Source organism: Methanomassiliicoccales archaeon, assembly GCA_026394375.1.
GTDB lineage: Archaea > Thermoplasmatota > Thermoplasmata > Methanomassiliicoccales > UBA472 > JAJRAL01.
Genome location: JAPKYJ010000004.1, coordinates 1 through 56823, shown reverse-complemented (window position 1 = coordinate 56823; position 56823 = coordinate 1). Strand labels below are relative to the sequence as shown.

Genomic DNA, 56823 nt, shown 5'->3' with positions numbered 1-56823 from the left:
CCTTCTACACGACATCCTCAACTACATGACGCCGATACACTCTTATTTGGAGTGCCTTTCCCGCAAGAACCTGTCCATTGAGAAGCGGTCCGCCTATCTAATGAAGATGACCGGGGCCAATGCCCGGCTCGAGAATTTCATTCATGACGTCGGAGTACTAGCCAGAGCGGCAGAGGGAGCCGAGAGAGCCCTGATCGCCACATCCCTTTCGGTCTCCGTGCGGAGTGCGATCTCGACCGCTCAGGCCCGTTACAGCAACGCGAAAATCACGTTCCAAGAGAACGAGGTGGACGCCAAAGGACCACTCCACGTCCTAGCCGATGAGGCCTTGCCGGAGATATTCAGCAATCTCATCACCAACGCGGTGAAGTTCTCCTCCCCCAAGCCCGTGAGGGTGCGGGTCTCCATGGACCAGAAGCGTCACCTCGCCCGAGTGGAGGTGGAGGACGAGGGGCCTGGCATACCGGACGACAAGAAATGGAAAGTCTTCGAGCGCCACTTTTCCGAGAGCTCAGGCAAGGCAAGCAAATCCACCGGGCTCGGGCTTTCCATTGTGAGGGCCCTTGCAGAGCGCTATCATGGGAAGGTCTGGGCGGACGACCGCGTCAAGGGAGACCACAGCCAAGGAGCGAAGTTCGTGGTCGAGCTGCCCCTGGTATGACCGAACAGCCTCGGTGACGATCCTACCAGATCATCTCCCTATCTCGTTCAGGTAAGAGGGAGCCATCAAGCCGAAACGCCCATATACCGAGGGCTGCAATAGAACTAGAGTGTAACCGGGGGAATGACTGGTGGTCTTCGAGGTCGTCGGACTGGTGGGGCTGCTATTGGCCTTGTTCTTCATCGTCGTAGGCATCGTCCTGTTGGCTTTCATCGTTGGCGCCCTGATCTACTTCTTCCCCGCCGCCGTCGTAGCTATAGTGGTCTGGTTCTTGTCCGGGAGCATCTTCTGGGGAGGGGTGGCGTTCCTGGTCGTGGCCATGCTGTCAATCCTGCTGAAACGATAGATGCTAGCTGCTCGCCGAACGCCCTTTGGTATCGGACAGAGCGAGTGCGAATTATTGATAACCGACCAGCGACATGTCCTCGCAGGGATGCACATGAGCTTGGACTTCAACTGCAGCAACGGCAAGGCCATCATCACCAAGGACGGAAAGCGACTAGGCACCATCGTAGGAGTGAGCGTGGATACTGCTGGTTGGTCGGTCACCAAGATCAAGGTGTCGTTGGGCAAGGAGGTCGGGGTGACCCTCGGCATCAAGAAGCCGTTCATGAAGCCTCGGACGCTAGCTCTGAGAAAAGAGGCGGTGGCGGCCGTGGGGGACATGATCACCCTCTCGGTGGACCTCAAGTCCCTCAGGGACTACATGGCCTGAGAACGGGATCAACGCTTGCCGTACTGCTCCTCGTAGTACTTCCGGAACTCGCCGGATTTGATGGGCTTCCACCAGTCTGGGTGGTCGACGTACCAATCGATGGTGCGGGACATCGATGCAGCGAAGGAGTGCTTGGGCTTCCATCCAACCTTCCTTAGCTTGGTGGAGTCGACGGCATGGCGCAGCACATGCCCCGGCCGGTCGCTCACGAACTGCAGGGCGTCCTTGGACAACTTCATCTTGCTCAGGATGGTGTCGGCGATGTCCAGCACCGAGTGCTCCTCTCCCGCGGAGACGTTGAACACCTCACCGTCCATTCCTCGGGAGTCCAGCAGCGCTTCGATTGCAGAGCAATGATCATCGACGTAGATCCAGTCCCTGGTGTTCTTGCCAGTGCCGTAGACGGGGAGCGGCTTCCCCTCCATGGCGTTCGTCACGAAGAGAGGGATGAGCTTCTCCGGGTACTGGTACGGACCATAGTTGTTGGAGCAGCGAGTGATGATGACCGGCAGCCCGTAGGTAGCGAAGTACGAGAAGGCCAGGCGGTCCGCGCCGGCCTTGCTGGCGGCGTAGGGGCTCTTGGGCATGAGCGGGTCGTTCTCCAGGCAAGGACGTTCCACCGCCTCGCCGTACACCTCGTCGGTGGAGATGTGGATGAAGCGTTTGATTCCGTGCCTTCGGGCCGCCTCCAGCATGACGAACGTCCCTTGGACGTCCGTTCTGACGAATTCCCCGGCATAGGAAATGCTCCGGTCGACGTGGGTCTCAGCGGCGAAATGCACCACGGCATCGCAACCTTGCATGATGCTATCGACCAGAGAAGGATCGCACACATCCCCGTGCACGAACCGATGCCGCTCGCGCACGTCCTCCAGGTTCTTCTGGTTGCCGGCGTAGGTGAGCTTGTCCAGGTTGACGATCTCCAGGTCCTGGTGCTGGCGCAGCATGTGGCGCACGAAGTTGGACCCGATGAAGCCCATTCCTCCTGTGACCAGGAGCTTCATGCTCATCCCATCTTGGCGTCCCAGTCGTAGGGCACGTTCTTGGAATCAAAGGGCAGGCGGTATTCGTCCGGGTTCTCATGATTGTAGGTCTTGGTGGGCACGTTCAATATCCAGCATTCCTCGGTGCCCATGCCCTTGAAGCCGTGGTACACCAGGGCCGGGATCTTGAGCAGCATGCGGTTCTTCTCTCCCATGAAGAACTCGTTGACCACTCCTTTCGTGGAAGAGCCATCTCGCGAATCAAAGAGCACCACCTTGGCCATGCCCCTGATGCAGATGAAATGGTCCGTCTGCGACTTGTGATAGTGCCAGGCCTTGATCATGCCTGGATAGCAGGTGGTCATGTAGACCTGTCCGAACTTCTCGAACTCCTCCCAGTCGCTGCGTAAGATCTCCATCAGCCATCCTCGCTCGTCGGTGATCGGCTTCAGCTCCCTGGTCTTGACACCCTCGATCGTCTTCTTGGCCATGCTATCCCAAAGAGGATAACGAGGAGCGAATAAATAATGTTGACATTCGATCGACCCTTCGTCCCAGGCGAACCGAGGCTCACCATTTATTACCTGGAGGCGGGATTTCGTTCTGCATGACCCGTGCGCTGGTGATCGGAGGTGCCTCGCTCCTAGGCCATTATCTGGTCCTGGAGGCGGTTCGGTCCGGCCGGGAGGTCATTTCCACTTATCGCGAATCGATGCCGAAGGTCGAAGGACAGAGGGTGAAGCTGGATCTCACCGATGCCCGGGCCACTCTCGCCCTCTTGCGCTCCCTCCGGCCGGAAGAGGTCTACCTGCCTGCGGCCATGACCAACGTGGACCAATGCGAGCGAGAGCCATCCTTGGCCATGAGGATCAATGCCGAAGGAACGAGGAACGTCGCCCAGGCTTGTGCTGAAACTAAGGCAAAGCTCCTCTATGTCTCCACGGACTACATCTTCAACGGGCTGAGCCAGACGCCTTACAGAGAAACAGACAAACCGGAGCCGATCTCCGCCTACTCGCGCAGCAAGCTGGAGGGGGAGAGGGCGACGCTGGAAGCATCCTCGGACAATCTGGTCTGCCGGGTGTGCGTCCTCTACGGCTGGAACCGCGCGGCCAATAAGAGCAACTTCGTTACCTGGATCATCGATTCCCTGCGCTCGGGCAAGGAGATCAAGCTGCTCAAGGACCAGTGGGTCTCGCCCACCTACGCGCCTCATGCTGCCGGTGTCATGGTGGATCTCATGTCCCAGGGACGCGAGGGCGTCTACCACACCACCGGCCCGGAGTGCCTCTCGCGCTACGAGATAGGAATGCAGGTAGCCGAGGTCTTCGATCTGGACCGCTCCCTGATCAAGATAGGACGAAGGGAGGAGATGCGCTTCGACGCCAAGCGCCCGGACCGTTCCTGCTTGGACGTGGACAAGGTGCAGAAGGCCATCGGACGCAACATGCTTACTTTGAGAGAGGGTTTACTGGATATGAGGAGAACGGAGGGAACGACATGAAAGGTCTGATACTGGCCGGAGGGAGCGGCACCCGCCTGAGGCCGCTCACGCACACCGGGCCGAAACAGCTCATACCGATAGCGAACAAACCGAACATCCTCTACTGCCTGGAGGACCTGAGGGACGCTGGCGTGAAGGAGATCGGTGTGATACTGGGCAACAACATGCCTGAGAAGGTGAGAGAGCTTCTGGGCGATGGGAGCGCTTTCGGCGTCAAGATCACTTACATCGTACAGGGCGAGCCAAAAGGCATCGCGCACGCGGTGGGATGCGCCGAGGGCTTCATGGGCGATGAGCCGTTCGTTGTCTATCTTGGCGACAACATCCTCACTGGCGGCATAAAGTACATGGCGGAGGAGTTCGAGCGTTCCGACTGCGAGGGCATGGTGGCCTTGTGCCCCGTTCCCAACCCATCGGCCTTCGGCATCGCGGAGCTGGATGCGCAGGGCAACATCATTTCCTTGGTGGAGAAGCCCAAGCAACCGAAGAGCAACCTGGCCCTCATCGGCATCTACTTCCTGAGAAAGAGCGTCTTTCCCATCATCAAGCAGCTGAAGCCTTCCTGGCGGAACGAGCTGGAGATAACCGACGCCATCGACACGCTGCGCAAGAAGACCGGCAAGGTCAAGGCCAGACAAGTGCGAGGTTGGTGGAAGGACACCGGCAAGCCGGAGGACATTCTTTTGGCCAACCACCTGGTGCTGGGTGAACTGAAAGGTGGAAACGAAGGCCTGGTGGAGGAGGGAGCGGAGATCATCGGCAAAGTGAGGATAGGAAAAGGCACGGTGATCAAGAAGGGCTCGATGGTCAGAGGCCCGGCCATCATCGGAAAGGATTGCATCATCGGGCCCGGTACCTACGTGGGACCGTACTCCGCCATAGGCGACGGATGCACGATCATCGGGGGAGAGATCGAGGCCTCCATTCTGATCGGACAGACGTACGTCGAGTGCCACCGCAAGATCGTGGACTCGCTCATCGGGGCGGGATGTCGCATCGTTTCAGATGATGGAAAGCTGCCCAAAGGAAGCCGCCTCGTCCTAGGAGAGAACTCGCAGCTGTCGATCTAGGGCTTCCCTCTCAGACATTCCAGCCCCACGATCTGCGGCTCCGGACCGTAGGTGTGTCGTCCATAAGGTATCTTCTTAGGCTGACCTTTGCTTATTCCCAGGCGGGCAAGGGGCTTCAAGAGATCTCCTCCGGTTCGCCGACGTCATTCGCTTCCATCAACAAAAGCCCATCCCTACAAGGACCACGATCCTGAGCGGCCCTATCGCCAAGCATCCACCGTGAGAAAGACCGCCTTTCATCCTGGTCCTTCCCCGGGCGATTCTGGGGTGACGCTAGTGCCCAAATCCTCCAGGACGCGCGGCGATTCGCATTTCCAGCACTCTTTCCACTTGTTGATGTTCATCGCCCCGCAGTCCGCGCAGCGCCAGGTGCCAGTCTGTTCGAAAGGTGCGCATAGAGAGCACTCCACCGTCTTCTCGTCCTTCTTGCGCTCCACCATTCTCTCGTCCTCGCCTGATATTAGGCACGCACTGGTATTCCAATCTATTCCCAAATCAGATATTGGCAGCGGAATATCGTCGATAGGGCTGAGAACGAGCTCGGGATTTCGATTCTGGCAGACTACTTCTCTATCGATGGCTTCTCCGAGGGAAGCTCGAACGAACAGGTCCCTTCGGAATCGTTCAGCAACGGTGTCAAGAACTCTTTCAGCTGTTTTCCGTAGGCATCGCTCTTCAGCGTGAGCTCGAAGTTCGTCCTCATCCAGCCGAGCATGTCCCCAACGTCGTACCGCTTGCCGTGGAACTGCCAAGCATGGATGTCCTCCTTCTGCATCAGGAGGCGGAGAGCATCGGTCAACTGTATCTCGTTGTTGTACCCGGGCTTGGTGCGCTCGATGCACTCGAAGATTCCCGGTGATAGAACGTAGGTTCCAGCGATGGCGATGTTCGATGGTGCGGCGTCGGGCTGAGGCTTCTCCACTAGGTCCATGACCTTGTACAGGCGGTCCCGGACACGGTTGCCGGCGATGATGCCGTAGTCCTTGATCTTCTCCCTGAGCACCTGCTCTACGGCGATGACCGATCCGCCCACCTGGTGCTGCACGTTCATGAGTTGCTTGACCACTGGCACCTCGCTCACGTGGATGGTATCGCCCAGCATGACGGCGAAAGGCTCATCGCCCACGTGCTTTCGCGCGCAGTAGATGGCATCGCCCAGCCCTCGGGGCGTCTTCTGCCGGACGTAATGGATCTCTGCCAGGCTGGAGATCTCCTGCACCTGCTTCAGCTCTCTCTCCTTGCCATGTTCCTTGAGGAAATGCTCCAGCTCGGATGATCTGTCGAAATGGTCCTCTATCGCCCGCTTGTCTCGTCCGGTGATTATGATGATGTCGTCGACGCCAGCGGCGATGGCTTCCTCCACCACGTACTGGATGGTCGGTTTGTCGACCACCGGCAGCATCTCCTTCGGTTGTCCTTTGGTCAATGGCAGGAACCTGGTCCCATGGCCAGCAGCAGGAATGACCGCTTTCATGTCCTCACCAGCAGATGCCCTCGTAGTTCTTGGTCTTGACTACGCCCCTTCCATCGATGACCAGCTTGGCCCCGTAGAGCTTCTCCTCCGAGTACTCGGGCCAGGCGGTCATGATGAGCACCGCGTTCGCATTCTTCACGCACTCCTTGGCGCTCTTGGTGTATTCGATATTGGGGAAGAGCTTGGAGAAGTTCTCCATTCCCTGGGGGTCGTGCGCCCTCACCTTCGCCCCTTTATTTAGAAGGGACCGCACAACAGGAATGGAACGGGACTCCCGCACATCGTCCGTGTCCGGCTTAAATGTCAGACCGAGCACGGCGATGGTCTTTCCATCCAGGCCGAGGTGCTCCTCCAACAGGTCGATCATGCGCAGAGGCTGGATCTCGTTCACGTCCAGCACCGCTTTCATCAGGAGGGGTTTGATGCCCATTTGATCCGCCAGAGAGAGCAACCCCTTCACATCCTTGGGGAAGCACGACCCTCCGAATCCCGCTCCTGCGTTCAAGAAGGCCTTGCCGATGCGCTCGTCCAGGCCGATGCCTTCCGCCACCTGACGGACGTCGATGTCCAGCTCCTTGCACACGTTCCCGATCTCGTTGATCATTGATATCCGCGTCGCCAAGGCCACGTTGCTCGCCATCTTGATCATTTCCGCGGTGGTAGGAGAGACTTCCAGTATCGGGCATTTGAAGCTCTGATAGAGCATCTTGACCACGTTCCCCGCCCGGGCGTCCGAAGCACCGATGACTATGCGATCGGGGTGCATGAAATCGCTGACCGCCGAACCTTCTCTCAGGAACTCCGGGTTGGTGGCCACCCCGATCTCCTTCGGCAGCTTCTTGCCGGAGCAGCTGGCTAGCAGAGGTGCCACGAACTTATCGGTGATGGAGGGCATCACCGTGCTCTTGACCACGACCACATGGTATCCCTTCTTGCGCGCAAGGACCTCGGCCAAGGAACGGGTGGCGGTCTCCAGATAGCTCAGGTCCATGGAGCCGTCCGCTCTCGAAGGAGTGCCAACGCAGAGGAAGGTGATGTCGGTTCTCAGCACCTCATCGTAATCCAAGGAGGCATGGAATCTACCATTGGACAGATGCTTGTCCAGTAGCTCCTGGAGACCCTCTTCATAGAGAGGGGCACGACCCGCTTGGATGGCCTTGACCTTCTCTCCGACGACATCGATGCAGATGACCTCGTGTCCCAGCTCGCAGAAACAGAGACCTGTGACCAGGCCGACGTAACCAGCACCGATGATGGATATTCTCATTTTCCCCGTCACCGAACACTCCAGCATGACCTAGGCTCTTATATGAGATTTGTCTTTTCTTGAGACTGGAACATAACAGCCAGTTTTATCTCATTCGAGGTTGTTGCTGCTTGCCGGAGACAGTCCGAAGATGAGGAAGGCGTTGTACCCAGTGATTCCCCCCGTGCTGTTCAAGGCATGGGATAGAATGAGGCGCGAGGGACCCAACCTCTCCTGGCCCTTTTCCCGTACGGGCATCGATCGCAACATTGAAGTGATCTTCGATGTCGGAGCGAATATCGGGGATGTCACAAAGTCTGCATACGACAACTTTCCCCATGCCAAGATCTACGCCTTCGAGCCCGTCAAGTCCACATATGCTACTCTGTGCGAGAACCTTCAGGGGCGCATGGACAGAGTCCTTCCGTTCAACATCGGCTTCTTCAATGCTAACCAGAAGGTCGAGATCAACTTGAGTTCCTTTCATGGGACCAGCTCCATCATAGAACAGAGCAGGGATCACTTGGAGGAACACCGCGAACTTGACATCAAGGAGATTGGGAAAGAGGAGATTGAGGTCAGGACCATGGACTCCTTCGTGACCGAACACGCAATAGGGAAGATCGACGTGGTCAAGATCGACGTGGAAGGCGTGGAAAGAGAGGTCATTGAAGGGGGGCGGGAGACCCTGAAGAACCAGGTGGACAACGTCTTGGTTGAGCTCTCTCTGTTGCGGAGGAACCGGGAATCCGAATACTGGCTCGACATATGCTATGACCTCCATAAACTGGGGTTCATGCTCATCAATCTCTACGATGTGGCTCGCTACGAGAAGGAAGAGAGGACATACACGGCGCAAATGGATGCCTATTTTTCAAAGAAGAGGCGATAATATATGATTAAGGTCAAATTGTCATTGTCGGTTCCGGAATGGCCGTGGTCAAGACAGACGCCTGGCTCCAGGGGTGCATGGGGGCAATGCCAGTTCTTCGACGACCCGAATCGGAAAGAGTGCGATTACTGGGTGGTCTACGAGGGATTGCTGAAGGAGGAGACCGCCACCTGTCCCCAGAGTAACACAATTTTTATCACCGGTGAGCCGGAGACCTTCAAATCGTATGACCAGGATTTCGTCTCCCAGTTCGCCACTGTGGTGACGCCCCAGAGCGGGATGCGTCATGACAACGTCATCCACTCCCAGACCGGGCTGCCCTGGTGGGTGGGCATGAAGCTCATCAAAACACCAGACGGGCGGCATAAGTTCAAAGAAGGGTATACCTTGGACTATGACAAACTCAAGTCGATGGAACCGCCCCCCAAGCACAAACTGGTATCCATCCTCACTTCGGAGAAGGCCGTGATTCCAGGTCACGTCCGGAGACTGGAGTTCGTCCGATGGCTGGAGAAGGAGCTCGGCTCCGAGATCGATGTCTTCATCTACAGCATCAACGGGCCTGAGGACAAATGGGATGCTATCGCTCCTTACAAGTATCACATCGCCATCGAGAACACCTCCTGCCCGGACTATTTCACGGAGAAGCTCTCCGACACCTACCTGGCTTCGAGCTTCCCCATCTACTACGGCTGTACTAACCTGGCCAATTACTTCCCTGAGCGATCGTTCGCCAAGATAGACATCCGGGACAGGGAAGGCTCTGTCAAGCTCATCCGTCAGCTGATCGCGGAGGACCGGTACGACCAATCCCAAGAGGCATTGAGAACCGCCAAAGACCTAGTGCTGGACAAGCACAATCTCTTCCCCCTGATCGCTGACATCATCTCGAAGAGAGAGGTGACCGGGAATCCGACCACGATCACTTTGGCTCCAGAGAAGCCCAAGAAGAGACGACGCGGGTTGATGGGGCTGCTTGGCTCGAGATGAAAGCCCCAGAAACAGGCGGAGCTGACCCTGACAGAAAGGTTGATGGAACAGGAGTCCTCTTTTACGCTGATATATACAAGCGCCAGGGAAACGACCGTCAAGGGATGTTCGTGCGTTCGGGGCGCATCCAGAGGGGATCAATATGAAGACAGTCATTCTCGCCGGAGGATTCGGCACACGCATCAGCGAGGAGAGCGTCGCCAGGCCAAAACCGATGATCGAGATTGGGGGCATGCCACTCCTCTGGCACGTCATGAAGATCTATTCCCACTATGGACACAACGACTTCGTGGTGTGCCTGGGCTACAAAGGATACATGATCAAAGAGTTCTTTGCCAACTACCTTCTGCACATGTCCGACGTCACCATCGACATCAAGAACGATCGGATGGAGATACACAACAACTACTCCGAACCGTGGAAAGTGACCCTCATCGACACGGGCGAGAACACCATGACCGGAGGGCGGATCAAGAGGGTGCGACGTTTCGTGGAGGGTGAGAGGTTCATGCTCACCTACGGCGACGGGGTGGCGAACATCGACCTTAAGAAGCTGGTCAGGTTCCACAAGAATCATGGCAAGCTGGCAACCCTGACCGCCGTGAAGCCCCCTGGCAGGTTCGGTGCATTAGGGATCGAGAACGAGGTGGAGATCAAGACCTTCCTTGAGAAGCCAAGAGGAGAGGGAGGCTACGTCAACGGGGGTTTCTTCGTCCTGGAACCTCAGGTTCTCGACCTTATCCAAGGTGACGAAACGATCTGGGAACGCGAACCATTGGAGCACCTTGCTTCGAAAGACCAGCTCCGAGCCTATAAGCACGATGATTTCTGGTACGCCATGGACACCCTGAGGGACAAGAACCACTTGGAGAGCCTTTGGAGTGGCGGGAAAGCACCGTGGAGAGTTTGGAAATGAGCACTTCTCCGAAGATCGATCTGAAGAGCAAGTATCGGAACAAGAGAGTGCTAGTGACCGGACATACTGGTTTCAAGGGCGGTTGGCTATCGTTCTGGCTGGCGAAGCTGGGAAGTGAAGTGACCGGATTCTCCAACGAGATCCCTACGAAGCCTTCCTTCTATGAGGCGGTCGGGCTCAAAGAAAGAGTGGATAGCATCATGGGAGACGTGCGCGACCTCGATAAGGTCTCAGAGGTCGTTCGTGAATCCCGACCGGACTACATATTCCACCTGGCGGCGCAGCCATTGGTCAGGAGATCCTACGATAGACCGGTGGAGACGTTCGATGTGAACGTCATGGGAACAGTGAACGTGATGGAAGCGGCCCGGGAAAGCAGGTCACTCCAGGCCCTCGTATGCATCACCAGCGACAAATGCTATGAGAACGACGAACGGGCGGGCGCCTATCGCGAGACGGATAGGTTGGGAGGGAAGGACCCCTATAGCGCCAGCAAGGGAGCGGCGGAGATCGCCATCGCCTCATACCGACGATCGTTTTACGAACGGAGCAAGGAACGGAGGACGGCGCTGGTCTCCGCCCGGGCGGGGAACGTCATAGGCGGAGGGGATTGGGCGGCGGACCGCATCGTGCCCGATTGCATTCGCGCCCTTTCTCGGAAGAAGGCGGTGGTTCTCAGGGATCCAGGAGCGACAAGGCCATGGCAGCACGTTCTCGAACCTCTGTCCGGATACCTCATCCTCGCCCTCAAGGCGGGAAAGGATCCCGCTCGCTACAACGGAGCATGGAACTTCGGGCCCGCGAAGGGACAGAACCTCTCTGTTGAGGAGCTGGTGAAGATGATCATCGAGGAATGGGGGGAAGGGAGCTGGAGGGTGAGAAGGCCATCAGCCTCGCCTCCCGAGAGCCACGCGCTCAGATTGGACTGCACCAAGGCCCGCGATGAGCTTGATTGGAGACCGGTCTTGCCTATCGACCGAGCCATCAAGATGACGGTGTCCTGGTATAAGGAGCACTTGGAACAAGAAACGGACATGGCTAGGCTTTCGGGCGACCAGATCAAGGAGTATTCGAAGAGCAAGGGGTCGATCTTTCGCTAGAAATGGGTGGCTGAGATGACGACAAGGAAAAAGGACACGAACCTCGCCAATCCTGGGCTCGACCAGACCGATGAGGCGGTGGAGCTGAGAGGATCGATACTCGATTCCGTGGCAAGGTACTATCAGGCCGTCCATCAGAACAAGCCCTTCCGGCCCGGCGTCGACTATGTGCCCGTGGCGGGAAGGGTCTTCGACCAGAGCGATCTCCAAGCCTTGGTCGCTTCTTCCTTGGATTTCTGGCTGACGTCGGGGAGATTCAATGAATTATTCGAAGCGGAGTTCTCGAAATTCCTGGGCACCAGACATGTTGTTACGACCAATTCCGGGTCCTCAGCAAATTTACTCGCAATCTCCGCGCTGACCTCCCCGCAGCTGGATGAGAAGAGACTCAAGCCAGGCGATGAGATAATCACGGTGGCTGCGGGATTCCCCACCACGATAGCACCGATAATCCAGAACTCCCTGGTGCCGGTCTTCGTGGACGTCAGTCTTCCCACATACAATGCGAACGTTGAGGCTCTCGAAAAAGCCGTGACCAATCGGTCGAAAGCGATATTCCTTGCTCATACCTTAGGAAACCCTTTCGATGTTGACGAAGTGCGTAGGATCGCAAAGGAAAATGACCTGTGGCTAATCGAGGATTGTTGCGACGCGCTCGGCTCGGAGTATCGCGGTGTAAAAGCAGGGACCTTTGGTCAGATCGCCACCTTCAGCTTTTACCCTGCCCACCACATCACCATGGGGGAGGGGGGCGCCGTCGCTACGAACGACAAAGATCTCGCTCATATCGTACGTTCCTTCCGCGATTGGGGTCGGGACTGCTACTGCGATCCAGGGAAGGATGACACCTGCGGCAAGAGGTTCGCGATGCAGCATGGTGACCTGCCGTTCGGCTACGATCACAAATACGTATATTCCCACATCGGGTACAATCTGAAGATAACGGATATGCAGGCGGCGGTGGGATTGGCGCAGCTCCAACATCTTCCCTATTTCATAAAGGCTAGGAGGGAACGGTTCGAGACCATTAAGAAGAGAATCCAGCCACTTGAGGAATTCCTCATCCTACCAGAGGCGACTAAGGGCAGCAACCCATGTTGGTTTGGGTTCCCTATGACCATGAGGGACGGTCGCAAGCATGCTCGTCTAGATCTATTGAGGTATCTGGAACAACACAGAATCGGTGCTAGACTGCTCTTCGGTGGCAACCTCGTCTGCCAACCTTGTATGGCCGGACAGAAGTTCCGGGTGAGCGGATCTTCGGAAAATACAGACCGCATCATGAACGATACCTTTTGGACTGGCGTCTATCCTGGATTGAGTCCGGAAATGATAGATTACTTTATTGAGACTATGACGAGATTTTTTAGCGCTCCGCTGAGGTGAATAGATGTCTTCAACAGAAACCGATGGCAAATCCAAGAGTCAGACATCGAGAGGAAGATCACCAGCCACGCGAGATAGGATAGTGGACGAGGACATTCAATTCATCTGCAGCTCCTGCAGAAGCGAACTGAACCAACTGAAAGGTAAACGCCTTATGATCACCGGCGGCACTGGGTTCGTTGGCAGGTATCTTGTGGAATCGGTGCTGGAATTCAGTTCGAAGAGTCGGAATAGATGTCATATTCTTCTTCCAGTACGCGATCCAAGGAAAGCACGATGCATGTTCGGCGAGCGCCTTGAAGCTGGAGATATCGTCTTGGTCCAATGGCATGAAGTGGGGAGTAGCTTGGCTCAAGAGGAACGTTGCGATTACATCATTCATGCCGCATCGCCCTCGGACCCGCGGGAGTATCTAAAGGATCCGAAAAAGACGATTGAGCAGATTGTTGACCTAACCCAATCTATCGTGGACTACGCCGTTTCAGCAGATTCGAGAAGATTGTTATATGTCAGCAGCGGAGCGGTCTACGGAAAAGTGCCAACGGGTCTTGACCGCATACCAGAAGACTATCCGGGGGCGCCTGATCCCACGTCCCCAAGCTCATGTTATGGGGAAGCAAAAAGGTTCAGCGAGATGCTATGCTCGACCTCTGGCGTAGAGACAGCAATCGCCAGGCTGTTCAGCTTCATTGGACCCTATCAAGACCCGAACTCAAGTTTCGCGGCTCCTGATTTCATCAATCAGGCTTTGACAAAACGCAGAATCGTCGTGCGCGGAGATGGCACGTCGGTCCGGAGCTATTGCTACTCCTCAGAACTCTGCATCACCCTCTGGAAGCTGTTGCTTGGAAAGAGAGCGCACGTGGTGTACAATGTGGGCATGGACAGCCCCACGATCACCATTGAAGAGCTGGCCAAATTGGTGGCGGACGTGGTCGGAAACACGAAGGTAGAAGTTTTGGGCGCTAAGCCCGCTCGTGCCACCAAGGAGCCTCCAAACCGATACGTTCCCGATATCAGCAGACTGAGAGATATTTACGAACCCAAGATAGGGGTCAGAGAAGCCGTCGAGAGGACCGTAGCTCATTGCCAGGGGACAGGGTATGCAGGGCTGTGTCACTGATTAGCGGTGAGAAGCGAATGGAGGTACTTGATGAAGATTGGAGCAGTAAGATTGGCGAGAAACCTGGGCTCAACTCCCTCTTTGGCCAGATCGAGCATACCCGCCCAGAGATTCTCACCTTAGAAGACTTCTTCTCTAGAACGAGAAGGTTCACCAGACGATATCTAGGAAACCTGAGGAACTGCTTCAGGTAGAGAGTGACAGACATCATTGAACGCATCCACAAGGCTTCATGAGAGATCATTCACACCTTTTCGTTAGTCTCAGTTAATCACGCAGAACAACAAATATGAAGCGCGACCGACATCTTGGGTCTCAGCCAGAAAGACTGGAAAGGCGGAGGACTGAAGCTGTGGGCACCACTGATATGATCAGAAAGGACATCTTGCGCATGGTACACGCCTCGAAAAGCTCCCATATCGGCTCGTGCTTGTCTTCGGTCGAGATCCTATATACCCTTTACTTCCGAGTCATGAAGACCGATCCGACCAAGCCAGATGCCTTCGGAAACGATCGACTGATCTTGAGCAAAGCCCATGCCAGCGCAGCGTTGTATGCGACCTTAGCTGCCCGGGGGTTCTTTGACCGTAGATTGCTAGACAAGTTTTGCCAGAATGACGGGGCGCTCCCTTGTCACACCATCCGTCAGATCGTCCCCGGAGTAGAAACGTCTGGCGGCTCGCTCGGACATGGTCTTCCAATAGGACTAGGCATGTGCATCGGACTGAAATCATTCAATTCTCCATCCAGGATCTTCGTGATCATGAGCGACGGCGAATGCGAGGAAGGCTCGACCTGGGAAGCTGCCATGCTGGCTTCCACATTAAAAATGGACAATCTCACCGCAGTTGTGGATTTCAACAAGCTTCAGGCGTTTGGAAGAACGAATGAGATCGTGGACATGCGAAACCTAGCTGAGCGCTGGAGGGTGTTTGGTTGGGATGTGAGCGAATGCGATGGCCATGATGTAGCCCAGTTAGAATCGGCGCTCTCTCGCTCCCGTGACCGTCCGAAGATGGTCATCGCCCATACCGTGAAGGGAAAGGGGGTCTCCTTCATGGAGGACCGCTTGGAATGGCACTATAAATCGCCAAATGACGATGAGCTGCGGAGAGCCGTGGAAGAGATCGATTCGAGGGGGCGTTGAAAATGAGGGCCACCTTCGTGAACTGCCTCATCGAGCGCGCTCGCAAGGACGAGCGGATCTTCCTCATTACGCCCGATATGGGATTCTCTGTCCTTGAGAAGTTCAGAGATGAGTTCCCTGACCGCTTCCTGAACGTCGGGGTCGCGGAGCAAAACGCTATCGGCATTGCGGCCGGTCTCGCATTGACTGGAAAAGTAGTCTATGTTTACAGCATCATCCCGTTCCTGACCATGAGGTGCTACGAGCACATACGACTGGATGTAGCGTACATGAACCTGAACGTGAGGCTGGTGGGTGTCGGGGCCGGCCTGACCTATGGCCCTTCTGGTCCGACCCATCATTCCATCGAGGACATTGCCATCATGCGTGCCCTTCCCAACATGACAGTGTGTTGCCCAGGCGATCCCATCGAGGTCAGGGAGCTGATCAATCATAGCTTCGATCTTGAAGGGCCGATTTATTTCCGCTTGGGCAAGAGTGGCGAGAAGACCGTTCATCCTGAGGGGACGAAGATCAGGATCGGCGAGGCCATTGAAGTTCGAGATGGAAAAGATCTATGCTTGATAACGACCAGCAACACCCTGGCTTGGGCGGTGGAGCTCTCTCAAGCCCTCGCGAAGAAGGGCGTCGCGACCGGTGTCATCTCGATGCCGACCATCAAACCCTTAGACGCTAAGGCAATAACTAGCATTGTGGAGAAGGGGACGCCGATCGTGACTCTTGAGGAACATAATATCATCGGAGGACTGGGATCGGCCGTGGCGGAAGTGATCGCAGAGCATGGACAAAGAACGCGATTCATGAGGAAGGGTATCCCCGACCGGTTCGTCAGCCAGATAGGTGACCAGGCGTACCTGAGAAAGGTTTTGCACATCGCCGATGTGGATGAGCTTGTTCGGTTCGCACAGGGAACATAGCATTATCGTGGCATTCGTTCCAGAAGTCGAAAACTTAAGGCGCAGGACTGCGACCTGCTTTCGACCGATGTAGTCATGGACTGGATTAGCCTGGTCTACGACGGCGATGAGCCGAGGCTGGCGTTCGGGAGCAAACTGGACGAGCAGTTCCCTTGAGGGCGCCAGCCAGCTACCCAAGAAAGGGCGAGGGTGCATGCAGAAACGCTTATGCATAACCCAGCCGATTGCACTGGATAATGGCCACCGGTGAGAGGTCGCCCCTCGACATCTCGGTATTCATCCTCTCCTATAACAGAGCGGAGTACTTGCGAGAGGCCCTGCTGGCCGTTCTGAGACAGGACCGTGGACCCTCAGAGGTGGTCGTCCTGGACAACGGCAGCCAGCCAATGGTCAAGGAGAAGGTCCACGACCTTCTGGAACGCCCGGTACGATGGGAAGGGGCCGAGACCACCCATTCCCCTTTCTGGAACATTTACCGAGCCTTCGCCCTCGCCAAAGGCAAGTACCTGGCTATTCTGCATGACGATGACCGCATCTGTCCCACTTTCATCCGGGAGCAGTGCGATTTCCTGGAGCGACACCCGGAAGCGGTGGCGGTGGGCTGCAATGCTCTGCTCATCGACGAGCGAGGCGAAAGGAAAGGGACCATGCTCAAGAATGGTAGCGAGGCGGAGCAGCTTTTCCGGTCAGGCGCCCAGATGGCGCTACAATACACGAAGTCCTCGAATCCGCCATTCCCTTCCTACGTGTACCGGAACGGCTTCCCGCAGAGAGTCCGATTCAAAGAGGAATTCGGCAAGGTCGCGGATTGTCCGTTCATCTGCGAGCTGGCCGAGCTCGGCCCTGTGGGTTTTCTGAATCGTCCGCTGATGGAGTATCGGGTTCATGCAGGACAGGACTCAGTCACCTACCCGGAGGACAGCCTTCGAGCCCGTGATAGGATGCTTGTGGAGATGGGCACCAAGGATGCGGCGGTCCGTCGGGAGATCCTTTCGAAGATCTCGAAGGATCAAACGATCCGTGCATTCGAGACCTGGAGGAGAGAGGTCTTGACCGAAAAGAGATACGGTGCTATGTTCCGGGTGGCCTGCAACGTGAGGCCGGAGTACTTTTCGCTCTCTGGTGGGCTGTATGCCATTAAATCGATGCTCGTGGAAAGGATCTATTCGAGGACCTCATAGAACAGCGTGAGAGCAGAGTATAAGAGCGGAGAACCACTGTTCCAGTCCGCTGCCCCAGGAACGAAACGCTATGGTCCTCGTAAGCGTGATCATCCCCACCTACAACCGGGAGAAGACGGTAGGCAATGCCATTGACAGCGTGCTTTGCCAGACATTCGAAGATTTCGAGCTGATCGTGGTCGATGATGGCTCGACCGATGGCACGGAGAGGATCGTGCGGTCCTACGCCGACCCCAGAGTGAGGTTCCTCAGAGCCTACGAAGGGAACCGTGGACCTGCGGCAGCGAGGAACTCAGGGATCGAAGCCTCCCTAGGACGGTACATCGCCTTCCAGGACTCCGACGATGAATGGGTCCCGGAGAAACTAGCCATCCAGATCGAGACCATGCGAAAAGCCTCTGACCAGATGGGAGTGGTCTATGGCACCATCCTGCGCAAGTTAGGCGATTCTGAGGAACGACTGCCCCGCGAGAACGCCAAGAAGAGCGGGCGGGTGCTGGATTCTCTCCTCGAAGGCAACCTGGTGGGGACCCCGGTGGCCATGGTGAAGAGCGAACTCCTAAGAAAGGTGGGCGGTTTCGATACTTCCCTGAAGAGCATCGAGGATTGGGACCTCTTCCTTCGGCTTTCGGAGGTCTGCGATTTCGAGTTCATCGATCGAGTGCTCTGCGTTTCGACCGAGCTTCGGGATAGCGTGAACGCCAACCGCGATCGTTGGATAGATAGTCTGGCGAAGTTCCTGGAGAAGCATAAGGCGCTCTATGCTAGGAACAGGAGAGCGCTCATGGGCTTCTACTTGGAGATAGGAAGGGTCCGTCTGAAAATGGGCGAAGGACGAAAAGGAAAGGCATTCGTGAAGAAGGCGTTCCGCGCCTATCCCTGGAGCGCCTCCCCATTCTTCCTTAGGCTGGCAAGCCTTTTCGGCGTGGGGGCATTAGGCAAAGCCTCGAATCTTGTGGCGAAGGTGGAAGGGAGACCTGTCCGGTAGCTTCTGAAGAGTGGCGTGGCTGGGAAGAGGAAAGCAAGAAAGAAGGATGAGGGAAATGGAAAAGGGTTCGCGGCTTCCTCTTGCGCAGCACGCACAGTACGCCGAACGTCCAACGACCTCTTGCCGCCGGAATTGAAGAATTGTTGCGAGGGGCGAGCTCAAGAACCTCTCCATGCAGGGTTCAGGGGATGAGACTCCTAGACTCCGGTGGTCCAGTCATCCCGTGGGCATCGCTCGGTCCCTTCGCGCCGACAGCGATGCGCTCTCCCAGCTAACATGAACGTATTCCGCCGCTCAAGAGCGCGCGACGATCCGGTCCTTCCAACCTCATCCTTCTCCCTAGATCCGCTTGTATCATTGGTCCTCAACTCCCACCTGGCGAACTCCGAGTTCCGTGAGCTCTCATCCATCATCCTTACCTGCAGCAATGCGTGCGATATCATGTTCATCGACTTCTAGAGGGCCGAGGTGAGACGTGTCGTTTCTGCCGCCCTAGGGCGGTTCGCAAACACCATTTTTCAAATTATGACATTGAGCCTGGCATTGAAATGCAGCCGCCGTAGGGCGGGACAACTAATAATATCCCTCCGCGCCATCACATTCGCATGCCTCTGTATGACGCGAGGATCCAAGTGGTCCACGACTGCCCCTACAGCATCCTGACCCGGAAGTACCCGGAGGCCACCATCGCCATGTGGTGCAACATGCACTCGCACGTGTTCGAGCTGAGCGCCCCCTCCGAAGAGGTGCTGAAGCTGGTGGAGAGGGAGCTAGGCAACCTTGGGACCAAGCAGGTTACGGTCCGAGAAGGCAGCCTCCTGAGCATGATCACCAAGGACTGCGACTGCAAGCCAGGCGTGGGGAGCATCATCGAAGAGGAGGGGCTGTGGCACGAGGAACCGGTGGTGTACCGAGGAGGTTGGGAGAACTACCACGTCCTAGGACATGAGCGAGAAGCGTTCGGACGCATGGTCAAGCGGATCGAACGCGAGGGAGGAACGGTGAACCTGCAATCGCTTAGGCCGCTTCGACTTCGCGGGGTGGCGAAGGACATGATACTGACTACCTCCACGATGTTCGCCGGGCTCACGGACAAGCAAATAGAGGTGCTCGCATTGGCGAGCGCCCTTGGATATTTCGACCGGCCGGCCAAGGTGGGGCTGGACGAGCTCGCGCGGCGCTCGGGGCTCTCACGATCTACATACGCAGAGCATCTGCGCAAGGCGGAAGGAAAGCTGCTCGACAACCTCTGTCCCCTGATCCAAATGGCGGCGAACAGCGACGCCTGCCGCGGGTGAGCATTCCTCACTGCAATTTCTTGACCAGCCAGGCGATGTTCTGCCCGAGATTGCGCATGGTCTTCACTCCCTCGATGTCCTGCTCGATGTCGCCGGGTTTCTGGGCCGTGACCACGTTCCAGTAGCTTGCACCGGGGATTATCCATTCCCCGATGAGGAAGAAGTGGTTGATCTCGTCGAAGGTGTTCAACGAGCCGGCCCTTCGATGCACGGCCACCGCCGCTCCCACTTTGTGCCTGAAAAGGCCGCCGTTCGCTCGGGTCACATACCCCACGCGATCGATGAAGGCCTTGGTCTGGGCGCTCAGCCCTCCGAAGTAGGTGGGCGAGCCGATGATGACGGCCTCGGCCCCTTTGATCATCTGGATGTATTCGTTCACCGGGTCGTCCTTGATGATGCACCTTTCGTTCTTTTTCTTGCCGCACGTTCCGCAGGCTTTGCAGGGTGAGATATCTTCGCCGCCCATCTGCACCAGTTCGACCTCGATGCCCTTCTTCTCGATCTCCTCCAGCACGATCTCCAGCGCGCGGTGCGTGTTGCCGTTCGCCCGCGGACTGCCGTTGAACGCGATGACCTTCATCCAGTTGTCTCCTTGGAGAATGGGATTCTCTCTGAGCTCTAATAAAAGGCGTGGAGCCGCTTAGCTCAATTATTGCTCTCTCTGCACAATGTTGTTCAATAATGATTATATATGTTCATCATATACCGGGAAAGTACATGTCACTCAATCGACGAATGGTCAATTTCGAAGAGATCGGCGCCGCCCTCCCCCCGCTCCACCTTTATCGACGATTGGCACCTGAGTTCGACTGCTCTTTCATGCTGGAGAGCGCGGTCGGCGACCAGCGCACGGTCGCCTACTCCTTCCTCGGCTTCGGCCCGGAGAGCGTACTGGCGTGTCGCGATGGTGAGGTTCGGGGAGGCGAGTCGGACGACCATCTCCGTGCCATTCCATTGGAGTTCCTCCGGGAGACCATCAGGAGGAATTCGGTCGCCTCCTCGCCCTTCCCCTTCGCTGGAGGGCTGGTCGGATACTTCTCATACGAGTTCGCTTCCCAGGCCGAGCCCTCCTTCCCTTCGTACGCTCGCTCCTCGTTCCCCGATTTCGAGCTGGGGCTCTACAAGGAGGGCGTGATCTACGACCACTCGAGCTTCCGCTGCTACTATTTCCACATGGAAGGGAAGGGCGAATTGTTCGAAATGCTCCTCAACCCTCCCTCCCGTTCGGAAAGGGACCTTCACGTGGGCCCGATGCGACCCTCCACTGAACAGGAAGGGTTCGAGGCTTCGGTCCGGGACGCCAAGCTGCGCATCCGCGACGGCGAGGTGTTCCAGGTCGTACTCTCCCGGTCCCTCAGCGCACGTTTCGACGGGGACCCGCTACGTCTCTACGAGCAGCTGAGGACCTCGAACCCCTCCCCCTACATGTTCTACTTGGACTTCGGCGAGCGCAAGGTACTCGGCTCCAGCCCCGAGACGCTTCTCACCGTCAGGGGAAGGGAGGCGACCACCTTCCCCATCGCCGGGACGCGTTCGGTCGGAAACGGACCGAAGGAGCACCGGAGACTGCGAGAAGAGATGCTCACGGACGAGAAGGAGCGTGCGGAACACTGCATGCTGGTCGATCTCGCACGCAACGATCTGGGCAAGGTGTCCGAGTTCGGCTCCGTCCACGTGCCAGAGTACATGTCCGTGGCGAGCTACAGCCACGTGCAGCACCTTGTGTCGAAGGTGAGCTCGACCCTCGCCCCGAAGATGGATTCAATCGCCGCCCTGGCAGCGGTCTTCCCCGCCGGGACGGTCTCGGGCGCTCCGAAGCCGAGGGCGATGCGGATCATCTCCGAGCTTGAAGGCCGGCCGCGCGGCGCCTATGCCGGCGGCGTGGGCTACCTCTCATTCACCGGCGACCTGGATTCCGCGATCACCATCCGCTCCGCGTTCGTAAACCGTGACATCATCACGTTCCAGGCCGGCGCGGGCATCGTCTCGGACTCCGACCCGGCGAAGGAGTTCGTGGAGACGGAGCACAAGCTCGGCGCGCTCCAGGCGGCTCTTCAACGGCTGCGCGCCTCGACGCAGAAGGAGGAGGTGGCGGCATGAAGGTCGTTCTCATCGACAACTACGACTCCTTCGCGTACAACCTGTACCAAGCGCTGGGCGAGCTGGGGACCGAGGTGACGGTGGCCCGCAACGACGCCATATCGGTGGAGGACCTGGAGCGCCAGCGGCCGGACGCCATCGTCATATCGCCCGGACCGGGCCATCCCGCCAATCCCGGCGATTTCGGCGTCTGCCGGGAGATCCTCACCACGCTGTCCCAGCACACCCCGACGCTGGCCGTCTGCCTGGGCCACCAGGGCTTCGCCCTCGCCTACGGCGGAAAGGTCGCACACGCCAGACGCATCGTGCACGGCAAGACCTCGCTCATCCACCACGACTCGCTCGGCATCTACCAGGGAATCGAGAACCCTTTCGTGGCCGGGCGGTACCACTCGCTGATAGTCACCGAAGTCCCACCGGAGATCACGGTCTCGGCGAAGAGCGACGAAGGCGAGATCATGGGCATCCGCCATTCGCGCTATCCTATCGAAGGCGTGCAGTTTCATCCGGAATCGATCCTCACGCCCAAGGGAGGCGTGCTGCTTAGCAACTTCCTCGCGGAGGCGAGAAGATGAGCGCTTCGGCCATCCGCTCACCTTCGGGCACGACCGAACGCCGAAGCATGAGACGCTTCGCCCAGGAGGTCGTGAAGGGGAGCGCATCGCACGATCAGGTGGTCGAGGTACTCCGCTCCCTGGACCGGTCCGGATACGGAGCGAGAGACGTGCTGGACCTGGCCATGGTGTTCCGCGAAGCCACCGTCCCAGTGTACGCACGTCACCCCGCCGTTGCCGACCTCTGCGGCACCGGAGGAGGGAGCGCGAGGACGTTCAACATCTCCACCGCCGCCTCGTTCGTGGTCGCGGGCGCGGACGTGCCAGTGGCGAAACACGGCAACCGCTCCAACGCCGGCCGTTCGGGCAGCGCGGACGTCATGGAGGCTTTGGGCGCGGTCCTGCCCCTCACCCCCCGCACCGCCGGGGCGATCCTCGACGATCTCGGCGTCTCCTTCTTCTTCGCCCGGGCTTTCAACCCAGCAATGCGGAACGCGGCCTCCGCCCGGAAGGCGATGCGGGGCAAGACCATCTTCAACGTCCTCGGTCCCTTGCTCAATCCCGTCCAGGGGCGGAAGCGGCAGCTGATCGGTGTCTACGATCCGGAATTGCTGGACCTCCTCCCTCCGGTCCTGGCACCCCTGAACATCGAGCGATGCCTGCTGGTCCACGGCGATCCGGGCATGGACGAGGTCTCAGTACTCGGTCCGACGCGGGTGGCGCTGGTCCAGAACGGATCGCTGGAACGCTTTGACTTCGATCCCGGCACGCTTGGGTTGAGAACTGCCTCGCCCGAGGACATCGCCGACCGGCCGGCGAAGGAGTCGGCGCTCCTCATCCGTCGCGTCCTCGAAGGCGAGGAGAACGGCGCACCGAGGGACGCGGTGCTGCTCAACGCCGCCTTCGGTCTGGTGGCGTTCGGCCGCTGCAACGACCTCGCTCACGCTTTCCGTGTGACCGAGCACGCGCTCGATTCGCGTCAGGCGCTGCGCAAGCTGGATGCCTTCGTGACACGGAGCAGGGAGGACGGAGCATGACCGACACCTTGACCCAGCTGGTGGAGAACGCCCTCGACCTGGTAGACTGCTGCTACTACTCTGCCTTTCCACGCAGGCCAGGCAAAGGCATGCCTTCCCTGGTGGGGGCGCTCTCCCGGAGCGTCGCCTTCCCGATCATCGCCGAGGTGAAGACCTCGGCCCCGATCAGAGGGCGCGTCTCCGAGCACAAGCCACTGGACCTCATCGCCTGCTACCACCGGGGAAGCGCGGCAGCGCTCTCGGTGCTGACGGAACCTATCTTCTTCGGAGGGAGCCTTGACGCGCTCAGATTCGCCGCGGACGGCCGCACACCGGTCCTGATGAAGGATGTTGTGGTTTCTCCAGAGCAAGTGCTGGCCGGAGCCAGTCGAGGGGCATCGGCGGTGCTGCTCATCGAGGGTGCGCTGTCGCATCCCCTGGCGCGCGCCCGGGCGGACGTCCTCATCGACCTGGCACATCGCGAGGGAATGGAGGTGGTGCTCGAGGCCTCTACGGAGGCGGAGCTACTCGTGGCCATGGAGCGCGACGCGGACGTCATCGGCATCAATCAGAGGGACCTGAGCACGATGCGGCTCGACGGCGAGCTGGCGTCGGACCTGCTGAAACGCTTCAGACCGAGCTGCGCCAAGCCCATGATCGTCATGAGCGGGATCGCTTCGAAGGATCAGCTCGTCCACCTGCGGGATCTCGGAGCGGACGGGGCCCTGGTCGGCACGCATCTTGCTTCCTCGAGCGACCCTGAGCTGGCGCTTCGGGCGTTGGAGGTGTCGCGATGACCCTGGTCAAGATATGCGGTTTGATGCGCGAGGAGGACGTTGACGCGAGCCAGGGGGCGGACTTCCAGGGCCTCGTGGTCGCCTCCGGCTCGCGCAGGAGCCTCATGGCGGAGAGGGCGAGGGAGCTGATGGCGTCCGCCCGCGGTAGGACGGTGCTCGTCTCATCGACCAGCGACCTCGCCCTTCTGGCCAGACTCGCCTTGTATCTGAGGCCGGACGTGGTCCAGGCGCACTATCCCTTCTCGCCCAAGGAACTGAGCGCTCTGGCCGAGGCCGTGCCGGTGGCCGTGTGGGCCCTCGTGCCCATGGGCACAGGATCGGAGATGGCCCGGGCGCGCTCCCTGCTCCCCGCCGCTTCCGCCCTGGTCCTGGACACCGCTGCGGGATCGCCGGGCGGGAACGGGGTGCCTCACGATTGGAGCCTCAGCCGTACGGTGAGGGACGCCTGCCACCCCTGTCCCGTGGTGCTGGCCGGCGGTCTTTCGCCCTCTAACGTGGAGGAGGGCATCTCAAGGGTGCGGCCGTACGTCGTGGACGTGTCCAGCGGGGTCGAGAGCGGAGGCAGGAAGGACCCCGAGCGCATCCGTGATTTCATCTCCAAGGCGCAGGGGGCGGTGCCATGAGCCAGAATGCCCGGTTCGGCGAGTTCGGCGGCCAATACGTTCCGGAGGTGCTCATGACCGCTCTGGAGGAGCTGGAGCGGAGCTACCGTGAATGCCGGAGCGATCCCGGGTTCGCGAGCGAGCTTGCCTGGTACAACCGCCACTACGGCGGGCGACCGACGCCCCTCTACTTCGCCCACAACCTGACCAGGAAGCTGGGAGGGGCGAGGGTGTACCTGAAGCGGGAGGACCTATGCCATGGTGGCGCCCACAAGTTCAACAACGTCATCGGCCAGGGGCTGCTGTGCAAGCGCATGGGCAAGAAGCGGGTGATCGCCGAGACGGGGGCGGGGCAGCACGGGGTAGCGACCGCCATGATCGCCGCCGTGCTCGGACTGGAGGCGGTGATCTACATGGGCGAGGAGGACACCAGGCGGCAGAGGATGAACGTGGAGCGGATGAAGCTCCTGGGGGCGGAGGTGAAGCCGGTGAGGAGCGGCTCCAGGACCCTGAAGGACGCCATCAACGAGGCGATGAGGGACTGGGCGGCGTCGGTCGTCGACACCTACTACCTGTTCGGGACGGCCGCCGGACCGCATCCCTATCCGACCATGGTGCGCGATTTCCAGAGCGTGATCGGGGCAGAGGTGAGGACGCAGGCTCTGGAACAAGAGGGCAAGCTCCCGGACCTGCTGGTCGCTTGCGTGGGTGGAGGCAGCAACGCCATCGGCACCTTCTATCCCTTCATCTCGGACCAGGGCGTGCGCTTCCTCGGTGCGGAGGCGGCGGGCTGCGGCCTGAGCAGCGGCAGGCATTCGGCCAGCTTGAGCGCAGGGAAGGTGGGCGTGCTCCATGGGGCCAAGACCTATCTGCTGCAGGACCGGGACGGCATGATCAACGAGACGCACAGCATCGCCGCCGGGCTCGACTACCCCGGCGTCGGACCGGAACATTCCTGGCTGAAGGACACGGGTCGGGCGGAGTACGTGGGCGTGACGGATGAGGAGGCCCTTGACGCCTTCCGCATGCTTTCCCGCACCGAAGGCATCATCCCGGCGCTGGAGAGCGCGCACGCCATCCATGCAGGCGCGCGAAGGGCCGCCTCGATGGGCGAGGACGAGATGGTCGTGATCACGGTCTCCGGCAGGGGCGACAAGGACCTGGGAACGGTCCTGCTCGGCGAGGGGGGATCCTCCTGAGCCGGTTGAAGGCGTCCTTCGACCGAACGAAGGCGAGGGGGGAAGGCGCTTTGATCTGCTACCTCACCGCCGGTCTCCCGGACGAGGAGGGGTTCCTGGCGCACTGCCGGTCCGCGGTGGAGGGGGGCGCGGATGTGCTCGAGGTGGGCGTTCCCTTCTCCGACCCGGTGGCCGACGGGGCGGTCATCCAGATGGCGTCGGCTCGAGCTCTTGCCTCCGGCGTCCGGCCGGCCAAGGTCTTCGAGCTCGTGCGCCAGATGGGAGATCTGGATGTCCCGATCGTGCTCATGGGATACTACAATCCCATCTTTGTCATGGGCGAGAAGGACTTCGTTTCCCAGGCGAAGAGCGCGAAGGCGGACGGCCTGATAGTGGCCGACCTGCCGATGCAGGAGAGCGAGAGCTTGGGCCATGCCTGTCGGGAAGAGGGATTGGACCTGGTGCAGATCGCCGGGCCGACCACCAGCGAGGTGAGGATGCGCTCCATCGCCGACCGATCGTCCGGCTTCCTCTACTTGGTCAGCTCGCTGGGCACCACCGGCGCGAGGGACTCCCTGCCGATCGGCCTGCACGACCTGGTGAGGACGGCCAAGCGGGCGGCGGACCGCCTCCCCGTCGCTGTGGGCTTCGGCATTTCCCGCCCGGAGCAGGTACATCAGGTCATCGAATGCGGAGCGGACGGAGCGATCGTGGGCAGCGCCCTCCTGGCGAAGCTGCTCGAGGGAGCGACACCGGATGAGACGAGGACATTCGTAAGGGAGTTGAAGAGCGGGACTCGTTGACGATGCGAACGCCTCTAATAGCAGTCTGCAGTCTCCAGTGTCGGTAAGGTGGGAGGGGTAGCTCCGTGGCGGTCAAGGTCAAGATCTGCGGCTTGACGAGCCATTGGGACGTGGAGGCGGTGAGGCTCGCCGACTGCTGCGGCTTCATCGTCGAGTCCCGCTCCCCCCGCGACCTCATCCCCAACTGCGCCGAGGACCTGATGTCCGCCTTGCAGATCAACGACCTCATGGCTCTTAGGGGCAGAGCGCCCTTGGTTCCGTCCTTGAGTCAAAGCTTCATGTCTTGTGCAAAGGTATGCGCAGCCCGAAGCCCTCATCCAAGTGCTGGAGCCTTCTTCTCACCAGCTGCTTCAGATCCACGTCCACCAGCAGAAGGGAGTCCACGCCCTCGCTCGCCGCGCGCACGCAGTTCTCCAAGGCGTTGAAGTGGTAGTCGACGGGCAGCGAGGAATCGTGCGCCAACCTTCGAGCTCTAGTCCCATACACTCCCGAACGGCCGGAGCGCCAGTTGCGCAGCGCCTCTGCCGCCGCCCTCGCCTTCGGCTCGCTGCCGTCCACCTCCACCAAGGTGATCCCTCCGACGACCACTTTAGAGGGTGCGAGCTTCTGAAGCACCTCCTCCAGGTCGCGCGGCGTTGCCCCTCCCGCAACCGGGATCCTGCCTTTCAGCCGGAGGTTCATGTCGTAGAGCGTCGGTCGGACCAATCCGAGGGAGTGCACCTTCCTCTCGTCCAGAAAGAAATCCTCTGGCAGACCGGAGAACTCCAGCCGACCCTGGTGCAGGATCTGGACCTCGTCCGCCCATTCGTAAGCGGTTTCGACGTCGTGCGTGGACATGATCACGGTTAGCCCTTTCTGGTTCAGCTCGTCCGCCAATTCCAGCAGTTCGTGCACCATGCGCGAATCGAGGCCGGCCGTCGGCTCGTCCATCATCAGCACCTTGGGCTTCATGGCCAAGGCGCCGGCGAGGGCGATGCGCTTCCTTTGTCCGAAGGACAGTTGCTGCGTAGGTCTCCCCCGCACATCCTCCAGGTCGACCAGGAAGAGAGCTTCATCCACTCTGCGCTCCACTTCCTCTTTGGAGAGGTTCAGATTCAGAGGGCCGAAGGCCACGTCCTCCTCCACCGTGGTGGAGAATATCTGGTCGTCGGGGTTCTGCAGCACCACCGCCACCTGCTCTCGGAGCTCGACCAGGGAGCGCTTGCCGTAGTCGACCTTACTGCCCGAGTAGTACACCTCGCCCTGCTTCGGCTTCAGGACGCCGTTGAAATGAAGGAAGAGGGTCGATTTCCCTGAACCGTTCGAACCCAGGACGACGGTCTTCTTGCCGGCGGGGATGCTCAAGCTGATCTCTCGCAGTGCCACCGTCCCGTTCGGATAGGCGTATGTCAGGCCCCTCGTTTCCAGGATCGGCTCGACCAGCTCACCACCATCCGTTCAAAGGCCAGTTGACCACGACATGGTTCAGAAGATAGAGCGAGAGGAAAGCGACCAAAGGCAAGAGCGTCCAGAAGGCGGTCATCCTGGCGGGGGGGCGGAAGGAGGGGAAATCGCCCTTGAAGTTGCGGCAATAGAGCGCTATCTGGGACCGGTCCGCCACCTCCAGAGAACGGATGAAAAGCCCCACGGCCAGCTTTCCGGTGGTACGGAGCTTGTTCCTGGTCCCCCTGAACCCGAGACGGCAATTGGCCGCGACGTACATCACCTCCAGCTGCTCGAAGAGGAGGAAGGAGTAGCGGTAGACGAGGATCACGAGCTCGATGATGTAGCGGGGGATGCGCATCTGCCTCAGGGCGCAAGCGAAATGAGGTATGGGGGTGGAGGTGGCGAAGAAGAGCATGACGCTCACGCCGGCCAGGGCGCGCAGGAAAACCATCATGGCCAGGTTCAAGCCTGCGTCAGTGATCCTAAGGGATATCCCTGCGAAGGTCGCGCTCCAGATCGTGGAGCCCTCGGCGGTGACCAAGGCGATGATCAGCGTCCCGAAGAGGAAGATGATCAGGGCATCCAACAAGGCCATCCTGATGACCTTGGGGAAGCGGAAGCGGGTGGAGCGGAAGAGCAGCGCCATGCCGACGACGAAAACGGCTAGCGGTACGATGGGCGAGGTGGCGACCAGCGAGACGATGAGCAACGCCACCGCTAGAAGGAACTTGCCCAGCGGCGGCCAGAAGCGCATGGGGGATGAATATGCCAGCTCATCGATGGCGAACAGACCTCATGCCTCCCGTGCCGCCAGCTTCGTTTTCCTCAGGTAGCGGAAGAAATAGAGGATGACGACGATGCCTATGATGGCCTGGAGGGCGAAAAGCAGCATCTCCACGCTCTTATCGGGAACGAAGAAGTTCTCGAACCAGGGCATATAGCCAGGGTCGATCTGCTGGATGATCTCGACGCCCTGATTGTCCGTTCCCAATAGGCCGACGGCGGCATTGGCCACCAATGCCACCCCCAATATCGCTACCAGTATGGCGGCGATCAGTCGGTTCTTGCTCCGATCCAGGCTTGGCCTCTTCTCCCTGACCACACCTTCGATCACCTCCGGCTTGCTCTCCGCCAGGAAGTTGAAGAAGAGGACCAGCAACACGCCCTCGAGGATGGCCAAAGGTATCTGCGTGATGGCAAAGACCAGGAAGAACGTCTGGAAGGAGGGCAGGAAGTTGCCGTTGGTCGGGTAGGCCAGGGCAAGCTGGAACGACGTGACGACATAGGTCATCAGATCGGCCGTAAAGGCCGCGGCGAAGACCGAGACCGACATGGATGCGCGCGCTTTCTGTAGGGTGCGATACACAAGGAACGCGAGCGCCGGCCCGGCGATGCCCATGGAGAAGATGTTCGCGCCCAGGGTGGTGATGCCGCCGTGTGCCAGCAGCAACGCCTGGAATATCAGGACGATGGTGCAAAGGAGCGACGTCACCCCTGGTCCGTAGAGCACCGTGGAAAGCCCGGTGCCGGTGGGGTGGGAGGAGGAGCCGGCCACGGAGGGCAGCTTGAGGGCGGAGAGCACGAACACGAACGCCCCCGAGACCGCCACCGTCAGCTTCTGCTCCGGCCGCTCTTCGAAGATCCGCTTGATCTTGAGCGCGCCGTAGACCACGAAGGGGATTGAGATTAGGAGCCAGAACAGCGCCCAGAGCGGAGGCAGGAAGCCCTCCATTATGTGCACTTGCCCTCACACTCCTTGCACACCCCGGACAGACGGAGCGACCACCGCTTCACCTGCAGACCGGTCTGCTTCTGCAGCTCCGAGTGGCGGATCTCATAGGGCACGCAGAACAGTCGCTTGCAAACCTCGCATTCGAAGGTGGCGTTGGCGAAGGGGTGCTTGATGAAGACCTGCGTCGAACCTTGCTGCGTCTCAGAGATCAGACCTTCCTTGACCAGCTTGTTCAGGTTCCTGTAGACCGTCCCCAGGGAGATGTTCGGAAGGCGCGTCCTTGCCTGGAAGTACACCTCGTCCGCAGCGATTGGCTCATCGCTTGAATACACGATATCGATGATGACCTTCAGCTGCCTCGTCCACCTTGAGGAGTTGCCGGGCATATCAGTAATGGTTATCATTTACATGATAATGAATCTTCCCAAGGCGCGGCTCGAACGAGATCATCGACCGGCAGCGATAAGACGATAATCACCAAGGTCCTTACGGTTGGAGGTAACATCCAACTCGGTGTCCGACGATGGATCATGCGAACAAAGTGAGAGAGGAGGTGGAGAAGGGCGTCATCGGCCCCGACGAGAAATGCGAGCACTACCCTTGCCATTTCCAGGGCCAGGACTGCAGTTTCTGCTATTGTCCGCTCTATCCTTGCCTCGACCCGGACCTGGGAAAGATGGTTATCAGTCGCAAGGGAAAGGAGGTCTGGAGCTGCCAGGGCTGCTACTACGTTCACAGGAATGATGTGGCCAAGGACCTGATGGCAGCCCTCGTTCTCGAAAGAAATGTGCCTCCGGACGATCCGACGGTCAGGAAGCTCAAGGCCGATCTGGAGAGCACGCATGCCAAGCGCGCCCAGGCGATCATGGTGCTCGGAGCAACCTCCGGGGCGGGGAAATCGCTCATCGCCGCCGCTCTGTGCCGCATCCTCTCCGACGGCGGATATCGAGTGGCGCCGTTCAAATCGCAGAACATGTCCCTCAATTCCTGCGTGACCAAGGGAGGCGAGGAGATAGCGCGCATCCAAGAGCTGCAAGCCAGGGCCGCAAGGGCTGAGCCCATCGCCGCCATGAACCCCATCCTCCTCAAGCCGAAAGGCAACGCCGTCTCGCAGGTCATAGTGAACGGTCGGCCCTATCAGGACATGGACGTGCAACTCTACTACGGAGAATTCGTCCTAGGAAAAGGGCTGGAGGTCATTCGCGCCGCGTACGAGGAACTGGCGAGGACCAACGATTTCGTGGTCATCGAAGGCGCTGGTTCGCCAGCGGAGATCAACCTCGGGGAGCGGGACATAGCGAACATGCGCACGGCCGAGATCGCGAACGCGGACTGCATCCTGGTCGTCAACATGGAATGGGGCGGGGCCTTCGCCTACGCCTATGGCACGCTCAAGCTCTTGCCGGAGGAGCGCAGGCGCCGCTTCAAAGGCATCATCCTCAACAACATGCACGGCGATGCGCAGTGCTTACGACCGGGCATAGAGGAGCTCGAGCGTAGACTGGGCATCCCCGTTCTGGGCGTGGTGCCGCACATCGACCTCACCATACCCATGGAGGACTCGATGACCATCGCCTCCCAATGCAGCGATGAGGAGCGGATACGGGTGGGCGTCGTCCGTTTGCCGCGCATCTCCAACTTCACCGATTTCGAAGCTCTGGCGATCGAGCCAGGGGTCTCCATCATATATGTGACGGAGCCGAGACAGCTCGAGCTGGTCGAGGCCATCATCTTGCCAGGGACGAAGAACACCATCGAGGACCTGGCCTGGCTCCGTGAAAGAGGGCTGATCCAGGCCATCAAGCAGCGCGGCGGAAGGACGCCCATCATCGGCATATGCGGCGGCTTCCAGATGCTTGGGACGAAGATCATCGACGCGACCGGCGTGGAAGGGGGCACCCCGCAGGAAGTGGAAGGCCTGGGGCTGCTGAGCTCGGTCACATATTTCGACGCCTACGACAAGCGCACCGTGCAGGTGGAAGGCGTGCTATTGGCCACCGGGGAAAGGATAAGGGGATACGAGATCCACATGGGCCGCACCGAGTCGTCGGAGAAGCCACTTCTGCGGGTGAGCGATGGAAAGAATGAGTATGAGGAGGGGGCTCAGTCCGCCGACGGCATGGTCATGGGCACCTACCTCCACGGAGCTTTCGATCTGCCGCCTTTTCGACGGCTGCTGGTGGAGAAGGCCAGAGCATCGCCGCGCTCTCTGGATACCGAGCTAGTCTACCAGGATGAGGTGGAGGAGAGCCTGCAGAAGCTGGCGCGGACGGTGGAGAAAGCGATCGACCTCAGCTCTGTCATCAGCGAACGGAGGGGGGGAATATGAGGACGAATCGCATCATGTTGCAGGGGACCTCCTCCGGCTGCGGCAAAAGCACGTTGGTCGCTTTGCTCTGTCGTCATTTTCGATCGCTGGGTCTCAAGGTCGCCCCGTTCAAAGCGCAGAACCTGTCGCTCAACAGCTTCGTGACCTCGGAAGGCAAGGAGATAGGGATCTCCCAGGCATTCCAGGCCTGGGCCGCCGGCATCGAACCGGAGGGCGCCATGAACCCCATCCTTCTCAAGCCTGGCGGGGAACAGGGCATCCAGGTCGTGCTCGAGGGGCGCCCGGTCTCGAACCTGAGGTCGGGGGAGGAACTGGACCGGGAGATGCTGCTGGAGGTCGTGTCCCGGTCGTTCGATGTGCTGGCAACCCACTTCGACCTCATCGTGATCGAAGGCGCGGGATCGCCGGCCGAGCTTAACCTGAGAGGAAGGGACATAGCGAACATGCGCACGGCCGAGATGCTTGATTCGCCGGTCGTCCTTGTCGGGGACATCGACCGGGGAGGTGTCTTCGCCGGCATCTATGGCACTCATCAGCTTCTGTCAGAGAAGGAGAGGGCGAGGATCAAAGGATACATCATCAATCGATTCCGAGGGGACGGGAGCATCCTTGGACCGGGCATATCCAGACTGAGCGAGCTGACCGGCGTCCCGTGTCTGGGAGTGATGCCGATGGTGGACCTGCATCTGCCGTCGGAGGACGCGCTCACCATCGATATGTCCAGGATCGCTTCTGCCGATGGCGATGCGCGGGAAGTGTGGAAACGGGACCTCGATGCGCTCCTCGTGGCCGGTCAAGAACATCTCGATCTAGACATGCTGCGAGGCATAGCTTTCTCGTAAGATCGAGCAACTTGTGCTATTTTCCAGGAGGTCGCGTAGCACGCGTCCTAGGAGGGTGTTACGACAAGAAATAAATACGCTGAGCCCTTTGGTAGCACGACCGAAACATTCGTGTTAAGGAGGAGGCCGAATGCACATTCCTGACGGGCTCATGTCCCCCGAGGTCTGGGGAATTGGACTGGTCCTGGTCCTGCCGTTCATCGCTTGGGCGGTCATCAAGGTCGACCGGACAATGGATGAGCGCGCCATGCCTCTCATGGCCATCCTGGCCGCAGGCATCTTCGTGGCCCAGATGCTCAACTTCCCCATCGGTGGCGGCACCACTGGCCACCTGATCGGAGCGGCCCTGGCGGTCGTGCTCCTCGGACTACCCTCGGCAATAGTGGTCATGACGGTGGTCCTCCTCATACAAGGACTGGTGTTCGGCGACGGTGGTCTGACCGCCCTCGGCCTCAACCTGCTCAATATGGCCGTGGTCGCCACCTTCACCGCCTGGGTGACGTTGAAGCTGGTTCCCGCCAAGAGACGGACTTTGGCGATCCCGTTGGCGGCCTGGATCTCGGTGTTCTGCGCCGCCTCCGCCTGCGCGCTCGAGCTCTCATTGTCCTATGCCCTGCATCCGGGCCAGTATGGCATCACCGCCTGGGTGGCCATCCCGGCGATGCTGACCACTCATGCCGTCATCGGCGTCGGTGAGGCCGTCATCACCAGCGGGGTGGTGATCTATCTGGCAAAGGTAGCCCCGGGGATCCTCAGACTGAACTTGGAAAGAAAGGATAGGACGGCGACAGAGGCTTCGGACGCAGGCAGCGAGGAACAGAAGGAGGTGCCCTCGTGAAGCGACCTAAGTACCTGGTCGGCATGATCGCCATACTTCTGGCCTTCGCGGTCGGGTTGGTGGGATTCTTCTTGGTCTCGGAAGGCTCGCCCGATGGCCTGGAGAGGATCATGGGCGACCACGGGGTGGAGGAAGGGGAGCCGGTGTACCACGCACCGCTGGACTATGGCTCCGACTATCTGTCGGCGCTGGCTGCGGGCATCCTTGGGTTCGCCCTGGTGCTGGTGGTGACGTTCGGCTATCTGAGAATCGTCCGCAGCAGAGGCACGCAGAACGCGAAGAAATGAGCCCGATCATGGTTGGTAGGGGGACCTGAAGCATGAGCCATCTGGACATCGATCAATATGCCAATCGGTCCAGCTTGGTCGGTTTCGATCCTCGTGTCAAGTTGGTCTGCTCGGTCTCGCTAGTGGTCGTCCTGGCGTTGCTCACCGCCCTCGTCCCATTGACCCTGGTGCTGCTCTTCGTGCTTGTGATGGTGGCGATGTCCCGCATCCCCCTGCGACACCTGGCCGGCAATTACGCTCTGGCGTTGGTGTTCATCGTATTCGCTTCCTTGACGATGCTCCTTACGTCTGGGCCTACCGCTGCGCTGGTCATGTTCATTCGCATCTCAGCCTCGGTCCTCGTCCTCCTGGTGCTGGTCACGACCACTCCTTTCTTCAAGATGCTGGAGGCCCTGCGGTCGCTTCACATGCCCCGGGTGCTCTCCACGCTGATGATGTTCACCTACCGCTTCATCTTCGTTCTGCTGGAGGAGATGGAGTGCATGCGGATGGCGCGGCGAGCCCGGGGCTTCAAAGGCGGACGCAGCCTCCTGGACCGGAGGGCGCTCGGCACCATCTCCGCCACCATCGGCATGGTGTTCGTGCGCTCCAACCAGCGGGCCACCAACATCTACGACGCGCTTCTCTCGCGCGGCTACTCCGGTCAAGTGCGCACCATGGGCAAGCTGAAGGTCAGGCCCCGGGACGCCGCCCTGGCGATGGCTTTCGTGAGCGTGGGCTCCCTCGCCGTTCTGATCCAAACCGAGGTGATACGCTGGACGCCGTGCTTCTGAAGAATGTCGGCTACACCTACGAGGACGGGCGATGCGCCCTAGAGGACATCAGCCTCAAGATCGCTCCCGGTGAGAAGGTGGCATTGGTCGGACCGAACGGCGCCGGCAAGAGCACCCTTCTGCACCTCCTCGCTGCCCTGTATCTTCCCTCCTCAGGCGAGGGACGGATCATGGGAGAGGGACTGGACAAGAAGAACGCCGCCAGAGCGCGCCAGCACACCGGATTGCTCTTCCAGGACCCGGACGATCAGATCTTCATGCCCACGGTGGAGGAGGACGTGGCCTTCGGGCCTATCAATCAGGGCTTGAGCGAGGATGAGGTCAGGGCCCGAGTGGCAGAGGGCATGCAGCTCACCGGCCTGGCCGGATTCGAGGAAAGGGTGCCCCATCATCTTAGCCTGGGAGAGAAGAAGAGGGTGGCAATGGCCGGGCTGTTGGCCATGTCCCCCGACATCCTGCTGTTGGACGAGCCTACATCGAACCTCGACCCCCAGGGGCGCAGAGATATCATCAACATCCTGCGGGGAAGGAAGGAGACGATCATCATCGCCACCCACGATCTGGGCACGGCCTTCGAGCTTGCCGAGCGGGTCATCGTGCTCAAGAAGCGCATCATCTTTGACGGTTCGTTCCGGGATCTCATCCTCAGGGAAGATACGCTGAAGGAGGCCAGGCTGGAGCTTCCGTCGTTCTCGAGACTGATGATGTCGTGGCGGACCTCGGAGGGAAAGGACTTCCCGCCCCCAATGACCGTAGAGGAGGCTCTCGAGGTTCTGAAGAGGAGGGACTAGGCCTCGAACTCACGCCCGAGGCTTCCTCAGCGCCACTTCGTACAGCTTCTTGACGAACGGAGGCGAGGTGTCGTCGAACTCCTTCATGTACATCAGTTCGTAGCCTTTCGCCAGGCGCTTGATCTTCTCCGGGTCGAAGAAGTGCACCACGAAGCCCATGGGGTTCTGGTACATGTCCTCTCCTTTGGAAACGAACTTGCGATAGTGCGGGTCGTGCTCGTTCCTCACCGAATAGAGGTTGATGCCACCAGGCCTGAGCACGCGCAAGCACTCCTCGAAAATGCTCTCCAGCTGATTCTCGCTCAGCTCCATGCAGAAGAACATGTGGCTGAAGATGGCGTCCACCGAGCCGTCCGCCAAGGGAATGCCCAGGCGCGCGTCGTGCACTTTCAGCGTGATCTGGTTCTGGACCTTCATGTCCTTGGCTCGTTCCTGCATCTGGCAGACGCCGGTCTCGGAATAGTCCAGGGCGATCACCTCCAGGCCGTTGCGCACGAAGAACCAGGTGTCCCGCCCCTGGCCGCAGCCGATCTCCAGTACATTCCTCACCTGCTCCCTGCGGAAGAGCTCGAGGGCGCTGACCCCCAGTTCGCTCGGCTCCGCTCCGAAGAAGTCCGTCTGCGCGTACGTGCTGTCCCAATGCTTCTGTTGGTCCTCTGGCAACTTACCACCCTGCATGCTCTGACCTCCGTCCTTGCTCCTCGGTCCTAAGCTGGACCATCACCCTTCCTGAGATATCGGGCTGCGGCCTGCGCCGCCTGCGATCCCTGGGCCAGGGAATCCTTCACGTCCTTGGGCGCCTCGCAGCTTCCCGCGACGAATACCCCCGGTACGGAAGTGGACACGGAATCCGACTCCTGCGTGGACGGCAGGCCTTCAGCGTCCATTCTTACGCCCAGGCCTAGAAGCAGTTCCTTCGTGTCCTGACCGAGCTCCAGGCCCACGCTCAGCACCACCAGATCGGCCGGTATCTCGTACAGCTCCTTGAGAAGGGTGTTCTCACCGCAGACCAGCAATCGGTTCGAGGCTGCCTTCCGAACCACCATCGAAGGCTGCCCGCGGATGAATCTCACCCCTCGCTCCCTCGCCTTCTTGTAGAGGGCCTCGCAGCCCTTGGCCGGCGTCCTGATGTCGATGTAGAGAACATAGACCAGAACGGAGTTGTCCATCTCCCTGACCAGAAGCGCATCTTTGATGGCATTGCCGCAACAGACCGCGCTGCAATAGGGAACTCCTCTTTTCTCCACCCTGGATCCGACGCATTGGATGAAGACCAGGGTGCGGACCGGCCGGGAGTCGCTCGGCCTCAGAAGGCCTTTGACATCGGAATCGCGCATCATCCCCTGGAACTGCTCGGAGGTGATCGCATCTGGAAATCGGCCAAAGCCCAGCTCCGGGATCTGCCCTGCATCCACCGGCTCCAAGCCTGAGGCCAAGATGATAGCATCCCCCTCCAGCACCCGTCGTTGCAGGCATTTGCCGGACGCTTCCTCCACCTCGGCCGAGAATCGCTCTCCTCTCTCGAGGTAGACCACTTTGGAGCCGGTTAGAGCAGTGATGCTCGGGGCGGCCCTGACCTCCTCTCTCAACTTGTCAACGATCCCCATCGCCGGGGAGAGCGATGGATAGGTCCTATGCGATCGGAGCAATCTTCCGCCAAGCTCGCTCCCCTTCTCCAGGAGCAGGACCTGGAGATCATCAGCAGCCAGAGCGATGGCGGCCTGCATGCCGGCCACGCCTCCGCCGATCACCAGAACCTTGCCGTCGTGGAGAGAACGCATGCCCTATCCTTCATCATTGAGATGACCGTGCGCTTAGAAATAGGTTGCACCGTCAGAATGTCCCCGCTCCTGCTCATCCTGGATGACCGCCTCGCTCGGGCTCAGAACGATTCCATTAGCGATAACATTAAAAGAAGAAAGCACGAATCATTCCCGGAGTCGAGAAAGTGCTGGAGATCGAGAACCTGAGCGTGGAGGTGGGAGGGAGGAAGATCCTCCGCAGCGTTAACCTCAGCGTGATGGCGGGCTACACCAACGTGCTCTTCGGGCCGAACGGATCGGGGAAATCCACGCTGCTCATGACCATCATGGGATTCAGCGGGTACAAGGTGACCGAGGGCAGGATCCTCTTCAACGGCGAGGACATCACCAAGCTGCCTGTGAACGAGAGAGCGGAAAGGGGCATAGGGATCATGATGCAGCGACCACCGAACCTGGTCGGGGTGAGGCTGCAGGACATGGTGCGCGTCACCTCCAAGGGACGAGTGGACCCGAAGCAGGCCGCGACCGACCTGGACATGGGCTCATTCCTGGAACGGGATGTGAACGTAGGCTTCTCCGGTGGAGAGATCAAGCGCTCCGAGCTGTTGCAGTTGGGAGCGCAGGACCCTTGCCTCTATCTTCTAGACGAGCCGGAGAGCGGCGTGGACCTGGTGAGCATCGAGAAGGTGGGGAAGAAGGTCAAGGATCTGTTGTCGGGAGGAATGAGCTGCGCCGGCAGAAGGAGCATGAGCGGCAAGGCGGCCCTAATCATCACCCACACCGGTCAGATATTGGACTACGTCGAGGCTGACCGAGGCTACGTCATGTGCAAGGGCACCATCGCCTGTTCGGGCAATCCGCGGGACCTGTTGGGCGAGATCAGGGACATGGGCTACGAGGAGTGCGTACGATGCAAGCTGAAGATAACGTCGCTGGCCTGAAGAAGAAGGTGGAGGAGGCGAAGGACAAGAAAGCCTCCTTCGGCGAGGACATCGACCTGGGGAAGTTCGAACAGGCATCCAGGGACATTCCTAAGGTAGAAAGCCTCATGGAGCTGAGCGAGGAGGAGCAGAGGACCTTACTGAACGCGGGCGTGATCCCTTCCGAGGAGAACCGCTCCGGTTCGTTCGTGCTCATGGACGACAGCGTGGTGCATTCCTCCATGAAGACGCAGGGCGTGGAGGTCATGCCCGTGTCCCTGGCCATCAAGAAGTATGACTGGATGAAGGACTACTATTGGAAGGCCGTCTCTCCGGAAGCGGACAAGTACACCGCCCGCACCTTCCTGGAGGAGGCGGACGGATACTTCATAAGAGCTCTGCCCGGAGCCAAGGTGAAGGCGCCGGTGCAGACCTGCCTCATGCTCAAGGGCAAGAGCGTGGCGCAGACCGTGCACAACGTCATCATCGTGGAGGAGGGCGCGGAGCTGGAAGTGGTCACGGGATGCTCCACCTCCAAGGGCGTGGAGAAGGCGTTGCACCTGGGCATCTCCGAGTTCTACATCAAGAAGAACGCCACCCTCACGTTCACCATGATCCACAATTGGAGCGAGACCATCGGGGTGAGACCGCGCACGGTCATACTTCAGGAGGAAGGCTCAAACTTCATCAGCAACTACGTCGCCCTTCGTCCGGTGAAGAGCATTCAGATGTACCCCACAGCTAGGTTGGAAGGCAAGAACTCGTTCGCGCGCTTCAACACCGTGGCCATCGCCCACCCCAATTCCGAGCTGGACCTGGGTTCGAGGGCGATCATGACCGGCGCGAACTCGCGCTGCGAGATGATCTCCCGCACCATCTCCACCGGGGGCAAGGTCATCGCCCGGGGGCAGATGATCGGCGCGGCCTCGGGCATCAAAGGGCACCTGGAATGCCGCGGGCTCATCCTCGGTCAGGGCGGGGTGCAGGTGGCCATCCCGGAACTGGAAGCGCGAGTGCCGGACGTGGAGATGACCCATGAAGCGGCCGTAGGCAAGATCGCCCAGGACCAGGTGGAGTACCTCATGGCCCGGGGACTGAGCGAGGACGACGCCGTGGGCATCATCGTGCGTGGCTTCCTCGAGGTGGGCATCCGCGGCCTTCCGGACGAGCTTAAGAAGGAGATCGACCGCACGATAGAGAAGACCGACGTGCGCGCGATGTGAGGATCGAAGGCCGCGGGGACCGAACCAAACCTTCTCATGTCTCGGCATACCTCGGACGCATGCGGGAAGGTCTTTAATTACAACTACTGCAATCAGGGCGGGGGTCTCACGGATGCTCAAGGGTGACGCGGTCGAGTACGATGAGGAGGTCTCGATCTTCAATGCTATTCAAGCGGCGACCAACAGCCAGGACAAGGACCTCATCCATTTCGTCATCGACCCCAATGTCCTAGCTATACTATCAATAACCGCCAGGCGAGGGATGACCGTGAACGACATCTCCCGCAGCCTCAAGCTGCCCCTGGCCACCTGCTACAAGCTGGTGGAGCAGATGATCGAGCTCGGTCTAGTAGCACGGGTAGGCACGACCCGTACCTCTTCTCGGGGCAGGGCGGCAAACTACACCTCCAGCCTCAAATGCTTGAGCTTCACCATGTGCGATTCCCATGTGGAAGCGAATATCACTTGGAAGAACGGACTGAAGGAAACGTTCCGACGCGATTTCTATCCGGACAACGGCAATTCCGAGGACGGGGAAAGGGCGTTCCGCAGTTCGTTCGAGCGCGCAACCGTGAAGTAGGGCTTCGCCCCCTAGTCATTCCAGGTGCGTGGGAGCACGTGGGTCGTCAAGAGGTCAGGGGAAAGGGAGCAGTTCGACCGCACCAAGACCAAGGCCGCGGTCATGCGGGCGGGCGTTCCCGACCATGAGGCGGAGGAGCTATTGGAGCGTCTCTTGCCGCAGCTCTACGACGGAATCACCACGGAGGAGATCTATCGCCGGGTGCACCAGATGTTGGAGGGCCGCAAGGCGGCCAAGTTCTCGTTGAAGAAGGCGATCCTTCGTCTGGGACCGGAAGGCCTGAACTTCGAGAGCTTCGTGGCACGCCTGTTCGAGGCGGAGGGATATCAGACCCGCACCCGGCTCCTCGTGCAAGGCAGATGCGTGCAGCATGAAGTGGACGTGCTCATGGAGCGAGGGGGAGAGAGCACGATGGTGGAGTGCAAGTTCCACAATTCCCTGGGACTGAAGTGCTCGATACAATCCGCCCTGTACACTTATGCCCGCTTTCTGGACATACGGAACGGGACGGGAATGGACCGCTCCTACCTGATCACCAATACCAGGTTCACGAGCGACGTCGATCGCTACGCCCGGTGCGTGGGCATGAGCCTGCTGGGATGGCGCCATCCTGAGGGAGAAGGCATCGAGCAGCTGACCGAAAGACATCAGCTGTACCCCGTCACGATCCTGGAAATGCGCCGCCAGGACCTGTTCTCGCTGATGTCCAACGGATTCCTGCTGGTCAAGGACATCTTCGACCATGAGGACCGGGCTCGCAGGCTCCTTCCTAAGAACATCGTCGATCCGCTGCTAATGCAGGCAGATGAACTTCTGGCCAGATGATCATCGCTGGGCCGTGCGGCAGCTCCGCTCTGTTTCCCTCGTCGATGCGCGTTCAGGCTGCTTTGGCTTTGGACCTCGCCGATAGTGGTCCGGGTCCTCCACCACCGTGAACTTGTTCCCGTCCGGGTCCAAGAGAATGGCCATGAGACCGCCCCAGGGGCGCTTCTCCGGCTTGAGCTCGAACCTCACTCCTTCATCCACCAACTTCCGATGCAGCTCGAAGATGCTGTCCGTGGAGAAGATCACCCCCGTATCGCCTCCTGGCTGCCGGTTGTCCTCTCTCGCTGGGACGTAGAGGCCGATCTTGCCTTGCGGGTCATCTGGACCGACCTCCACCCAGTTCTTGTCCCGAGAATCGAGCTGCAGTTCCAGTCCCAGGATGCGGGTGTAGAACTCCACCGCCCGACCGAGGTCCCGTACCGGGACCGAGGTCATCCAAACCCTTTCCAGCCTGCCCCCTTCGACGTAGGGCGTCTCCTCGCCCATCGGGTCCCCCAAAGGCATGACCAGGTTATTGGTCGTAGCGCTAATCTATCTTGTGACCCCTAACCACTGACATGCTCTCCTTGTTCTGAGGGGCACATCTTCGGATACCTCAAAGCTTCTGGAAAAAGACTAATAGCACGGCATTCGCATCCTCACCTCCTGGCAAGGGAAGGATGAAACATGGACGGCATCGACAAGATCGAGGTCAAGACGGTCCGGAAGGAGGACCTCAAGCTCATAAAGAACCTCATGCGCATAAAGCACAAGATCATGGTCACCAGCGGCAAGGGCGGCGTAGGCAAAAGCACGGTGGCTGTGAACATCGCCATGGCGCTTTCCATGCGCGGCTACGAGGTGGGCCTGATGGATGCGGACATCCACGGTCCGAACATACCCAAGATGCTGCACATCGAGGATGCCATTCTCACCGGCGATGAAGAAGGGTTGATGCCCATCCTGGTCCCGCCCCATCTGCGGGTCATGTCCATGGCCTTCCTGATCAAGGACGCGGACAATCCGGTCATCTGGCGCGGACCGATGAAGATAGGCGCCATAAGGCAGTTCATCGCCGACGTGCGCTGGGGCGACCTTGATTACTTGGTCGTTGACCTTCCTCCGGGAACGGGGGATGAGCCTCTGACCGTGGCACAGCTGATGCCCGATGCCGACGGCGCGGTGGTCGTCACCACTCCCCAGGACGTGGCCTTGCTCAACTCTCGCAAGTCGGTGGGGTTCGCCAAACAGCTCAAGCTGCCAGTGATCGGCATAGTGGAGAACATGTCCGGCCTGATATGCCCCCATTGCGGAAAGGAGATAGATCTGTTCAAGAAGGGTGGGGGAGAGAAGGCGGCCAAGGAGCTCAAGGTCCCGTTCCTCGGGCGCATCCCGCTCGATCCTAAGGTGGTGGCGAGCAGCGACGACGGCATGCCGATCGTGCTCGCGGACACGGACTCTCCGGCCGCGAAAGCCTTCGACGGATTGGTCGACAACATCGTGAGGCAGGTGGAAAGGAAGGGGAAGAAATGAAGGTCCTAGTGACATCCACTGGCCCGGATATCGACGATCTCCTGGACGAGGAGTTCGGCCACTGCGCCTATTTTGTGGTAGTGGACCCGGAGACCATGAAGTCCGAGGCGGTGCTCAATGAAGGACATGACGTGGAGGTGGGCGCGGGCATCTACGCGGCGGAGGCGGCGGTCAAGCTAGGGGTGGAGGTCGTCATCACTGGCTGGGTCGGGCCTCATGGACAGAGGAAACTGCTCTCGAGCAACATCCGCATCATCATGGACGAGGAGGGAACGGTACGGGAGGCGGTCGAGCGGTTCAAGAAGAAGGGACAAAGGCTCGCATAGGCCGACCCAGAGAAACCGACCACGATTCATCTGGAATGCCCCTCGTCCCGCCCTCCAACCCATCGTTCAAGTCATGAATGGAAGAATATCATTTGACTCTTATTCGACTAATGTCGTAGTGAACAATCGTTATTTGTTAAATTATTGACAAATATTCCTTAAGGAATACGAAATTCGCACCAGAACTCACTTACAACGACATATATCGTATAGAAATGAAAAAGACTTATTTACTCCCGCACGGTTTCCTCGCCCATGCGGAGGTATCTCGGATACCAACCTTGCTCGGCAAGGACAGTTCTGTGGGAACCGACGTCACGCCATGCTGCGCAGTGCGCACAATGGTGGATCGAGGTACACCCTCCGGTCGTTCTCTCGGAAAGGATGCAGATGTCCCTTCCCGAGCCGCCGCCGGAGCATGTGAGAAGGCGGAGGACTCCATGGGAGGGGATCGACCATGGCCAATAACGGCTACAAGATCCTGCTGCCCACCGACGGCTCCTATCCGGCCATCGCTGCCACCGTTCGGGCGATCGAGATGGCCAGGGACCGCAAGGGCAAGCTCGTCATCCTAACGGTGAACGAGCGGGTATTGGCCGCGGGCATGGAGCGGATCGCAGAGGACTCGGCGCTAATGAGAACGACGGGCATCGACGGCGTCGCCTATGCCAAGGAATTGGCCGTCAAGAACAACGTCCCCTTCGAGACGATCGTCCGCGAAGGAGCGGTCGTGGGAGAGATCGTGAAGGCGGCATCCGAAACGAAGGCGGACATCATCGTCATGGGATCCTCCACCATTAAGGGACTTCCTGGCCTCTATTTGGGCAGCGTGTCCCGGGGCGTGATCAAAGAAGCCCCATGCGACGTTGTCGTGGTCAAGCTGACGGAAGATGAGATGCACAAAGCCGTGGAGCTGGCGCTGCAATTCGCCATGGCCCACAAGGCGCCACCGATCACCAACGGAATGGCCGAGTTCACCAAGACGCGCAAGTTCAAGGTCGGACTGACGCTCTTTGCCATCTACGGCATAGGATATGCGATCTTCACCGTGGTAGGATCGTTCTCGCACAGCACCTTCGCCGGCGGGTTTCTTGGAACGAACGTGGGCATCTTCTCCGGTGTCGCTCTGATCGTCGTCGCCATCATCATGGCCGTGACGTTCAACTGGTACGCGGGTTGGAGCGAGAAGAAGACCGGAGGCGGTTGAGATGGCCGACTATGTCTTCCGCCCTGTTGCCTTCGCACTCTTCGTCATCATAGTACTGTTCACTCTAGCCATCTCGGTATATGCATCGAGAAGGGTGCGCACGGCCGGGCACTTCTATGTGGCCGGGGGCGGGATCAAATGGTTCGTGAACGGCATCGCCTTCGCGGGCGACTACCTGAGCGCCGCTTCCTTTCTAGGCGTGGCCGGCTTGATCGCATTCTTCGGCTACGACGGCTTCATGTACGCCATAGGCTTCCTGGCCGGCTGGATCGTGGCCCTGTTCCTGATAGCGGAGCCGCTGCGCAAGATCGGGAAATACACCTTCGGTGACGCCCTGGCCAGCAAGTTCAAGGACAAGAGGGTGCGCCTCATGGCCGCCATATCCGCGCTGGTGGTGAGCGTCTTCTATCTCATACCACAGATGGTGGGTGCCGGTTCGATCGTGCAGCCCCTCATAGGGCTGCCCTACGAAGTGGGCGTGGTGCTGGTCGGACTGATCGTGGTGCTGATCGTGGCCACGGCGGGCATGGTCTCCACCACCTACGTGCAGTTCATCAAGGGATTCCTGCTCCTGTTCGCCGCCCTCGCCCTGACCATCGGCGTCCTGGCCTACACCGGTTTCGGTCCGTTGGACTTCATCGGGCACTTCATCACCAACGGCGCTGAGGTGCCAACCAAGGCCGGAGGCACCATCACTTACACCGGCGCGCAGTTCATGGCGCCTGGCCTGAAGTACAAGGACCCGCTGGACTTCGCCTCTCTAGCAATAGGTCTCATCCTGGGCACGGCAGCGTTGCCACACATCATGATCCGATACTACACCGTGCCCAAACCCTCGGACGCGCGCAAGTCGACGGTGGTCGCGATCATCGCCATCGGGGCGTTCTATATCCTTACGCTGTACCTGGGACTGGGCGCGAACCTACTAGGCACCCTGGACGCGGGCAACCAGAACCTGGCCGCGCCACTGCTCGCGGACAAGATCGGAGGTGAGGTGTTCTTCGCCGTGATCTCATCCATAGCGTTCGCCACCATCCTGGGGACGGTGTCCGGACTGATCATGGCCGCCTCAGGAGCGATAGCCCACGACATCTACACCGAGATCCTGGGGAAGAAAGGGGACGATCGAAAAACGCTGCGAGTATCCAAACTGACCGCCGTCGCGGTGGGTCTGGTGGCCATCGTCCTCGGGATCATCATGAAGGAGCAGAACGTGGCCTACCTGGTAGGACTGGCCTTCGCCATCGCCGCCTCGGCCAACATCCCGGCGCTCATCTGCCTGCTGTTCTGGAAACGGACAACGGGGCCGGGCATCATGGTGGGCATAGCCACCGGACTGACCCTCTCCATCTTGCTGATCCTGATCAGTCCGACCTTCATGACCCAGGGTGCCTGGTTCCCTCTGAACAACCCGGGCCTGGTGAGCATACCGGTGGGATTCGCGGTCACCATGGGCGTGTCCCTGATGACCCAGAACTCAGAGAAGAAGGCCAGAGCAACCGAGGCATGAGCGCAAACCCCTTCAATATCTCTTCCTTCTTTTCGCTACGAGGCTCAAGCTGAATACGCGCGTTCTGCCAGAAAGAACGAGCATCAAGCGCTCAGGAACGAGGGTATCCGACCGGGGCGTTCGGCGGCACTCCCTGATACTGATAGTCCAGGGTCACTCTCTCGGTCGGCTCGGAGATACGCAGCGGGTTCGGCCCGATCTCCTTCACGTGAGCCACGAACTCCGTTATGCTCCGCTGGTACGCCTCCGCTTCGTCCGAATCGACGAACAATGTGCTGAAGCGGCCCTCGTCGAAACCCAGCTGCGTGATGACCGTCTTCAGAAGGGTCATGCGTCGGTTGGTGCGAATGCTACCGACCTCGTAATGGCAGCGGCCTGGCTTTCCCGCCAGTATGAGCACGCCGTCCGCTCCTCTGGAGAGAGCGCGCATGACCCATTCCGGGTCCACGCGGGCGGAGCACATCGTGCGGATGGAACGGAAGTGCGCGGGAATCTGCAGCCTCTTAATCCCTGCCAGATCGCCCGCCGCGTAGGAACACCAATGACAGGCGAACACCACGACGTTGGGGAAGTTCTCCATTTCCTGCGAGCGCGGGGGGGTGGCGGCGTCTATCTCCGCCGATATCTCGGAGTTCGAGAAGCACGCCTGGTCCATGGCGGCGCTCGGGCAGGCGGCCACGCACGCCCCGCATCCTTCGCACATCTTTGGCTGGATGCTCGCCACCCTCTTTCCCGGTCTCGAGAGATCGGGCACCATCTTGATGGCCGACACCCTGCAGGTCGCCTCGCAGACCCCGCAACCGGAGCATGCTCCGTGCTTGACCGAGGCGATGCTTCCGACCTCGCCCGGTCTGACCAGGGCGATCTTGGCCGTTCCCATGGCCACCAGCTCCTGCGCCTTGCGGGTGGCCTCCCTCGGGTCCAAGGAATGTATCCAGGCGCATTGCTCCCGGATGTTGACCATCTCCACTAGGCATCCGGTCTTGCCGGCCTGCATGGCCGCCTCTTGGAACTCGCGCAGATAGAGAAGCGGGGAGCAGGCGGCCACGACGATTCGATCCAGCTTGTTATCCTTGATCGCCGCGGATATGTGCTTGCGAGGTTCCACGTGGCAAGCATAATCCATGGTTTCCACGTGGACTACGCCCTCCAGCTCCCTGGCGTATCGGGACAGGTCCCGCATGTTGACCGTCAGGCTAGTGCTGCCCCCGCAGCTGCAGATGAACACACCCGTCCTCGGGTCACGGTCGTTCTCCTCCATAACCACCACCTTCCTTCCTAGTTGAACGCTCGTGCAATAGCGCTACGAAACGAAAGCATGCCATGAAGTGGTATTTATTAGCCGCAGATTGGCGATGGAACAACCAACGAAGTATCGATGGCAACCGAGGTCGGTCGTCTTCCTGCGCCCGGTCGAGGATCAGGACGCCACAGACAAGGAAGATGAGACGGAGACCAGCGCGGCTTGACCGAGAAGATGCGACCGAGCCGCGGCATGATCTAAGGGTTCCTTTGCCGAAGATGCTTCCGCAGACTTAATGCACAATGAACCTTCTCACCTGGCAGAGGTCTAGACATGAAGGTGGTGGCGGTGAACGGAAGCCCCAGGAAGGCGGGCAACACTGCTCGTCTGCTAAAGGAGATCACCAACCAGGCGCAGCAGAAGGGCGCGAACATCAAGTACTTCGACCTGGTGGACATGCACATCGAGGATTGCAAGGCCTGCATGCAGTGCAAGAGGACGGAGACCTGCTCCCAGAAGGACGAGATGAGCATCATCAAAGAAGAGATGAAGGACGCGGACCTCCTCATTCTGGGATCGCCGATCTATATGGGGGCGGAGACGGGGATCATGAAATGCTTCATCGACCGCCTCTACGGCTTCATGCTCCCTGGCAAGGAGGCGGGCGATTTCGAAAGCCGGCTGGAGAAGGGTAAGAAAGCGATCGTGCTCTTCACCTGCGGCTTGGCCGACGGCGACAAGGTCTACAATTACATCAAGGTCCGCTACTTCGATCTCCTGATCAAGCATCTGCGGTTCGATGACGTGCGCACGTTCATCGTCGGCGGTGCGAATCCGTCGGAGGACCTTAGGGAAAGCGCCCAGGCCAAGGACGTGCTCAGCGATACGGAAGTGTTCTTCTCCTCGGGATGAGCCGATGAAGGGGGTTAATCCTGGCAAAGGGTTATTTCCAAGCCTTCCATTCTTTGAGATGATATGAGGAGACACGGCGTTGTGTATGCTTGCCCGCATTGCGGCGGGCGAGATCTGATCCCCAAGCTGATGTTCGGCGGCCCTTTGGCCGGGGTGGACGATAATGACGGCAGCTGTCGCTGCCAGTCCTGTGGAAAGATGGCCGTGCCCCTGACGTTTGCCTCCGTGGATGACTGGATCTCCTTCCGTCAGAGCCTTCTGAAGAAGGCCGACGAGGAACGCTCCGTTCCCAAGTTCAGGCACATTCCGATACTCCCCGTCGACACCAAACCTCTCCTAAGCTTGGGAGGGGTGGACGTCCCCATCATCAAGTTGGCCGAGGTGGTGAGCGTGCGTTGGGACAACGGCTCCCTGAAACGGACCGAATACCACGTCAGCTTCGAACGCTATTGGCGGGCGGTGGCTGGGCAACGGTACAACGCCAGCGAATTGCTGCTCCTGGACCTGGCCGGAGTGAACGAAGCGAAACCCAATTTCCGAGTGATTCGCGAGCTAGTGAAGAAGAAGCATGACGTCTGGCTCGACCTGGGCATCCGCACCGACCAGGACCTTTTTGATGCTTTCTCAATGGAGGTGGCCCGAGCCCTGGCCGATACATCCACATGCACCTCGATGCGTCTGTTCCAGGAACTCTACGAGCTATCGGACAAGTGCGTGCCCTGCCTGCAATGGGATGGAAGGGTGATCTGGGGAAGACCGAGGGCGGGACCGGCGGACCTGATAGATGCGATCAAGAAGCTCCGGGGTCTTGGTTTCGACGAACTGGCTGTGGTAGACATGAGACGTCTTGGAACTCGTTCAGGAGTATCCACCGAGCTGTTGGCGTTGCTAGAGGGAATTGATGTCGCTATGGTCGTGGGCGGAGGTGTGGTGGAGAGAGACCTAGAACTCATCGAGAAGAAAGGTTTCTCTGGCGCATTCATAGATCCGTTCACGCCGCTGATCGAGGACCTGTTCGAGGATGAGGGGTCTCCTGTGGAAACGAGGTTCATATCCCCCACCCCGACGGACGTGAAGAGGCCGAAATACCTAGCTACGGATTGATTCCGAATAGACCTTTTCCTACCGGCTCCTCGTTCTGATTTACAAACATTAAGCCATCCTCAATCCTTCGCGGCGGTCGTCTCGCCCTGCGACTCATGCCTCCCTGCGGGCGGATGATAACACCTCGTGGAGGATACGCCGTCCGCATCGTTCGAAGTTATCCAGATAGCAGGACTACTAGCGGAAATGATCGCTCAACGCACAAACGAATCCCGATGCTGGAGGGTCCTCCGTCGTTCGTAACTCGATCAGGAAAAGTCTAGTGTATGGTCAGCTACCCACGATCAAGATCGAGGGCTTGTAACTGTGCTCGGCCTTATCCAAGGTGTCACGGCACGCTACATTTGGTCGGCTGACTCCTGCTTGCAAAGCAGGGTGGCATCTGCCACGGCGGCCTACTCCATCGGGAGCGTTCCAATGCCTTTCCCGCAGACCGTTGCCAGTCTCGTGCCCGATGGAGCGATGAAGTTTTAGCCCAGAGCTTCAGCGGTCTTTCTCTCCCAGGCGGAGAGTGCCTTACCCCTTGCGAGGTGTCTGGAAACTTCCTGGTACTATGCATGGTCGTCTGATGTTTAAGATTGTCGTCATTCATCGTACGACTAAAGTTCGTGGGTTTTCTGGCGACCCATCTACTAATGCGCGTATTATGATTCTGGACCAATGAATCGTCTTTTGCAGGCGCAATCTTCAGCATACTGGCTTTTAACGCTACTAAAGCAATTTAACGCTACTTATATATACGCAACCAGGAGTTTCTTCTCTAAGGAGACCGTCCAAAGGACGGACTACTAAGGGGGAAAGACTATGGTGAATGCAGTAGCATTCGCAATGATTGGCCTAGTCTATGGATTGTGCCACTGGATTTTGTATTGCAGTGGTGCAAGGGCCTGCCCCGGGTGGTGGAGCAAGAAAACGAAGCCTGAGGACATAATCCCCGAGCAGGCCATCGGAGCCATGGGCTCGTTGGCCGCGGCGATTGGTCTCATCGGGCTCTCGTGGTTCTTGGTCTGGACCCCTGGGACCGACGGCTTCGCGATACTCGCTATCGCGGGCGGTCTGTACGGCTTCTTGTTCCTGGGCACGGCTATCGTTGCGATGAAGGGATGGGACTGGAGACCGATTGGAGATGCCGCGATCTTTGGCGGATTCACGCAGTTCGTGATGCTGCCCTTCGTGGCGAATGCTGGATTCCCGTGGGACGCCTGCCTTGGGCTGGCGGTCTTTGGTGTCCTCGCGACGGCCTGGGGCCTGGTCATCCATGGCAAGATCTCCGCGAAGATCCTGCAGGTGGACCTGATCCTGTCGCTGTTCGTGGCCTGGTGGTTCATGATCTTCTACGGCGGGCTACACGGTCCGCTGCAGGCGGTCGTCAACGCTCAGGACGCTTTCGGACACAACGTGGACGGTACCTACCCGACCTGGGCTCTGTTGTGGATCATCGTTGGCGTGGCCAACTTCGTGATGATGTACTGGAGCTACAAGAAGGGTCCGGCAAAGATGATATTCTGGTGAGCCGGCAGCAAATCAAATCCCTTTCCTTTTCTTCATTTTTCTTTGCCTTGAGCGGCAGGACTGCTCGATGGCCCGAGGTCGCAGCGAATCCCTGAGAATGTCGAGGTGAACTTAATTAGCGGGCATTGGCTCATCATCATGGGGCAAACGAGCTTCCCGATAGCAGAGGCGAGGGGGGGGGTTCGATGGTGACGAACGATGGCGAACAGCGATAGCTGGCAGGAAGGGTGAGGCAGTCTGCAGCCGAAAGTGCTCATAATCGATGACGAGGTGGGCATCCGCAACGTTCTTACCGAGCTGCTGCGCGAGCGCGGTTTCGACTCCTCCGCGGTTGCCACGGGAACGGAAGGTCTGAAGGCGGTGGTGGCAGGCTTCCACAACATCGTCATCCTCGACATCGGCCTACCCGACATCGACGGCACCAAATTGCTGGAGCGGATCAACGCGATTTCCCCGGACACCGAGGTCATCCTGGTCACGGGACATGCCACCTTGTCCACTGCCATCGAGGGACTGAGGAAGCACATCTACGACTACATTCCCAAGCCTTTCAAGCTCGGCCAGCTGCTCGAATCCATCGATGGGGCGCTTGAGCATCAACGTCTGAAAGTGGAGAACCGCCGCATGCTTGACCAGCTGAAGTACCTGAACAATATCACGAGCCAGGTTTCCCGCACCATGGACGTGGACCTCATCCTCAAACAGCTACTGTTCGTCACCATGAACTACTTCCATGCCGACTCGGGAGCGATCTACCTCAGGAATGGAGAGGAATGGGCCTTGAAGCAGCATTCCGGGGTCACGAAAAAATTCCTCAGTGACTTCTCGATCCTGGGCGCTGACCATCCGATCGCCAAAGAGGCAGCTCGTTCCAGTGTTTCCTTCGCTGCGGGCGAGAGCAACGGCCATTCCGCTTCTTCTTGGGCCTCCGTGCCGCTCGTCTACAACGACAGACCAGTGGGCATCATGGTCATCATCGTCAAAGGAGGCCGTCGCTTCGACGATGAGGACAAACGGCTGCTCTCCATCGTGGGCGCCCAGGCCGGATCGTCCATCTTCAACTCCGTGGCCTTCCTTCGGGGCGAGGAGAAGAGAGCCTACCTAGAGGGCTTGATCGAGAACGCTCCGGATGCGGTGGTGACCTATGCTCTCGATGGAGCGGTAAGGAGCTGGAACCCGGCCGCCGCCTCGCTCTATGGCTATGGCGAGAAGGAGGCCATCGGACGCTACCTGCTCATCGTGCCCGACGACCAGCTGGAGGAGATGAGGGCCATCATGGTCCGGGTGGCCAATGGGGAGCAAGTATCGAACCTAGAGACGATGCGCACCCGCCGGGACGGTACCCTGGTCGACGTGGAGGTGGGGTACTCGCCCGTTCGCGATCCAGGCGGCAAGATCATAGGCATAGCCTCGATGTCCCGCGACATCTCAGACCGCAAAAGGAGAGAGAGCGATCTCCGAGAGAAGGCCGTGAGCTCGGCCCAGAACGACGCCAAGGAACTGATCATGAGGTTGGTGCCTCTGGCGTTGGGGAGAGACGTGAGCGGGGAAGAGCGTGATTCCCAGATCCCCATGCTGACGAGCAGGCTGGGGGACGCCCTGTTCGATCGATACTTCTCCACTGGAGAGGCGGTGACATCGGAGAAGATGGGGCAGGCGGTGGCGGGTTTCTTCAACGAGCTGGGCGGCCAATTCGAGTTCCAGGCCAATGGGAATGGTGTGATGGTGATCGGGCACCGATGCCCGTGGCACAACGAAGAGCTTCGGAACCCCGGCACGTGCGCCTTCACCAAGGCGCTCTCGGCCGCCTTCGCGCAACGCGCCTGGGGAAACGCTAGGGTAACGATCAGCCAAAGCCTAGCGAACCGGGACGACTGCTGCCGGGTCGTCATTCATCGTTCCCGATCCGACTAATGCCGCCGGACCCCTTCAAGAAGTTTCATATTGCCAGGGGTGCACTACTAGCCACGCCATGCTGGACTCGCTCGTTTGGTTCGTCCTTGTGCTCCTGGCCGCTGTGGTGCCACCGCTCCTCTACATGATCTGGGTGAGGAACAAGGAGGTCTGTCAACGGGAGCCATATTCCGCGGTGCTGGGCGTCTTTCTGTTCGGCGCCAGCGTGTCCGTGGCCCTCGCTTTCATTCTGGAAAGCGTGATCATGGCCCTTCTCTATTCCTCTGGCAGCCCGTTGGCTCGGGGCTTTTGGAACTTCCGACCATACGACCCCACCTTGCAGGTCTTCCTCCTGGCGGTCATCATCGCCCCTGTGGTGGAGGAGATCTCCAAAGGTCTGGGTGTGTTCTCGGTGCATGGTCGGCTGACGGAGATCGAGAACGGTTTGGTCTACGGAGCGGCCGCGGGCCTGGGATTCGCCGCCTCTGAGAACATACTCTACCTGCTGAACGCGCTTTCCGGGGGCGTTGAGGAGTTCGTCTTGACGGCGGTGATCAGGGCACTGACGTCCACCATTCTCCACGCCAGTGCCACCGGGATACTTGGCTATGGCATTGCGCGGGCGAGGGTGCTTGGTTCGTACGGTCAGAACAAGAGCTGGCTCCCCTACCTGCTGGCGGCCATGCTGCTCCACGGGGCCTTCAACCTCTTCGCCATCCTGGGGGAAATAGTCCCGCAGTACCAAGGCGAGCTCGCCCTTCTAGGTCTGGTAATGGCCTTCGTTCTGGCGACCACCGCTTTCGCGCTCCTGCGCAGGCGGATAGTGGAACTAGACCGGGCTTTCCCCTGCCGGCCTTGAGGCTCTGATCTCGCCGACCATCTTGCGGCCCAGCTCTCGGGCCTGGCCGAGAGCGGTCGGGTGCTCGCGTACGCTTCCTTTCCGTTCCATTCCCGCGAACAGCAATTCCTCCATAGGACGGTAGCCCAAAGCATTGAAGAACGCCCGCGATTCGGAGAGAGCATTGCGAAAGACCGCCTTCTCATCCCCGCCCACGGAGATGAACGCACCCAATCTCGACCTCCCTCCCGCCAATGGCCGGTGAAGGACCTCGCCCCTGACCCAGAGACACTGACAGCGGTCGAAGAGCACCTTGGTCTGAGAACTCAGGCCAGAGAACCATATGGGCGAGCAGACGATGAGGCCGTCCGCCTCCTCCAAGGCACGGTACACCCGAACCATGTCATCCTTCTGCACGCATTCCCCGCTCTCCAGGCATTCGTTGCATGCCTGGCAAAGATGGATGACCAGGTCCGATATCTGCAGTTTCAGGACCTTCGCGCCCGCCTCCCTGGCAGCTTCCAACGCGGCGTTCACAAGCAGATCGCAATTGCCGTTCTTGCGTGGGCTTCCCTGCAGGCCAACGATCAGCATGCTCGCAACCCCCTCTCCCGATAATGTTCGGAGGTCAAGTCCGGCACGTGTCCAGGTTCTCGAGGATCCTGTCCTTGAGGCTCTCGTAGTACTGGAACGTCTTCACCACGTAGTCGCAGGCGCCCGCTCGCAAGGCCTCGAAGCTCAGGTCCGGGTCGTCGTATGCGGAGACGAAGATCATCGGCACCTTCAACCCCAGGGGCTTGATCTTCTTCATCAGGTCTATGCCATTCATGTCCGGAAGGGCGTAGTCCAGGATGAGAATGTCATACTGGTTCGCCTTGAGTTTGACCAGAGCCTGGGTGGCGTCATATGCCGGGTCGAGGGCGAACTCGTCCTTAGGCAAATACTCAGAACATAGATTGACATGTTCCTTGTTGTCGTCGACCATTAGCACTCTCACTAAGCGCTTCTCAGCCAACCAATTCGCCTCCGTTCATTTTGATATGCCATAGCTCCATATTAAACCTTGACCTGTGGAAAGATGACCGAGAACATGGAACCTTTTATCTGGTCCACCAATTCCCGGTCCTCGACCCAAACCCTGCCCCCGAACCTTTCTGACAGAGCTGCGACCACCGAAAGCCCGATGCCATGCCCTTCCGCCGCTGACTCCACGTCGAATTGGTCGAAACGTTTGAACAGGAACGCCTTGCGCTCGGGCGAAACCCCCTCCCCCCGGTCCTTCACGTCCAGACGCCAGAAGGTCATCTCCTTCTCTTCGTGCGGACGCACCTCGACATCGATCGGCGCCCTACCACCGTACTTGCAGGCGTTGCTGAGCAGGTTGTACACCACGTCCTTGACGAAGGCGTCCCCCTGCACCAGCACGCTCTGCTGGGGCGCCGGGAAGCGTATCTCGATCTCCTCGTAGAGGGTGTTCATGCGCAACGAATCGACGCATTCTTGCACCGTCTTGACCAAGTCCAGCGTCTGGAAGTCCCTGGACGACTCCAATGATCTGAGCAAGGTCAGCTTGCGCACGTCCGCAATGAGGCTGGAGATGTTCTCCGACTGCGCCAGGGCGGAAAGCACGAACTTGCGCTGGCGGTCGTCGAGCTTCGGATCCTTGGCCAACATCTCCAGGTAGCCATGGATGGGGACGTTGTAGTTGGCCACGTCGTGCGTCAGCAGGATGGTGTACATCTGTTGGGCCGAGGCGTGCTCATTGATGCGGTTGAACATGACAGCGTTGTTGATCGCCGTCGCCGCCTGCACCGAGAACATCTCGATTAGGCTGTAGTCGGCCGAGGTGAACGGGCTTCCCGGTACTCTTTCCAAGGTCACCACTCCCAATACATCGTCGCCCATTTTCAACGGCACGGATATGAGCGAACTAGGCTCGTCCGGAGTGCCCTCCACCAGTTTCGAGCGCGGGTCCTTGTCCGCTCGTTCCACGAGAATCCCTTTTCCAGTCTGTGCCACCAGGCCGGTGATGCCCTCCCCCAGTTTCAGCTCCAGGCCTTCCACTGCCTCGGGATACTCACACATGTGAGCTATGCACTTCAAACGCCGGGTCTTCTTGTCCAATGTGAATAGGTAGGCGTTATCCGACTTCACCAGCTCCCCGGCCTTGGACAGTATCGTGCTTAAGATCTTGGGATACTCCAGCGTCCCGGATATCGCCATGGACGTTTCATATAGGATCTCTCTTTCCTTGTTGCGTAGGTGCAGCTCGCGCTTGAGGCGAGCCTTGCGCACGGAAATGGCTACCTGATTGCTGAAGACCTGGAGGATGGGAAGCTTGTTCTGAGTGATGCCGTTGATTCGGCTGGAAGCGAACACCGCGCAGCCGAAGATCTCCTTCTTGAACTTGATGGGCAAGCATGCCAATGAACGGATGTCGAGCTCCTCGATCACGATACGGGGGTCGCTCCTCAGGTCCAAGGAGATGAAAGGCTTGCCCTCCTGCACGGTTCGATAGAGCTGCCCCGAGCCGACCACCCGAGACTCGAGCAGCTTCCTGGCTACCTTGAAGTCGACCCCCGCGCAGACCAACCGGGGCTTGCTCTCAACTCCCATCAGCCGGAATACGGCGTACTCGATGCCCAGGGACTCTATCAGCTTGTCGAGGTCCCGATCGATGGTGTCGGCCAGATCATCGGATTCCACCAGGTCGGTGGAGGTCTCGGCCAGGACCTCCAGGGTCTGGATGCCTTCCGCCCCGCCTTCCATGGGCCGGAGCATGAGGGTATCGTGCCCTACGCAGAGCACACCCATCGTTTTCCCGCCTTCGCCGCCCAGAGGCATGAGCCGCCAGGCGAACTCGACGGTGGTGCCGTCCCTCTTCCGGAGCGGTATGTTGGCCGTCGGCCTTCCGCCCTCCACGGTCATGGCGATGAGCCGGACCAGCTCATCCTCGCTCAGTCTGTCGGTCACCAGCAGCTCCGCCAGTCGCTTTCCGACGAGGTCAGCTCGCTCATAGCCAAGCTCACTCTCCGTGACCCGACTGACCGCCTGCACCTTGCCTTCGGTATCCAGTGCTATCACTGACAATTGGGCTGAGGACATCAGGTCCTCGGTCAACTGCTTGGAGATCTCGTTCCCTCTTAGGGGCAGGAAGGGGTGAGACATCTTGGCCAGAACGTTGACCCCTATCGTGGCGGTGCCGTCCGTGAGCTGGGCGAAGCTGAGCTCGAAGGGCACCGGAGCATCGCCTGCCAAACGGAGCTGCGCTCGAGCCCTACGGTTCTCTTCCGGACCGCTGCCCAAGGAACGCAAGGCTTCTTCCACTCTTCCCCAATCTGCCTCCTCCACCAGCTCCCTGAATAGCTTCCCGATGAGATCTGACGAAGGACGGTGGAAGAACCGGTCGAAGGTCTTGCTTATGGAGAACACCCGCCCTTCCGAATCAAGCGTGAGCGTGAACCAGGATTCCTCCTGATCATCCATTAGCTGGCTCATCCCGGCGATGGTCAAATATTCCTTCATATCACTCTCCCCATCGCCGTGGCTCCCATCGGTCCCTCTATCCATCACTTTCTCCAGCGTGTTGGGCGTATGTCAGCTACCCACGATTAATATCGTGGGCTTGCACTTCCAGTTTTCGTTTGGCGGTCGGTTCCGCGAAGGACGCCCATTTCTGGGAACGGAGCGCATTCGGTCGGCTGACTCCTGCTTGCAAGGCAGGGGAGAACGCATTGTGCGTCTCCGGCGGCCTACTCCATCAGGAGCGTTCCAATGCCTTTCCCGCAGACCGTTGC

General features: G+C 59.3%; 59 protein-coding genes and 1 pseudogene (1 of these 60 only partly in view). 42 read left to right on the top strand and 18 right to left on the bottom strand.

All coding sequences use genetic code 11. The annotated features are described in order from the left end of the window. The 3 genes from NT137_00905 to NT137_00895 all read left to right on the top strand — a co-directional run. Nucleotides 1–661, top strand: the end of a protein-coding gene (locus NT137_00905; protein MCX6651904.1) for a PAS domain S-box protein. The gene continues 1280 nt to the left of window position 1, outside the view; the window shows 661 of its 1941 coding nt (coding positions 1281–1941); the start codon falls outside the window, past its left edge; the stop codon is at nucleotides 659–661. 130 nt (nucleotides 662–791) lie between these two features. Continuing rightward, nucleotides 792–1007, top strand: coding sequence for a hypothetical protein (locus NT137_00900; GenBank protein ID MCX6651903.1), 216 nt, complete (start codon nucleotides 792–794; stop codon nucleotides 1005–1007). A 93-nt stretch (nucleotides 1008–1100) separates the two neighbouring features. Then, entirely contained in the window at nucleotides 1101–1376 is a 276-nt protein-coding gene (locus NT137_00895) for a PRC-barrel domain-containing protein (GenBank protein MCX6651902.1), read from the top strand. A gap of 8 nt (nucleotides 1377–1384) precedes the next feature. Here the strand turns inward: NT137_00895 and rfbB are convergent, their stop codons facing one another. Both rfbB and NT137_00885 read right to left on the bottom strand, forming a co-directional pair. Next, a complete protein-coding gene (rfbB, locus tag NT137_00890; GenBank protein ID MCX6651901.1) occupies nucleotides 1385–2380 on the bottom strand; it encodes a dTDP-glucose 4,6-dehydratase in 996 nt (331 codons plus the stop codon). A 2-nt stretch (nucleotides 2381–2382) separates the two neighbouring features. After that, nucleotides 2383–2850 (bottom strand): dTDP-4-dehydrorhamnose 3,5-epimerase family protein, encoded by a 468-nt coding sequence (locus NT137_00885; GenBank protein ID MCX6651900.1) that lies wholly within the window; start codon nucleotides 2848–2850, stop codon nucleotides 2383–2385. Nucleotides 2851–2966: 116 nt separating this feature from the next. On the opposite strand from NT137_00885, the gene rfbD reads away from it, so the two are divergent. Together rfbD and NT137_00875 are read left to right on the top strand one after the other, a co-directional pair. Next, nucleotides 2967–3863: a dTDP-4-dehydrorhamnose reductase gene (gene rfbD / locus NT137_00880; GenBank protein ID MCX6651899.1), complete on the top strand. Its 897-nt coding sequence runs from the start codon at nucleotides 2967–2969 to the stop codon at nucleotides 3861–3863. Then, nucleotides 3860–4933 carry a glucose-1-phosphate thymidylyltransferase gene (locus NT137_00875; GenBank protein MCX6651898.1) on the top strand — a complete coding sequence of 358 codons (1074 nt, stop codon included), beginning with the start codon at nucleotides 3860–3862 and terminating at the stop codon, nucleotides 4931–4933. The genes rfbD and NT137_00875 overlap by 4 nt, the downstream gene beginning before the upstream one ends. Here NT137_00875 and NT137_00870 read toward each other — a convergent pair. From NT137_00870 to NT137_00855, 4 genes are all read right to left on the bottom strand, one after another. Then, nucleotides 4930–5052, bottom strand: coding sequence for a hypothetical protein (locus NT137_00870; protein MCX6651897.1), 123 nt, complete (start codon nucleotides 5050–5052; stop codon nucleotides 4930–4932). The genes NT137_00875 and NT137_00870 overlap by 4 nt on opposite strands. A gap of 117 nt (nucleotides 5053–5169) precedes the next feature. After that, on the bottom strand, nucleotides 5170–5373 hold the full coding sequence (locus NT137_00865) for a hypothetical protein (GenBank protein ID MCX6651896.1): 204 nt from the start codon (nucleotides 5371–5373) through the stop codon (nucleotides 5170–5172). A gap of 122 nt (nucleotides 5374–5495) precedes the next feature. Further along, nucleotides 5496–6407 (bottom strand): UTP--glucose-1-phosphate uridylyltransferase GalU, encoded by a 912-nt coding sequence (galU, locus tag NT137_00860; GenBank protein MCX6651895.1) that lies wholly within the window; start codon nucleotides 6405–6407, stop codon nucleotides 5496–5498. Nucleotides 6408–6411: 4 nt separating this feature from the next. Continuing rightward, complete coding sequence (locus NT137_00855) at nucleotides 6412–7686, bottom strand: UDP-glucose/GDP-mannose dehydrogenase family protein (protein ID MCX6651894.1); 1275 nt, start codon at nucleotides 7684–7686, stop codon at nucleotides 6412–6414. A gap of 91 nt (nucleotides 7687–7777) precedes the next feature. On the opposite strand from NT137_00855, the gene NT137_00850 reads away from it, so the two are divergent. From NT137_00850 to NT137_00800, 11 genes are all read left to right on the top strand, one after another. Then, nucleotides 7778–8545: an FkbM family methyltransferase gene (locus NT137_00850; GenBank protein ID MCX6651893.1), complete on the top strand. Its 768-nt coding sequence runs from the start codon at nucleotides 7778–7780 to the stop codon at nucleotides 8543–8545. A 3-nt stretch (nucleotides 8546–8548) separates the two neighbouring features. Beyond that, complete coding sequence (locus NT137_00845; GenBank protein ID MCX6651892.1) at nucleotides 8549–9535, top strand: glycosyltransferase family 10; 987 nt, start codon at nucleotides 8549–8551, stop codon at nucleotides 9533–9535. Between the two features lie 142 nt (nucleotides 9536–9677). Continuing rightward, nucleotides 9678–10451: a glucose-1-phosphate cytidylyltransferase gene (gene rfbF, locus NT137_00840; protein MCX6651891.1), complete on the top strand. Its 774-nt coding sequence runs from the start codon at nucleotides 9678–9680 to the stop codon at nucleotides 10449–10451. Further along, nucleotides 10448–11551 (top strand): CDP-glucose 4,6-dehydratase, encoded by a 1104-nt coding sequence (gene rfbG / locus NT137_00835; GenBank protein MCX6651890.1) that lies wholly within the window; start codon nucleotides 10448–10450, stop codon nucleotides 11549–11551. The genes rfbF and rfbG overlap by 4 nt, the downstream gene beginning before the upstream one ends. Nucleotides 11552–11566: 15 nt before the next feature. Next, nucleotides 11567–12937, top strand: a complete 1371-nt coding sequence (gene rfbH / locus NT137_00830; protein MCX6651889.1) for a lipopolysaccharide biosynthesis protein RfbH — start codon at nucleotides 11567–11569, stop codon at nucleotides 12935–12937. 4 nt (nucleotides 12938–12941) lie between these two features. Beyond that, nucleotides 12942–14060, top strand: a complete 1119-nt coding sequence (locus NT137_00825) for an NAD-dependent epimerase/dehydratase family protein (GenBank protein MCX6651888.1) — start codon at nucleotides 12942–12944, stop codon at nucleotides 14058–14060. Between the two features lie 367 nt (nucleotides 14061–14427). Beyond that, on the top strand, nucleotides 14428–15207 hold the full coding sequence (locus NT137_00820) for a transketolase (protein ID MCX6651887.1): 780 nt from the start codon (nucleotides 14428–14430) through the stop codon (nucleotides 15205–15207). 2 nt (nucleotides 15208–15209) lie between these two features. Next, the gene (locus tag NT137_00815; protein ID MCX6651886.1) at nucleotides 15210–16124 is read left to right on the top strand and encodes a hypothetical protein; all 915 of its coding nucleotides are present in this window, start codon (nucleotides 15210–15212) and stop codon (nucleotides 16122–16124) included. Nucleotides 16125–16360: 236 nt separating this feature from the next. Further along, complete coding sequence (locus NT137_00810) at nucleotides 16361–17305, top strand: glycosyltransferase family A protein (protein MCX6651885.1); 945 nt, start codon at nucleotides 16361–16363, stop codon at nucleotides 17303–17305. 70 nt (nucleotides 17306–17375) lie between these two features. Beyond that, a complete protein-coding gene (locus NT137_00805; GenBank protein MCX6651884.1) occupies nucleotides 17376–18293 on the top strand; it encodes a glycosyltransferase in 918 nt (305 codons plus the stop codon). Between the two features lie 605 nt (nucleotides 18294–18898). Further along, the gene (locus NT137_00800) at nucleotides 18899–19591 is read left to right on the top strand and encodes a helix-turn-helix domain-containing protein (GenBank protein ID MCX6651883.1); all 693 of its coding nucleotides are present in this window, start codon (nucleotides 18899–18901) and stop codon (nucleotides 19589–19591) included. Between the two features lie 7 nt (nucleotides 19592–19598). On the opposite strand, the gene NT137_00795 is transcribed toward NT137_00800, so the two are convergent. Further along, nucleotides 19599–20171, bottom strand: a complete 573-nt coding sequence (locus NT137_00795) for a flavodoxin family protein (protein MCX6651882.1) — start codon at nucleotides 20169–20171, stop codon at nucleotides 19599–19601. Nucleotides 20172–20326: 155 nt separating this feature from the next. Here NT137_00795 and NT137_00790 point away from each other — a divergent pair, with 155 nt between their 5' ends. From NT137_00790 to trpA, 7 genes are read left to right on the top strand one after another with little or no spacing between them, the layout of a single operon-like run. Beyond that, nucleotides 20327–21691, top strand: coding sequence for an anthranilate synthase component I family protein (locus NT137_00790; protein ID MCX6651881.1), 1365 nt, complete (start codon nucleotides 20327–20329; stop codon nucleotides 21689–21691). Further along, the gene (locus NT137_00785) at nucleotides 21688–22266 is read left to right on the top strand and encodes an aminodeoxychorismate/anthranilate synthase component II (protein MCX6651880.1); all 579 of its coding nucleotides are present in this window, start codon (nucleotides 21688–21690) and stop codon (nucleotides 22264–22266) included. Before NT137_00790 ends, NT137_00785 begins: the two co-directional genes overlap by 4 nt. Next, nucleotides 22263–23282, top strand: a complete 1020-nt coding sequence (trpD, locus tag NT137_00780) for an anthranilate phosphoribosyltransferase (protein MCX6651879.1) — start codon at nucleotides 22263–22265, stop codon at nucleotides 23280–23282. Before NT137_00785 ends, trpD begins: the two co-directional genes overlap by 4 nt. Next, nucleotides 23279–24058, top strand: a complete 780-nt coding sequence (locus NT137_00775) for an indole-3-glycerol-phosphate synthase (GenBank protein MCX6651878.1) — start codon at nucleotides 23279–23281, stop codon at nucleotides 24056–24058. The genes trpD and NT137_00775 overlap by 4 nt, the downstream gene beginning before the upstream one ends. After that, entirely contained in the window at nucleotides 24055–24681 is a 627-nt protein-coding gene (locus tag NT137_00770; GenBank protein ID MCX6651877.1) for a phosphoribosylanthranilate isomerase, read from the top strand. The genes NT137_00775 and NT137_00770 overlap by 4 nt, the downstream gene beginning before the upstream one ends. Next, nucleotides 24678–25859 (top strand): tryptophan synthase subunit beta, encoded by a 1182-nt coding sequence (gene trpB, locus NT137_00765; GenBank protein ID MCX6651876.1) that lies wholly within the window; start codon nucleotides 24678–24680, stop codon nucleotides 25857–25859. Before NT137_00770 ends, trpB begins: the two co-directional genes overlap by 4 nt. 5 nt (nucleotides 25860–25864) lie before the next feature. Continuing rightward, a complete protein-coding gene (gene trpA / locus NT137_00760) occupies nucleotides 25865–26641 on the top strand; it encodes a tryptophan synthase subunit alpha (protein MCX6651875.1) in 777 nt (258 codons plus the stop codon). Nucleotides 26642–26917: 276 nt separating this feature from the next. On the opposite strand, the gene NT137_00755 is transcribed toward trpA, so the two are convergent. From NT137_00755 to NT137_00740, 4 genes are read right to left on the bottom strand one after another with little or no spacing between them, the layout of a single operon-like run. After that, entirely contained in the window at nucleotides 26918–28033 is a 1116-nt protein-coding gene (locus tag NT137_00755) for an ATP-binding cassette domain-containing protein (GenBank protein ID MCX6651874.1), read from the bottom strand. Nucleotides 28034–28064: 31 nt separating this feature from the next. Beyond that, nucleotides 28065–28820 carry a cobalt ECF transporter T component CbiQ gene (gene cbiQ / locus NT137_00750; protein ID MCX6651873.1) on the bottom strand — a complete coding sequence of 252 codons (756 nt, stop codon included), beginning with the start codon at nucleotides 28818–28820 and terminating at the stop codon, nucleotides 28065–28067. Between the two features lie 39 nt (nucleotides 28821–28859). Next, the gene (locus NT137_00745) at nucleotides 28860–29798 is read right to left on the bottom strand and encodes an energy-coupling factor ABC transporter permease (GenBank protein MCX6651872.1); all 939 of its coding nucleotides are present in this window, start codon (nucleotides 29796–29798) and stop codon (nucleotides 28860–28862) included. Continuing rightward, nucleotides 29798–30184 (bottom strand): transcriptional repressor, encoded by a 387-nt coding sequence (locus tag NT137_00740; protein ID MCX6651871.1) that lies wholly within the window; start codon nucleotides 30182–30184, stop codon nucleotides 29798–29800. The genes NT137_00745 and NT137_00740 overlap by 1 nt, the downstream gene beginning before the upstream one ends. A gap of 137 nt (nucleotides 30185–30321) precedes the next feature. Here NT137_00740 and NT137_00735 point away from each other — a divergent pair, with 137 nt between their 5' ends. The 6 genes from NT137_00735 to NT137_00710 all read left to right on the top strand — a co-directional run bounded on the left by NT137_00735 (nucleotide 30322) and on the right by NT137_00710 (nucleotide 35658). After that, nucleotides 30322–32127: a cobyric acid synthase gene (locus NT137_00735; protein MCX6651870.1), complete on the top strand. Its 1806-nt coding sequence runs from the start codon at nucleotides 30322–30324 to the stop codon at nucleotides 32125–32127. After that, entirely contained in the window at nucleotides 32124–32969 is an 846-nt protein-coding gene (locus tag NT137_00730; GenBank protein MCX6651869.1) for a cobyric acid synthase, read from the top strand. Before NT137_00735 ends, NT137_00730 begins: the two co-directional genes overlap by 4 nt. A 130-nt stretch (nucleotides 32970–33099) precedes the next feature. Beyond that, nucleotides 33100–33807: an energy-coupling factor ABC transporter permease gene (locus tag NT137_00725; GenBank protein MCX6651868.1), complete on the top strand. Its 708-nt coding sequence runs from the start codon at nucleotides 33100–33102 to the stop codon at nucleotides 33805–33807. Then, nucleotides 33804–34094 carry a hypothetical protein gene (locus NT137_00720; protein ID MCX6651867.1) on the top strand — a complete coding sequence of 97 codons (291 nt, stop codon included), beginning with the start codon at nucleotides 33804–33806 and terminating at the stop codon, nucleotides 34092–34094. The genes NT137_00725 and NT137_00720 overlap by 4 nt, the downstream gene beginning before the upstream one ends. A gap of 32 nt (nucleotides 34095–34126) precedes the next feature. Continuing rightward, entirely contained in the window at nucleotides 34127–34867 is a 741-nt protein-coding gene (cbiQ, locus tag NT137_00715) for a cobalt ECF transporter T component CbiQ (protein ID MCX6651866.1), read from the top strand. Further along, nucleotides 34858–35658: an ABC transporter ATP-binding protein gene (locus tag NT137_00710; GenBank protein MCX6651865.1), complete on the top strand. Its 801-nt coding sequence runs from the start codon at nucleotides 34858–34860 to the stop codon at nucleotides 35656–35658. Before cbiQ (NT137_00715) ends, NT137_00710 begins: the two co-directional genes overlap by 10 nt. A gap of 9 nt (nucleotides 35659–35667) precedes the next feature. Here NT137_00710 and NT137_00705 read toward each other — a convergent pair whose 3' ends face one another. Beyond that, nucleotides 35668–36336, bottom strand: a complete 669-nt coding sequence (locus tag NT137_00705; protein ID MCX6651864.1) for a class I SAM-dependent methyltransferase — start codon at nucleotides 36334–36336, stop codon at nucleotides 35668–35670. A 29-nt stretch (nucleotides 36337–36365) separates the two neighbouring features. Continuing rightward, the gene (locus NT137_00700; protein ID MCX6651863.1) at nucleotides 36366–37439 is read right to left on the bottom strand and encodes an FAD-dependent oxidoreductase; all 1074 of its coding nucleotides are present in this window, start codon (nucleotides 37437–37439) and stop codon (nucleotides 36366–36368) included. 167 nt (nucleotides 37440–37606) lie between these two features. Here NT137_00700 and NT137_00695 point away from each other — a divergent pair, with 167 nt between their 5' ends. From NT137_00695 to NT137_00680, 4 genes are all read left to right on the top strand, one after another. Next, entirely contained in the window at nucleotides 37607–38362 is a 756-nt protein-coding gene (locus tag NT137_00695) for an ABC transporter ATP-binding protein (protein ID MCX6651862.1), read from the top strand. Beyond that, on the top strand, nucleotides 38332–39564 hold the full coding sequence (locus NT137_00690) for a SufD family Fe-S cluster assembly protein (GenBank protein ID MCX6651861.1): 1233 nt from the start codon (nucleotides 38332–38334) through the stop codon (nucleotides 39562–39564). Before NT137_00695 ends, NT137_00690 begins: the two co-directional genes overlap by 31 nt. A 112-nt stretch (nucleotides 39565–39676) precedes the next feature. After that, nucleotides 39677–40144 carry a winged helix-turn-helix domain-containing protein gene (locus NT137_00685; GenBank protein ID MCX6651860.1) on the top strand — a complete coding sequence of 156 codons (468 nt, stop codon included), beginning with the start codon at nucleotides 39677–39679 and terminating at the stop codon, nucleotides 40142–40144. A gap of 24 nt (nucleotides 40145–40168) precedes the next feature. Continuing rightward, the gene (locus NT137_00680) at nucleotides 40169–40969 is read left to right on the top strand and encodes an ATP cone domain-containing protein (protein MCX6651859.1); all 801 of its coding nucleotides are present in this window, start codon (nucleotides 40169–40171) and stop codon (nucleotides 40967–40969) included. On the opposite strand, the gene NT137_00675 is transcribed toward NT137_00680, so the two are convergent. Continuing rightward, nucleotides 40970–41473 carry a VOC family protein gene (locus NT137_00675; protein ID MCX6651858.1) on the bottom strand — a complete coding sequence of 168 codons (504 nt, stop codon included), beginning with the start codon at nucleotides 41471–41473 and terminating at the stop codon, nucleotides 40970–40972. 246 nt (nucleotides 41474–41719) lie between these two features. Here NT137_00675 and NT137_00670 point away from each other — a divergent pair. From NT137_00670 to NT137_00655, 4 genes and pseudogenes are all read left to right on the top strand, one after another. Next, nucleotides 41720–42481, top strand: a pseudogene (locus tag NT137_00670) (Mrp/NBP35 family ATP-binding protein). Beyond that, entirely contained in the window at nucleotides 42478–42807 is a 330-nt protein-coding gene (locus tag NT137_00665; protein MCX6651857.1) for a hypothetical protein, read from the top strand. Before NT137_00670 ends, NT137_00665 begins: the two are co-directional and overlap by 4 nt. Nucleotides 42808–43264: 457 nt before the next feature. Next, complete coding sequence (locus NT137_00660) at nucleotides 43265–44014, top strand: universal stress protein (protein MCX6651856.1); 750 nt, start codon at nucleotides 43265–43267, stop codon at nucleotides 44012–44014. 1 nt (nucleotide 44015) lies between these two features. Beyond that, nucleotides 44016–45524: a cation acetate symporter gene (locus NT137_00655; protein MCX6651855.1), complete on the top strand. Its 1509-nt coding sequence runs from the start codon at nucleotides 44016–44018 to the stop codon at nucleotides 45522–45524. A 91-nt stretch (nucleotides 45525–45615) separates the two neighbouring features. Here the strand turns inward: NT137_00655 and NT137_00650 are convergent, their stop codons facing one another. After that, entirely contained in the window at nucleotides 45616–46785 is a 1170-nt protein-coding gene (locus NT137_00650) for a hydrogenase iron-sulfur subunit (GenBank protein ID MCX6651854.1), read from the bottom strand. 315 nt (nucleotides 46786–47100) lie between these two features. Here NT137_00650 and NT137_00645 point away from each other — a divergent pair, with 315 nt between their 5' ends. From NT137_00645 to NT137_00625, 5 genes are all read left to right on the top strand, one after another. Next, nucleotides 47101–47679, top strand: a complete 579-nt coding sequence (locus NT137_00645; GenBank protein ID MCX6651853.1) for a flavodoxin family protein — start codon at nucleotides 47101–47103, stop codon at nucleotides 47677–47679. Between the two features lie 63 nt (nucleotides 47680–47742). Then, entirely contained in the window at nucleotides 47743–48783 is a 1041-nt protein-coding gene (locus NT137_00640; protein MCX6651852.1) for a HisA/HisF-related TIM barrel protein, read from the top strand. An 864-nt stretch (nucleotides 48784–49647) separates the two neighbouring features. After that, nucleotides 49648–50295, top strand: a complete 648-nt coding sequence (locus NT137_00635; GenBank protein MCX6651851.1) for a hypothetical protein — start codon at nucleotides 49648–49650, stop codon at nucleotides 50293–50295. Nucleotides 50296–50544: 249 nt separating this feature from the next. Next, a complete protein-coding gene (locus NT137_00630) occupies nucleotides 50545–52209 on the top strand; it encodes a PAS domain S-box protein (GenBank protein ID MCX6651850.1) in 1665 nt (554 codons plus the stop codon). A 58-nt stretch (nucleotides 52210–52267) separates the two neighbouring features. Further along, nucleotides 52268–53047, top strand: coding sequence for a PrsW family glutamic-type intramembrane protease (locus NT137_00625; protein MCX6651849.1), 780 nt, complete (start codon nucleotides 52268–52270; stop codon nucleotides 53045–53047). On the opposite strand, the gene NT137_00620 is transcribed toward NT137_00625, so the two are convergent. From NT137_00620 to NT137_00610, 3 genes are read right to left on the bottom strand one after another with little or no spacing between them, the layout of a single operon-like run. Further along, the gene (locus NT137_00620) at nucleotides 53018–53620 is read right to left on the bottom strand and encodes a flavodoxin family protein (protein ID MCX6651848.1); all 603 of its coding nucleotides are present in this window, start codon (nucleotides 53618–53620) and stop codon (nucleotides 53018–53020) included. The two genes, NT137_00625 and NT137_00620, sit on opposite strands and share 30 nt — an antisense overlap. Nucleotides 53621–53654: 34 nt before the next feature. Then, nucleotides 53655–54041 (bottom strand): response regulator, encoded by a 387-nt coding sequence (locus NT137_00615; GenBank protein ID MCX6651847.1) that lies wholly within the window; start codon nucleotides 54039–54041, stop codon nucleotides 53655–53657. Nucleotides 54042–54082: 41 nt separating this feature from the next. Continuing rightward, a complete protein-coding gene (locus tag NT137_00610) occupies nucleotides 54083–56551 on the bottom strand; it encodes a GAF domain-containing protein (protein ID MCX6651846.1) in 2469 nt (822 codons plus the stop codon). Nucleotides 56552–56823 lie beyond the last annotated feature (272 nt).

Bases quoted from the DNA above. Each gene is read 5' to 3' on its own strand.
- NT137_00895 (MCX6651902.1), top strand. From the start codon at position 1,101: ATGAGCTTGGACTTCAACTGCAGCAACGGCAAGGCCATCATCACCAAG.
- rfbB (MCX6651901.1), bottom strand. From the start codon at position 2,380: ATGAAGCTCCTGGTCACAGGAGGAATGGGCTTCATCGGGTCCAACTTC.
- NT137_00885 (MCX6651900.1), bottom strand. From the start codon at position 2,850: ATGGCCAAGAAGACGATCGAGGGTGTCAAGACCAGGGAGCTGAAGCCG.
- rfbD (MCX6651899.1), top strand. From the start codon at position 2,967: ATGACCCGTGCGCTGGTGATCGGAGGTGCCTCGCTCCTAGGCCATTAT.
- NT137_00875 (MCX6651898.1), top strand. From the start codon at position 3,860: ATGAAAGGTCTGATACTGGCCGGAGGGAGCGGCACCCGCCTGAGGCCG.
- NT137_00865 (MCX6651896.1), bottom strand. From the start codon at position 5,373: ATGGTGGAGCGCAAGAAGGACGAGAAGACGGTGGAGTGCTCTCTATGC.
- galU (MCX6651895.1), bottom strand. From the start codon at position 6,407: ATGAAAGCGGTCATTCCTGCTGCTGGCCATGGGACCAGGTTCCTGCCA.
- NT137_00845 (MCX6651892.1), top strand. From the start codon at position 8,549: ATGATTAAGGTCAAATTGTCATTGTCGGTTCCGGAATGGCCGTGGTCA.
- rfbF (MCX6651891.1), top strand. From the start codon at position 9,678: ATGAAGACAGTCATTCTCGCCGGAGGATTCGGCACACGCATCAGCGAG.
- rfbG (MCX6651890.1), top strand. From the start codon at position 10,448: ATGAGCACTTCTCCGAAGATCGATCTGAAGAGCAAGTATCGGAACAAG.
- rfbH (MCX6651889.1), top strand. From the start codon at position 11,567: ATGACGACAAGGAAAAAGGACACGAACCTCGCCAATCCTGGGCTCGAC.
- NT137_00825 (MCX6651888.1), top strand. From the start codon at position 12,942: ATGTCTTCAACAGAAACCGATGGCAAATCCAAGAGTCAGACATCGAGA.
- NT137_00820 (MCX6651887.1), top strand. From the start codon at position 14,428: ATGATCAGAAAGGACATCTTGCGCATGGTACACGCCTCGAAAAGCTCC.
- NT137_00815 (MCX6651886.1), top strand. From the start codon at position 15,210: ATGAGGGCCACCTTCGTGAACTGCCTCATCGAGCGCGCTCGCAAGGAC.
- NT137_00810 (MCX6651885.1), top strand. From the start codon at position 16,361: ATGGCCACCGGTGAGAGGTCGCCCCTCGACATCTCGGTATTCATCCTC.
- NT137_00805 (MCX6651884.1), top strand. From the start codon at position 17,376: ATGGTCCTCGTAAGCGTGATCATCCCCACCTACAACCGGGAGAAGACG.
- NT137_00800 (MCX6651883.1), top strand. From the start codon at position 18,899: ATGCCTCTGTATGACGCGAGGATCCAAGTGGTCCACGACTGCCCCTAC.
- NT137_00795 (MCX6651882.1), bottom strand. From the start codon at position 20,171: ATGAAGGTCATCGCGTTCAACGGCAGTCCGCGGGCGAACGGCAACACG.
- NT137_00790 (MCX6651881.1), top strand. From the start codon at position 20,327: ATGGTCAATTTCGAAGAGATCGGCGCCGCCCTCCCCCCGCTCCACCTT.
- NT137_00785 (MCX6651880.1), top strand. From the start codon at position 21,688: ATGAAGGTCGTTCTCATCGACAACTACGACTCCTTCGCGTACAACCTG.
- trpD (MCX6651879.1), top strand. From the start codon at position 22,263: ATGAGCGCTTCGGCCATCCGCTCACCTTCGGGCACGACCGAACGCCGA.
- NT137_00775 (MCX6651878.1), top strand. From the start codon at position 23,279: ATGACCGACACCTTGACCCAGCTGGTGGAGAACGCCCTCGACCTGGTA.
- NT137_00770 (MCX6651877.1), top strand. From the start codon at position 24,055: ATGACCCTGGTCAAGATATGCGGTTTGATGCGCGAGGAGGACGTTGAC.
- trpB (MCX6651876.1), top strand. From the start codon at position 24,678: ATGAGCCAGAATGCCCGGTTCGGCGAGTTCGGCGGCCAATACGTTCCG.
- cbiQ (MCX6651873.1), bottom strand. From the start codon at position 28,820: ATGCGCTTCTGGCCGCCGCTGGGCAAGTTCCTTCTAGCGGTGGCGTTG.
- NT137_00745 (MCX6651872.1), bottom strand. From the start codon at position 29,798: ATGGAGGGCTTCCTGCCTCCGCTCTGGGCGCTGTTCTGGCTCCTAATC.
- NT137_00740 (MCX6651871.1), bottom strand. From the start codon at position 30,184: ATGCCCGGCAACTCCTCAAGGTGGACGAGGCAGCTGAAGGTCATCATC.
- NT137_00735 (MCX6651870.1), top strand. From the start codon at position 30,322: ATGGATCATGCGAACAAAGTGAGAGAGGAGGTGGAGAAGGGCGTCATC.
- NT137_00730 (MCX6651869.1), top strand. From the start codon at position 32,124: ATGAGGACGAATCGCATCATGTTGCAGGGGACCTCCTCCGGCTGCGGC.
- NT137_00725 (MCX6651868.1), top strand. From the start codon at position 33,100: ATGCACATTCCTGACGGGCTCATGTCCCCCGAGGTCTGGGGAATTGGA.
- cbiQ (MCX6651866.1), top strand. From the start codon at position 34,127: ATGAGCCATCTGGACATCGATCAATATGCCAATCGGTCCAGCTTGGTC.
- NT137_00705 (MCX6651864.1), bottom strand. From the start codon at position 36,336: ATGCAGGGTGGTAAGTTGCCAGAGGACCAACAGAAGCATTGGGACAGC.
- NT137_00700 (MCX6651863.1), bottom strand. From the start codon at position 37,439: ATGCGTTCTCTCCACGACGGCAAGGTTCTGGTGATCGGCGGAGGCGTG.
- NT137_00690 (MCX6651861.1), top strand. From the start codon at position 38,332: ATGCAAGCTGAAGATAACGTCGCTGGCCTGAAGAAGAAGGTGGAGGAG.
- NT137_00685 (MCX6651860.1), top strand. From the start codon at position 39,677: ATGCTCAAGGGTGACGCGGTCGAGTACGATGAGGAGGTCTCGATCTTC.
- NT137_00675 (MCX6651858.1), bottom strand. From the start codon at position 41,473: ATGCCTTTGGGGGACCCGATGGGCGAGGAGACGCCCTACGTCGAAGGG.
- NT137_00665 (MCX6651857.1), top strand. From the start codon at position 42,478: ATGAAGGTCCTAGTGACATCCACTGGCCCGGATATCGACGATCTCCTG.
- NT137_00660 (MCX6651856.1), top strand. From the start codon at position 43,265: ATGGCCAATAACGGCTACAAGATCCTGCTGCCCACCGACGGCTCCTAT.
- NT137_00655 (MCX6651855.1), top strand. From the start codon at position 44,016: ATGGCCGACTATGTCTTCCGCCCTGTTGCCTTCGCACTCTTCGTCATC.
- NT137_00650 (MCX6651854.1), bottom strand. From the start codon at position 46,785: ATGGAGGAGAACGACCGTGACCCGAGGACGGGTGTGTTCATCTGCAGC.
- NT137_00645 (MCX6651853.1), top strand. From the start codon at position 47,101: ATGAAGGTGGTGGCGGTGAACGGAAGCCCCAGGAAGGCGGGCAACACT.
- NT137_00640 (MCX6651852.1), top strand. From the start codon at position 47,743: ATGAGGAGACACGGCGTTGTGTATGCTTGCCCGCATTGCGGCGGGCGA.
- NT137_00625 (MCX6651849.1), top strand. From the start codon at position 52,268: ATGCTGGACTCGCTCGTTTGGTTCGTCCTTGTGCTCCTGGCCGCTGTG.
- NT137_00620 (MCX6651848.1), bottom strand. From the start codon at position 53,620: ATGCTGATCGTTGGCCTGCAGGGAAGCCCACGCAAGAACGGCAATTGC.
- NT137_00610 (MCX6651846.1), bottom strand. From the start codon at position 56,551: ATGAAGGAATATTTGACCATCGCCGGGATGAGCCAGCTAATGGATGAT.